This window comes from Vibrio sp. 1874 (assembly GCF_033344395.1).
Taxonomy (GTDB): domain Bacteria; phylum Pseudomonadota; class Gammaproteobacteria; order Enterobacterales; family Vibrionaceae; genus Vibrio; species Vibrio alginolyticus.
In genome coordinates this window covers 1-47,813 of sequence record NZ_JAWPOR010000024.1, presented here as the reverse complement: position 1 = coordinate 47,813, position 47,813 = coordinate 1, and the positions used below count along the sequence as shown (strand labels likewise).

The window sequence follows — 47,813 nt, the reverse complement described above, 5'->3', positions numbered from 1 at the left end:
GGCATCTTCTATACTGATCAATGTTTGTTTGTTGAGCATGGTATTTGTCCTTCAATACGTGTCTTAAATTTGCGAACTTTTTCATTTCGTCTGTATCTGATGCTGTGATGACATAGACCGCGTTAAACCTATTAATATTACAGACTTAGAATCTAATTGGCGTTATCATTATTTACGTTTACTTAACCTCATTCAGCCATAAAAGCATGATAAAAAAAGCTCTCCCCACCATTGTTGGCCTGTTTGCCTTTTCTCATGGTGCCTATGCCGATGTTTCTTTGACTTTGAAAGGCATTGATGGCGCTTTAGAAGAGAATGTCAGTGCGTATCTATCATCTATTCCAGAGAAGGATTACTCCACTTCTCTGCGTTTTCAAGCGAGATTAGATCAAAGTATCACTGAAGCGCTTAACGCGCTTGGGTATTATCATGCAAAAATTTCATACTCTATTCCTGAAGCGAATGATGAGTTAATTGTGCTCATCAAGCCGGGCTTGCCAGTGAAAGTGAAAGTCATGGATGTGGTCATCACTGGAGAGGCCAAGGACGATGAAGAGTTTGCAAAACTTATTGAGAGCTCTCCGCTCAAAGTTGGCCAAGTTTTGAATCAAGGCCAATACGACAGCCTTAAGTCAGGAATTCGTAACTTGGCGCTTCAGCGTGGTTACTTCAATGGTGAGTTTACGCTAAGTCGATTAGAGGTTATCCCTGATCTGAACGAAGCTAATGTCCGTTTGCACTACAGCAGTGGAATACGTTTCAATTTTGGCGACGTTTCTTTTATTGGCAACCACATCTGGGAAGACCGTGTCGCATCACTACAGCCTTTTAAGGAAGGGGACCCATACAACGTTTCGAAGCTGGGCGAGTTTAACCAGAAGCTATCAAATACGGAGTGGTTTTCCTCAGTTTTTGTTGAGCCTGAATTGGATAGGCTTGATGATGGCCGAGACTTGCCAATTAAAGTGTCTTTATCTCCTGCTTCGAAGAATCAGATCGAGACGGGTATTGGTTACTCAACGGATGTCGGCGTTCGAGGAACGTTGAAGTGGAAGAAACCTTGGGTGAGCTCCCGAGGACACAGTTTCAACACCGCTTTATCCCTATCTAAGCCAGAGCAAACCGTGACTGCTTCTTACAAAATTCCTTTAGAAGATGTCGCTAACGATTATTATCAAGTTCAATATGGGCTTAAAAACCTAGACAACCGTGACACACAGAGTATCGAGTCTAACCTTGCAGTGGAGCGGCATTGGTTAGCAGACGGTGGTTGGCATAATACCGTTTATGTTCGTCATTTGTACGAGAGCTTTACGCAAGGTTTACAAGATGATGAATTCAACTTCGTACTTCCAGGTGCGACATTTTCTCGGACTAGGGTTCGAGGGGGCAATATGCCAATGTGGGGAGACAAGCAAAGCATCACTATTGAGTATGGTGATACCGCTATGCTTTCTGAAACTAGAGTGCTCCGCTTAATTGGCTCGACTTCTTGGATTCGTGGTATTGGAGAGAATCATCGTGGTTTGTTCCGCTTAGAAGGTGGTGCGAATATTACCGATGAACTTGAAAAGCTATCACCGTCGCTGCGTTTCTTCGCAGGTGGTGACAATAATATTCGTGGTTACGGCTATGAATCTATTTCACCTGTGGATGAGAGTGGTGCTTTGACGGGTGGTAAATACATTGTTAGCAGTACATTAGAATACCAATATCGTGTTTATGGAAACTGGTGGGCTGCAACGTTTTACGATATTGGTGATGCGTTTAATGAAACACCAGATTGGAAATCAGGTGCTGGTGTTGGTATCCGCTGGGCGTCTCCGGTGGGCCCTGTTAGTTTTGATTTTGCATGGGGGTTGGATGCAAAACCAGAACGAGAGTTTCGTATCCACTTCTCATTGGGGCCTGAGCTATGATCAAAATGATGTTTAAGTGGACCAAATGGCTGTCGCTCAGTTTGATTGGTCTATTGCTGTTGCTCATCATTATTGTCGCGACAGTTTTATTTACCCACCCAGGCCTCAAATTTGCCTTGTGGGGAGCCGAAAAAGCACTACCACAATTGCAGATTGAAAAAGTGCAGGGTTCATTGTTTCCTCGCTTCGAACTGCATAACGTCAGTTTTGTCGATGAGTCTTTGAATATCGATGCCAAAGTCGAGCGTTTAGCTTTGGCAGTGAACTTCCGCTGTTTCTTTGACCCTAAGGTTTGTGTCGATGAGTTAAGACTGCAGGGGCTTGACTTTAAGATGCCAGAGCTACCGCCAGCAAGCGAGGAGCAAGAGGAAACACCACCACTGCGTTCTATCAGTACGCCAGTGCCAATTTTTGTTAATAAAGTCAGCTTTAATGACATCAACGTCAATGTGCTGGGCAATCAAATTGATTGGCAAACGTTCTCGACCGCTTTGTCGATGCAAGGCGATCGTTTGGTGATCGCACCTACCGCGTTGAAAGACATTAATGTTGCGCTCGCACCAAGTGAAGCGGCCCCAGAAGCGGTTGTTGAAGAGCCGAAAGAGGCCGATGCTACGCCGCAAGATATTGTGTTACCCGAAGTATGGATTCCACTGACGGTGGAAGCGCGTCGTCTTGATATTCACAATTTCAAACTGGCAGGTGAAACGCCAGTGATCGTCAATCATCTTGGTTTGGTTGCAAGAGCAGGCGGTGAGCGTGTTGATGTCAAAACATTAGAGCTCGACATGCCAGAAGTGGAAGGCAAGTTGAGCACACAAGTGACGCTTTCTTCTGATTACCCTATCAAAGCGCAATTGGACGCGTTAGTGAAGCAAGCAGATGCGAAGGGACAAAAACTGTCGCTTTCGGTCTCGGGTTCGGTTGGTGATTTGTCACTAAATGCTACGCTTTCTGAGCTTGTACAAGCGGAGATCAAAGGTGATATTCAACCGCTTAAAACGCAGTTACCGTTTGATGTCGTGATTAAAAATGTACAGGCGCAATGGCCGCTATTTGGACAAAGCGATTACCAGGTTTCTGTACCAAGCTTGGCGGCAAAAGGCTCACTTGATGGCTACGAAGTCGCATTAGAAACCAAAGCTTCGGGCAAAGATATTCCCGCCGTTGATGTCGCACTAAACGGCAAAGGTACGTTAGAGCAAATTGACCTCGAAAGCCTTGTAGTGAAAGCCTTAGGGGGCGAACTCTCTGGGAAAGTCATGGCCAATTGGGCCGCGCCAATCAACTGGCAAGCTGACTTAAACCTGAAGAACATTCAACCAGGATTGCAGTGGAAAGAAGCCGAAGGGGATATTAGCGGTAATCTTTCGACTTCGGGGTCGTTAACAGAACAAGGCGGTTGGCAAGTCAGTTTGCCTAAGTTAGACATTGACGGCATTTTGCGAGGTTATCCGCTGAATGTTGAAGGGCAACTTGAAGCGTCTGATAAGAACGGCAAAGGCGAAGACATCCAACTTACCACTCAGGGTTTAGCGCTTTCTCATGGTCCAAACCAACTCAGTGCAAAGGGTAAGATCGATAAGCAAATTCTGATGGATGTTGAGGTTAACTTCCCTGATTTTGCGAAAAGTGTTCCGGATCTTGCAGGTAAAATGCAAGGTAAAGTCGCACTACGTGGTAGCTTGAAAGAACCAGACATCAATCTTGATCTCGCTTTAAATCAGATAAACTGGCAGCAACAGGCGAACGTAGAAACGATCACCTTAAAGGGTGATGTGAAGCCTCTGCCAGCACCAAAAGCGAACATAAGCCTAATTGCGAACAACATTACCTATGACGACATAAAAGTTGATAGTGCTGACCTTGAAGTCTCTGGGGATGAAAAACTGCATCAACTTACGCTCGATGTAGTGTCTGACCTGGTGTCGACCAGTTTAGAAATTGAAGGGACATTCCAGCAGAAACCAGAAATGATTTGGGATGGAGCGCTGCGCCGCTTGACGCTGAGCTCGCAACAAGGCCCGTGGGCGTTGCAAAAATCGACCGCGGTGAAGGTCAATATCGACAAACAGATCGCGAACGTTCAAGCGCATTGTTGGTTGCAAGCGGAGTCGAGCGTATGTCTAACCGAAGACATTAGTGTCGGTAAGAGTGGCCAGGCGAAGTTAGCCATCAATGATTTTGATTTTGACCAAATCAAACAATTCCTGCCGCCAGAAACCAAGCTGCAAGGCTCGGTTAATGCACAGGCTTTTGCTAAATGGGCACCAGAGAAAAAGCCTGAAGTAACCTTAAGTGTCAATATGCCAAAAGGCCAAGTTGAACAAGCGCTTGAACAGCCAATTAAAGTCGGTTGGGAAAGCTTCAACTTTAAAGTAGCATTAGCGAAAGACAAGCTTGATGCCGAGTGGCTATTTGATGTGAAAGATAACGGTGACTTGTCTGGTAAGGTTTCTTTACTGAATGTCTCGTCTGAAAAGCCCACTATTGATGGTAAGGTTTCACTCTCTACGTTCCACTTGGACTTCTTGGCACCGTTGATTGGTGAGTACAGCTTGTTTAAAGCAAACATGAATACTGACCTAGCGATATCAGGTGACGTTATGCATCCGAAGGTGAACGGTCAGTTCTTGATTGACCAAATGAAGCTACAGGGTGAAGTCACACCGATAGATATAAACTCAGGACAGGTCGTCATCAACTTTAAAGGTCATCAAGCGGACTTGGATGCTGGAATTTTAACCCCGGATGGTGAGTTGAACGTTACCGGTGATGCCGACTGGCAGGACTTACAGAACTGGCGCACTAAAGCGCGTGTATTTGCTAAAGAGCTCAATGTTGATTTGCCCCCAATGGTAAAAATCAAAGTTGAGCCTGACATGACAATAGATGTGACTCCTCAGCTTGCGAAAATTGAGGGTGATATTAATTTGCCATGGGGCAGAATTGTCGTCGAAGAGCTTCCACCAAGTGCGGTAGGCGTATCGAGTGATACCGTTATTCTCGATAAAAACTTGCAGCCAGTGGACGATGTGGCTGCGATGCCGTTTGATGTGGAAACGAACATCAACATTAAAATTGGTGATGACTTCCAACTTGCCGCTTTTGGTTTAAAAGGTGGGTTGAAAGGGAACCTAAACGTGACACAAAAAGACAAAGGTCCTTTCATCGTTGGTGAAGTGAATGTTGTCGACGGTTCTTATCGTTCGTTTGGTCAGGACTTATTGATTAAAGAAGGTAAGATTCTGATGAATGGTCCACCAGATCAACCTTACTTGTCTATCAAAGCGATTCGTAATCCAGACAATACCCAAGATGATGTCATTGCGGGGGTACAAGTGTCAGGCCCAGCATCTGATCCGAGTATAGAAATTTTCTCAGAGCCCGCGATGAACCAAGCCAATGCACTTTCTTATCTACTTCGTGGTCAAGATATTGATGGTGAAGCCGGTGGTAATGCAATGACGACTACCTTAATTGGTTTAAGCTTGGCGAAGAGTGGTCGTGTGGTTGGTGAAATCGGTGAAGCCTTTGGCGTACAGGATTTACAGTTGGACACTGCTGGGTCGGGCGATGATTCGCAAGTGACGGTGAGTGGTTATATTCTGCCAGGTTTGCAGGTGAAATATGGTGTCGGCATCTTTAACTCCCTAGGTGAGTTCACTGTGCGTTACCGATTGATGCAAGACTTGTATTTAGAAGCGATATCTGGTGTAGATAGCGCCGTTGACCTACTCTATCAGTTTGAGTTCGATTAAAGTGCTTTAACCTAAGCATACACAGTCATGACTAAGGAGTGGTTATGCAGCATTTGATTTTTGTCTACGGCACGTTACGCAAGGGAGAGTACAACCATCAGTATTTGCGCTCGGCGCAGTTTCTTGGTTTACATGAAACGGATGCTCAATTTGCAATGTATGACTTAGGCCCTTATCCAGCGTTGTCTGATGGGCAACGCTCGATTCAAGGTGAAGTGTACCTGATTGACAGTGAAACCTTATCTGAGCTAGATAGGTTAGAAGATGTGCCAGTGGAATATCGCCGAGAGAGCATCGTTACGCCTTTTGGCCAAGCTTGGATCTACTTATATCAAGATACTGAGCAGCTAACCGAAGAAATCGCTTCCGGAGATTGGTGTCAAAAGGTGTGAGCTATACTGACATTATCAATAGCAACGAGCTAAACACTAAGGAGTCACGATGAAAGCATTCGTAATTGGAGTAATGGCGTTGCTTCTTGCTGCATGCGCACAAACAACACTACCGACTTCGAATAATGTGACCGATTGGCAAGTGTTTGGTAAGCAGTCAGCTTTAGATGGATTACGGGAGTTATCTGAGGAGCGAATTGCGAAGCTGGATGATGTTAACCATGCGACGCCAGAACTGATAATGGCTTATCAAGCGGGTTACCAGCAAGGCAAACAAGAGTATTGTGAGCAAAGTGCTTATATGCTCGGTGTTATCGGGCGGCCGTATTTTGGCATTTGTGATGATGTTGACCCCTTCTTTCAACATGACTACGACGCTGGACGAATGTCTTCAGCAGGCGCACCTATCTAGTTGACACAGGTAAGATGAAAGCAAAAGAGCTGCCCTAGAGCAGCTCTTTTTAATTTTGTATCAGCAGTGATGCTTATTTTTTCTGAGCTCGTTCGTAAGATTCTAGGATTTCAGCTTTGGCGGCAGCAACATCTGCCCAACCATCCACTTTCACCCATTTGCCTGCTTCAAGCTCTTTGTAACGCTCAAAGAATTGCGTGATCTGCGCTTTCAGTAGTTCTGGGATATCGTCCACATCTTGGATGTGCTCGTACTCTTTCGAGATTTTTGAGTGGGGAACCGCAAACACTTTTGCATCTTCACCCGATTCATCTGTCATCTTCAAAACGCCAACAGGACGGCAGCGAATGACTGAACCTGGCATGAGTGGGTATGGTGTTGGTACCAATACGTCGACTGGGTCGCCATCAAGAGACAGGGTATTGTTCACGTAGCCATAGTTGCATGGGTAGAACATTGGTGCAGACATGAAACGGTCGACAAATACAGCACCAGAGTCTTTATCTACTTCGTACTTGATTGGATCTGCATTTGCAGGAATTTCGATAACGACATAGATATCTTCAGGCAGCGACTTGCCTGCTGGTACATGGTTTAAGCTCATTAGAATATTCCTTTTCATTAACGATGAGTCACACAAAAGCGGCTTCATCTGATGATAAATTCGCGTTTCACTTTAGCGACAAAAACGCGACAGGTAAACACCTGCCGCGTTGGACAAAGGTCTGAAATTATTCTTCGTCGCGGTGCAGTTCAAGGAACTCTTCAACTTTGCGAACCATGTTCTTCGAACCCACAAAGAAAGGTACACGCTGGTGCAACTCAGTAGGCTTGATGTCCATAATGCGATTCACGCCGTCCGATGCAATGCCCCCAGCTTGCTCAATGAGGAATGCCATAGGGTTACATTCGTAAAGCAGGCGTAGCTTGCCTTGTGGGTGGCTTTGTGTGCTTGGGTAAAGGTAGATACCACCTTTCAGTAGGTTGCGGTGGAAATCAGCAACCAGCGAGCCAATGTAGCGAGAAGTGTATGGGCGACCGTCTTCTGGCACGTTTTCTTGGCAGTACTTGATGTACTTCTTCACCCCTTGAGGGAAACGAATGTAATTACCTTCGTTGATGGAGTAGATCTTACCATCATCAGGAATCATCATGTTTTCATGAGAAAGACAGAAGCTGCCGATAGATGGGTCGTAAGTAAAGCCGTTTACGCCGTTACCAGTTGTGTATACCAACATGGTGGAGGAGCCGTAAATCACGTAGCCCGCAGCCACTTGCTTGTGACCAGGTTGTAGGAAGTCTTCTTCAGTTGGTGGAGTACCGATTGGAGAAACACGACGGTAAATCGAGAAGATAGTACCAACAGAGACGTTCACATCGATGTTAGAAGAACCATCAAGTGGGTCCATCAGTACTACATATTTGGCGTTTTGGTTGAGTTCTTTATTGAACGCAACTGCTTCGTCTTCTTCTTCACTGGCAACGCCACACACTTGATCACGAGCTTCAAGCGCGGCTTTAAACTTATCGTTCGCGTAAACATCGAGCTTTTGCTGATCTTCACCTTGGACATTTTCCGTGCCTACAGCACCAGTGATATCACCGAGACCCGCTGCGTTGATTTCGCGGTTAACGATTTTTGCAGCTAAACGAATGGAGGCTAAAAGGGATGATAGATCACCGCTAGCGTGGGGGAAATCCGCTTGTTTTTCGACAATGAACTCGCCTAGGGTGCGCAGTCCTGACATGGTTAATCCTTACATTTTCATTTCATTGGGGGTAGTGCGCAAGTGAGCATCTCTTTATGGATGTTAAACGATTGCGCTGGATGTAAGTTTAAGTCGCAGATCTTTTTAATGGTAATGAAGTAACTGTTTGAGATCTCAATTTATTTGTAGACTTGTTTGAGGGATTCATCAGTAAGCAAGAGGTTGTACAGTCTGTGTTCAACCTTGTCATATTTGTGAAAGGGACTGCAAGAAGAAGGCTAAAGTCACTCGCTTTTCAGGCGGTAATCGCGATAATGAAAGCATTAAAAAACGCATTACAAGGTTTAGTTTATGCACATTCATATCTTGGGTATCTGTGGCACATTTATGGGCGGCGCAGCGATTCTAGCGCGCCAATTAGGACATAAAGTCACTGGTTCTGATGCCAACGTTTATCCGCCAATGAGCACACTGCTTGAGTCTCAAGGTATTGAAATTATTGAAGGCTTTGACCCGTCTCAACTCGACCCTCAACCAGATCTTGTGGTGATTGGTAATGCGATGAGCCGTGGCAACCCTTGTGTCGAGCATGTGCTCAACACTAACATGCGTTACACCTCTGGCCCGCAGTGGCTCAACGAGTTTTTGCTGCATGATCGTTGGGTATTGGCGGTATCGGGTACACATGGGAAAACGACCACGTCGAGCATGCTTGCTTGGATACTTGAAGATTGTGGTTATCAACCGGGTTTCTTAGTCGGTGGGGTACTCGGTAACTTCGGAGTGTCTGCTCGTTTGGGTGAAAGTATGTTTTTTGTCGTTGAAGCGGACGAATATGACAGTGCTTTTTTCGATAAGCGTTCTAAGTTTGTGCATTACCATCCTCGCACTTTAATCATGAATAACCTTGAGTTCGATCATGCTGATATCTTCGATGATCTAGAAGCGATCAAGCGCCAATTCCATCATTTAGTGCGAACTGTACCGGGCAATGGATTGATCTTAGCGCCGAGGAAAGATCAAGCGTTAGCGGATGTATTAGAGCGTGGCTGCTGGACTGAAAAACAGTTCTCTGGTGAGAATGGTGACTGGCAAGCGCACAAATTAGTGCTTGATGGCTCAAAATTTGACGTTGCGTTGCAAGGCGAGAAGGTTGGTACCGTCGAATGGAATTTGGTGGGTGACCACAATGTGGATAATGCGCTGATGGCAATCGCTGCTGCACGACATGTTGGAGTCACTCCGGATCTTGCTTGCCAGGCATTAGGGCGTTTCATCAATACCAAGCGCCGTTTAGAGCTGAAAGGTGAAGAACAAGGTGTGACGGTTTACGATGATTTTGCGCATCACCCAACGGCAATTGAACTTACTGTCGGTGGTTTGCGTAACAAGGTAGGTGAAAAACGCATCCTTGCTGTGTTAGAGCCGCGGTCTGCCACCATGAAGCGTGGTGTACACAAAAACACACTTGCAGAGTCACTACACAGTGCAGATGAAGTCTTCTTGTTCCAGCCAGATAATATCGAGTGGTCTGTGCAAGACATTGCCGACCAATGCAAACAGCCAGCGTTTGTCGATGCGGATATAGATAACTTTGTAGCCAAGATCGTCGAACGTGCGCGACCAGGTGACCAAATTCTAGTCATGAGCAACGGTGGCTTTGGTGGTATTCACGGAAAACTTCTTGAGCAGTTAAAACAAAAAGCCTGATTGATATGCAAAACAAAACACAACCCTCTCACAAAAAAGCCATCACGTTGGCATTAACGGGGGCTTCTGGTGCTCCCTACGGCCTTCGTCTTTTAGAATGCTTGGTTGCGGCGGATTATCATGTCTACGTTCTGATTTCTTCGGCGGCTCGTGTCGTGATGGCAACCGAACACAACCTTAAGCTGCCAAGTGGGCCAGAAGCCGCAAAGCAAGCGTTGGTAGAGCACCTGAACTGCAATCCAAATAACATCACCGTTTGCGGTAAAGACGATTGGTTCTCGCCGGTTGCGTCTGGTTCTGCTGCACCTAAGCAAATGGTGGTTTGCCCATGCTCAGCAGGAAGCGTTGCGGCCATAGCACACGGTATGTCGGACAACTTGATCGAACGGGCCGCTGATGTAGTAATGAAAGAGCGCGGGCAGCTGTTGCTCGTGGTTCGCGAAACACCATTTTCAACGCTACATCTGGAGAACATGCACAAACTGTCGCAAATGGGCGTCACCATCATGCCAGCAGCTCCGGGCTTCTACCATCAGCCAAAGAGCATTGAAGACTTAGTGGATTTTATGGTGGCAAGAATTCTTGACCACTTAGGTATTGAGCAAGGTTTGGTGCCTCGTTGGGGTTATGACCAGCGCTCGTGAGCTGATTGTGTAACCACTCAAATACCTTTACAATCCATCCAACTCATCGGGGAGCAAACCCATTTAGCATTGAGTCAATCAATGCATTGGGGCGCTGAGACCTAAGTGTTTAACTAGGGACCCGTATTACCTGAACCAGATAATGCTGGCGTAGGAATTGAGTCTGGATATTGGAAATCCTTAATAGCCGCCTCAAACCCTGTGCCGCTCAACTTATTTCTCTGAAATACTCATGGAGAGCGAGCAGTGAAAACCACTCTAAATCTGATTGCCTTAGCTGCAATCACCTCTACTTCAGCGTTTGCCGCTGAAAACACATTAACCATCTATACCTACGACTCTTTTGCCGCAGATTGGGGGCCGGGTCCTAAAATCGAGCAAGCTTTTGAAGCAAAATGTGGCTGTGACGTTAACTTCGTGGCATTAGACGATGGTGTGTCGATCCTGAATCGTCTTCGTCTTGAAGGCGGTAATAGCAAAGCCGACATCGTGTTAGGTTTGGATAACAATCTGATGGCAGAAGCGAAGAAAACCGGTCTGCTTGCCGAGCACAATGTGGATACGGCTAACACAGTGTTACCAAACGGTTGGAGTGACACGACGTTTGTACCGTACGATTACGGCTACTTCGCGTTTGTGTACAACAAAGAGAAACTGGCTAATCCGCCGAAAAGCATGAAAGAGCTGGTGGAAACGCGCGACGATCTGAAAGTGATTTACCAAGATCCGCGGACTTCAACGCCGGGCCAAGGCTTAATGCTATGGATGAAATCTATTTATGGCGACGATGTGACGCAAGCGTGGCAGAAGCTAGCGAGCAAAACCGTAACGGTCACGAAAGGTTGGTCTGAGGCGTATTCTATGTTCCTCAATGGTGAGTCCGATTTAGTGCTTTCTTACACCACTTCACCTGCGTACCACTTAATTGCGGAAAACGATTCGAAGTTTGCTACGGCGAATTTTGCTGAAGGCCACTACATGCAAGTTGAAGTAGCCGCCAAAGTGAAAGGGGCAAAAAATTCAGAACTTGCTGATCAATTTATGAGTTTCATTTTAAGTGATGAGTTCCAATCGGCGATGCCAACGGGTAACTGGATGTACCCAGTCACTGACGTTGAGTTACCTAAAGGTTTTGAAACTTTGAGTGTTCCAAGCAAGTCGTTGAGCTTTAGTGCTGATGAAGTGGCAAAAATGCGTAAGTCTTGGATTCGCGAATGGCAAAGCGCATTGACGTTTTAGCTGACGTTTCTATCCTCATCTGAATGAGATAGGTTTTACCTTTGAATTCTGTTCCAAAAATAGGTTTAGGGGTCGCGATGATCATCGCGACCTTTGTTATTTCTGCCCTAGGTGCTTTGATTGTTCAAGCCCCTTCACTTGATGTGTCTGTGGTATGGGGCGACCCGTACTATCAACATGTCACCAAGTTCAGTTTCTACCAAGCGTTTCTTTCCACATTGCTCAGTGTTGGCTTTGCCATTCCAGTAGCGCACGCACTTTCGCGTCGCCAATTTATTGGTAAATCATTACTGCTTAAGCTGTTTGCATCGACACTGGTTTTGCCGGTTTTGGTTGGTGTTTTTGGGCTGTTAGCGATTTATGGCAACAGTGGTTTGTTGGCGCAGTGGTTGCAAAGTTTCGACACTAAACTGCCATTCTCTATTTACGGTTTGAACGGCATTTTACTCGCCCATGTGTTCTTTAATTTACCTTACGCGGCACGATTGCTTCTGCAAGCCTTGGAGTCTATTCCTGCCGAGCAGCATAAGCTTTGCGCGCATCTTGGGATGAGCCATTGGGATAAGTTTCGTTGGGTAGAATGGCCGCGTTTAAGGCAGCAGCTTCCCCACGTTTGTGGGTTGGTGTTTATGTTGTGCTTTACCAGTTTTGCCACTGTAATGGCGTTGGGGGGCGGGCCAAAATCCACCACCATTGAATTGGCCATTTACCAAGCGATTAAGTTTGATTTTGATTTACAAGCTGGGGCGTTATTGGCGCTGTGGCAGATGCTGTTATGTGGACTGCTTGCTATTGGAGTGCAGAAGTTAACAAGGCCTGTTTCTATCAGTGCTGGAAGCACATCGGTACAGCAATATTTAACGAAGGATCATGGGTGGTCAAAAGCTTGGGATAGCTTTTGGATCATAGGTGCCTTTTTACTGGTAATACCGCCGTTATTGATGGTGTTACTGAGTGGCATCAACCAACAAGTTTGGACAGTATTAACCGATGAGCGTTTTTGGTCTGCGCTATTGAACTCCCTCAAAGTCGCCTGTGTCGCTAGCGCGCTTGCGGTCGCTGCAGGGGTGTCCATACTATTGACCAGTCGCCGTTGGCGGTTGCAGTACAAAAACACGCGAGCCGATCAGATTGAGTTAATCGGCACCGTTATTTTGGTGACTCCAGGTCTGGTGATTAGCACCGGTTTATTCTTACTACTGCGCGCATTTACCGATGTTTTTAGCTTGGCATTTTTTGTCGTGATTTTGGTGAACGGTTTGATGGCTTTGCCTTACGTGATCAAAACGCTAGCGCAGCCAATGCTGCACATTGAACAACAGTATCAGTATGTATGTGCCAGCTTAGGCATGCGTGGCTGGCAACGGTTTAAAGTGGTGGAGTGGCAGGCGCTACGCAAGCCGTTTGCACATGCGTTTGCGATCAGCTTTATGTTTGCAATAGGGGATTTAAGTGCCATAGCACTGTTTGGTGGACAAGAGTTTCGTACCTTACCTCTGTATTTGTTCCAGTTGCTTGGCAGTTATCAGATGGACGCAGCTGCGGTGGTATCGGTGACCCTATTGTTGTTGAGTGTGGGCTGTTTTGCCTTGATTGAGAAAGTATTGAAAACGAAGGAGAGAGCGTAATGTTAGTGTTGGATGATGTGCAGTACACCTACCAACGTGAACTGTTTCGTTTTGACTTAACGATTGAGCAAGGACAGATTGTGTCGCTGATGGGACCAAGTGGGGCAGGGAAGTCAACCTTGCTGGCGTTGGTGGCAGGATTCATCCATCCTGACCGTGGTGATATTTGTGTTGATGGTGAGTCCATTGTGCGTAAAGAGCCTTATCTGCGTCCGTTCTCTATGTTGTTCCAAGAGCACAATTTGTTTGCTCACTTATCGGTGCGTGACAACATCGGTTTGGGCTTACACCCAGGGCTAAAGCTTACGGTGGACCAAAATCGTCAGATTGAACAAGCCGCGCAGCAAGTTGGTGTTGCAGAGTACCTCGACCGTTTGCCAGAGCATCTTTCTGGTGGCCAGCGTCAACGTGTTGCCTTAGCGCGTTGTTTTGTTCAGCCTCATCCCATGTGGCTATTGGATGAGCCGTTCTCGGCGCTTGATCCGGTGTTGCGTGAAGAGATGCTGAGCTTGGTAAAAAAACTCGCAGCAGAGCGGGGAATAACTGTATTGATGGTCACGCACCATTTAAGCGATGCCAAAGCGATTGCCAGCCACTTTGTGTTTGTGGCAGATGGTAAAGTGGAAGCCGCGGGTGATATGTCTGCATTGAGTGAACAGCATGCTAGTGAGAAGCTTGCGGCATTTATCCGAGCAGCATGCTAGTGCCTGATAGTTGCTAGGTTATGCTTCTCCGCAACACAAACCATGCCGAGGGCCAAATTCAAATTGAGATCTTAAGCTCATGATATGGTCAATCATTGCTTGTACACGCCGTGGGCGGTTTGCTCCAGGACGATACACTAAATAAATAGGCATTGGTACCGTGTGCCATTGCGGTAACACTCTGACTAAGGTGCCACTTTCTAGCTCTTGCGTCATGTTCTGCACAGGTAAGTTCGCGATGCCTAGTCCTTTAAGTGCGCCTTTCAATATTGCTTCTACAGTTGTACTTGAGAAGTTACTGGTTATTGAAACATTGACGGTATTATCGTGTGAGATCAGCGTCCAAGGTCCTATTTCTGAAACATATTGATACCTCAAACAGTTATGTTTTGTCAGGTCTTCTGGCGTTTCAGGTACGCCGAACTCAGCTAAATACTCAGGGCTAGCAGCCAGGACTCGAGTGGTATAGCCTAATTTTTTCGCGATTAATCGATCATCAACTATCTGACCGACTCTAATTGCCATATCAAAGCCGTGTGAAAACAGATCAACAAAATCGTTCGATGCTTCTAACGCAATTTGTACTTTTGGCCATTGTTTTAAAAATGGCAAAAAGATGTGCTCCGCCATATACGCATCCAACGCTGGTGGCGCGGAAATACGCAGCCGGCCTTGGATCTGTTGTTCCATCTCCTGAACGTCATGGCCAATTGAGTGGAATTCCTCAACTAAGCTTGCAGCACGCTCTAAAACCATTTGGCCAGCTTCGGTGATCACTAACTTTCGGGTTGTGCGCTCTAGCAGTTTGGCTTCAAAGTGTTGTTCGAGTTTGGTTATGGCTTTGCTAACAGTAGATTTTGGTAGGTTTAACTCCAGTGCGCACTTGGTTAAGCTCAGTAGTCGACAGCTTGTGACAAAGATAGAAAGCGTTCTAAAGTCAATTGTTTCTAAATTGCGAACAATCACTTTCAATTATCCATATTGTTTCAATATTAATCTGATTATAGTCTGGCACCTCATCCTTAGCCATCAAGTTATTGTCATTTGAGGTAAACAACATGTCCAACTCTGTAGACTTATTTTCTCCTATCGAACTCGGTCAATTAGCATTAGATAACCGTGCCATTATGGCGCCTTTAACGCGAGCTCGTGCTGGTGCGGACCATATTCCTAATGACCTTATGGTTGAATACTACGCTCAACGTGCGAGTGCCGGACTTATCATTGCTGAATGCACCATGGTGATGGAAGGTACGTCTGCTTTCATGGCAGAGCCGGGCATTTACAGCGAAGAGCAAATCGCAGCTTGGAAAAAGGTAACGGATGCGGTTCATGAGAGAGGCGGTAAGATTGTACTGCAAATTTGGCATGCGGGACGAGCTTGTCATCCTGATCTGAATGAAGGAAAAACACCTGTAGCGGCGAGCGCATTGGCCATTCGTGATGAATTAGTCCATACCCCTTCGGGTAAGCAAGCATATACGGTACCACGAGCACTCGAAGTGGATGAGATAGCTTCCATTGTTGCGGCGTTTAAACAAGGTGCAGAAAACGCCAAGAAAGCCGGCTTTGATGGGGTCGAGATACATGGCGCCAATGGTTATCTTATTGATAACTTCCTTCGTGACGGTTCAAATTTACGTACCGATGAATACGGTGGCTCGGTTGAAAATCGTGCTCGATTTTTACTTGAGATAGTGAAAGAAGTCGTTGAAGTGTGGGGACCTGGAAGAGTCGGTCTGCGTACATCTCCGCTAAATGGATTTAATGACATGAAAGACAGTGATCCAGTTGGCTTGGTGCGTTACTTAGCAGAGCAACTTAATTCTTTCGATCTTGCTTATTGGCACGTGATGCGTGCGGATCTGAAAGGCGTACAAAAAGCAGATGTTCTCAAGCCAGCACGCGAAAACTATAAAGGTCACTTAATGGCGAACGTGGGCTACAGTGCACAAGAAGCGGCAACAGCAATTGCAGAAAACAAAGTTGATGTGGTCGCATTTGGCGTTCCCTTTATCGCAAACCCAGATTTAGTTGAGCGATTTAAGAAAAATGCACCTCTTAATGAGGCGAAACCAGAACACTTTTATTTGGGTGGAGCAGAAGGTTATACCGATTACCCAATGATGGCATAACCCTTACTTGTTTAATATAAAAAGGACGCTAATGTTAGCGTCCTTTTTCGTTTCTGTATTTACTTAGCCTTGCGGTTTTACGACCATCACATTGATTGGAGAATATTCCACAACCTTACTCGCGACAGAGCCAAGCATTACTTTATTGATTTTAGAGCGCTTGTGACTTGGCATAATGATGAGATCAGCGCCTAAACGTTCTGCATAATCAAGAATGGTCGCGTAGGCCTTGCCTTCAGCAACATGCACTTGGTAAACCACATCTTCAGCAATATGCTCATTAGCGAAAGTTTTTAGTTGCTGCTTCACGTCTTGCTTCATTTTGGCCGCAGCATCTTTCGGAAAGTATGTGGCAACCATCGACATGTGAATACCAGGTAGTACCGTCAGAAGATGGATTTGAGCATTTGCTTGCTTTGCCTGCCAAACCGCTAGTTCAACCGCTCGGTCTGAAAAGCCTTGGTCATTTAGATCAACCGGAACAAGAATTTGTTTGTACATTCAATGTCTCTCATTAAGGCCCCTTTATCCTCGGGGCCAAATCGGTTATGCGCTCAATTGTTCCTTACGAGCACGACGTTTTTGGTTCATGGCAAGCACCAGCAAAATCATTAAGCATGGTACAAACACCCACTCTTTCATCGGACGGTCTGCATCCTGGATAACCCACTTGATTTCCCAATCAAAGTCGATACCTGCGGACTCTGCTGGACTACCAAATTCAACCATATCGACAATCATTTTTTTGTCACTTTCGGTCAGCATCAGACCCATAGATGAAATACGTGCGTCTGCTGTTGTCGCACTGTCTTCGAATGGAAGACGAACCGTTTTCTCAATGTAGTCGCCCTCAAGGTTTTCACCGGCAACACGTAACTCCAATGATTCTCCTACATTTAGTGTTTCCGTGATTTGAGCTACCTCAACGCCAGGAGAAAGAACTTTCGCTGGGTACAGCATGTCCCACCAAAAACCTGGACGGAAAAACGAAAACGTCAGTACTAATAATAGGACTGTTTCCCACCACTTGTTACGCGTGAACCACCACCCTTGAGTTGCCGCAGAGAATATCAGCATTGCAATGATCGATGAGATGACCGTGAGTGCCAAATGCCACCAAGAGTCGATCCCCATTAACAATAACTGGGTATTGAACACAAACATGAACGGCAAAATAGCGGTTCGAATATCGTAAGTAAAACCTTGGATACCGGTACGAATTGGATCTGATTTCGCAATTGCGGCTGCTGCAAAAGCTGCAAGACCTACAGGTGGGGTATCGTCGGCCAAAATACCAAAGTAGAAAACGAACAAGTGCACCGCTATCAACGGAATAATCAAGCCATGCGCCGCGCCGAGCGTAACAATAACCGGCGCCATTAGCGTAGAGACCACGATGTAGTTCGCCGTTGTTGGCAGACCCATCCCCAGAACCAAGCTAATGATGGCGGTAAACAGCAGCATAAGAATGATACTGCCACCAGAGATAAACTCGACGAAGTCGGTCATCACTAGGCCGATACCCGTTAGTGTAACAACACCAACAACGGTGCCCGCTGCCGCGGTTGCAACGCCGATACCAATCATATTACGCGCACCAGAAACTAAGCTCTCGGCAAGATCGACAAAGCCATCTTTGGTTTGCTGAAGCATGTCACCTTGCTTTGACAGCAGTGCAATCAACGGACGTTGAGTAAGCAAAATGAAAATCATGAACACCGTTGCCCAGAATGCCGAAAGGCCAGGTGAGAAACGTTCGACAGTCAAACACCAAACTAATACGACGATAGGGAGTAGGTAGTGCAAGCCTGACTTAACGGTTGGGCCAGGATCAGGTACTTCTGTTAATTCTGCATCAATCTCAATTGCGCCATCTTGCACGTGATTTGCTGAGACTTTCACCAACCCAACGTACGCGATTAATAGTGCGACGGTAACAATTGGTGTCGCGGCATCACCAAAGACGTCCTTTGTCCAACCCACTCCGTAGTAAACCAATGCGCTGATCACACACAATCCTAAGATTGTGCCAGTAAAGGACAGCAGACTTTGTACTAGTGTTGGGTTGTGGCGACGAGGAAGGCCTGTCATGCCTGCTTTACACGCTTCAAGGTGAACAATGTAAATTAAAGCAATATAAGAGATTAGCGCTGGAAGTAGGGCAGCTTTAATCACCTCAACGTAGGAGATACCGACGTATTCCACCATCAAAAATGCTGCTGCACCCATGATTGGCGGTGTTAACTGACCATTGGTTGAAGCCGCTACCTCTACCGCACCCGCTTTTGTGCCGGGAAAGCCAACACGCTTCATCAGTGGAATGGTAAAGGTGCCAGTTGTTACTACGTTTGCGATTGAAGAACCAGAAACCAGACCAGATAAACCTGATGCAACAACGGCCGCTTTAGCTGGACCACCTTTCATATGGCCAAGCAACGAGAAGGCAACTTTAATGAAGTAAGCACCGGCACCAGCGCGTTCCAGCATTGCTCCAAACAATACAAACAAGAAGACAAAAGAGGTAGAAACACCTAGCGCAACCCCAAAAACGCCTTCTGTTGTTAGCCACAAGTGAGACATGGCCTTGTTCAAGCTTGCCCCTTTGTGCGCGATAACGTCAGGCATGTAAGGGCCTGCAAAGGTGTAAGTAAGGAAAACAGCAGCCACGACCATTAATGGTGGACCAAGTGCTCGGCGTGTTGCTTCTAAAAGGAGGAGCATACCGATAACAGCAACAACGATATCAACCGTTGTCGGTGCGCCTGAGCGTCCTGCTAGCTCGGTATAAAAAAGGTATATATAGGCTGCTGAAAAGCTGCCAGCCAACGCGAGTATCCAATCAACAAGAGGGATATGATCGCGAGGAGAATTCTTCATCGCTGGATAAGCAGTGAAAGCCAAAAAGATCGCGAAAGTAAGGTGGATAGATCGCGCTTCCGTGTCGTTCAGTACGCCAAAATTGAAAATAAATGGTAACGGGGATGCGTACCATAATTGAAATAGTGACCAACACAGAGGAACAAACCAAAGGATTCGTCCTTGCATTCCCGAAGGGCTACGTGCACCTGTGTCTGCCTGAGCCACCATTTCTTGCACATCTTGTGACGGAGCTTGATTCGTCGCCATGTACTTTTTCCTTATTATTGATGGTCCTGTCTGATTTTTATCGAGAACCACACTTCGCCTCTATCAGTGTAGTGAATGGAGCGAAGTTTGCTTTCGAGTATTTTGCTGCCTGAACTCAAAGTGTTGATTGTTGGATACTCTGTTAGGCGGCGTTTAAGTTTTCTTGGGTATGAGCTCGCAGTTTTCAGAAGAAAACTGGCGAATGAAGCATACAGTTAGAACGTGCTACAACCTGTATGCTCAAACAGGCAGAAAATATTCTTTCCTGCCTGTATGTAGAGTCTGAGGAAATTACTTAATTAGACCCATTTCTTTGTAGTATTTTTCTGCACCTGGGTGAAGAGGAATAGAAAGACCAGCTTTCACCATGTCTTCTTTCTTCAAGTTTGCGAATGCAGGGTGTAGACGTTTGAAGGTATCAAAGTTTTCAAACACAGCTTTTGCCACGTTGTAAGCGACATCGTCTGAAACATCAGAGGTCGTTACCATTGTTGCTGCAACACCAAAGCTGTTTACGTCTTTGTCTGTACCGCGGTACATACCAGCCGGTACTGAGCTAAAGGCGTAGTATGGGTTGTCGGCAACAATTTTATCGATTTTAGGGCCTGTTGCTGAAACTAGCTTCGCATCACATGATGTGGTTGCTTCTTTGATTGAACCGTTCGGGTGGCCGACCATGTAAATGAAGGCGTCAATTTTGTTATCACAAAGTGCCTGAGAGCGTTCAGAGCCTTTTAGCTCAGACGCCAATTTGAAGCTGTCGTTTGTCCAACCCATCGCTTCCATGACAACGCCCATCGTTGCACGGTCACCAGAGCCTGGGTTACCGATGTTTACTCGCTTACCTTTCAGGTCTTCAACGTTTTCAATACCTGAATCTGCACGCGCAATGATGTTGAAAGGTTCTGTATGAAGAGAGAACATTGCGCGTAGCTTCTTGTACGGGCCTTGTTCTTCAAACTTGCTCGTACCGTTGTAGCCGTGGTACTGCCAATCCGATTGCACGATACCAAAATCTAATTCGCCTGCACGGATAGTGTTAACGTTGTAAATTGAGCCACCAGTTGATTCTACTGAACAACGGATGTTGTGGTCTTTACGACCTTTATTTACCAACTTACAGATAGCACCACCAGTTGGGTAGTAAACACCAGTCACAGAGCCAGTACCGATGGTAATAAACTCTTGAGCGTTAACTGCGCCTGCGCCCATTACGGCTGCAGCGATAGCGCCTACTTTGAGAAGTTTGTTAAATGCCATGAATTTCCCTTCCTTATATTCATTATTTACCCGGAAATAACCATAAATCACTTCTGGAGTTTCCTATTTGGAAACGGCACCTTTTTCAATCCAATCGTTTGAAAAAGCGAGCGAATCATAACAAAAAATTGGCAGAAAATTATCCAATTGTTAAATGTTATAGTTGATAAGTCTGAATTTTGTATCAGGGGATAGGATTCAATTTGTGATTTAATTCTTTTTAAAACAATTGCTTAATTAACGTTTAGTGACTGAAATGAAAAAGATCAATTGCGTGATGTTAATCACAAAATGGATGGTTAAAGAATGAGCGGAGTAAGCAAAAAATTTACATAAATTATGGGCTACAAAATGAGACTTCTTTTATAACCCACAATGAGTTAGCTGATTGAAGATTTATAGAACTTAACCAGTATATTCGAACAGCTCGCACACTGATTTGAAGAGTTGCTCAGTCGTAATTGCCATGGTTGGCGTAATGAAAATGGTATCGTCACCTGCGACAACACCAAGAATACCTTCGGATTTACCGAGTGAATCAAGCAAGCGAGCAATCAACTGTGCTGCACCTGGGCCAGTGTGAATTACTACTAACGCTGCGTTACGATCGATGTCTAGTACTAGTTCACGCAGAGAACTGCTGACTGTTGGGACACCTAGCTCAGCAGGAAGACAGTAAACCATTTCCATTTTTGCATTGCGCGTACGGACGGCGCCAAATTTAGTCAGCATACGTGAGACTTTAGATTGGTTGATACTCTCAAACCCTTGCTGTTTGAGTGCGTCAACAATCTCGCCCTGTGAGCCAAAGCTTTCTTCTTTTAACAGGGCTTTAAAGGCGCGAACTAAGTTGTCTTGTTTTTCTGAATTGCGCATAGTCATTACAAATCTCTTATTACGGGTCAGCAATTTTGCATATTCTCGCATATATATTCAGGCGGTGCCAAAGAGTCCCAGGATTATGTTAGATGCGTCACTGTAAACTATATACCACATAGAATTCTTTAGCGCGCTGAAGTAGGGCTGTATCTGTTTTCTTGAATTCCTTGTCATTTCAACAGAATAAAAGAATAATCCAAGCCCCATTTGTAGCACGGTAACAGCGAGTTGCGCGAGGTCGCAAAGCTAGCGTTAATTGATTGTAATCAAGTTGTGATTCCGATAGCTTTATTTAAGTTGGTTACAAACTACCCTACGAATACGTTTATAAGAGAAATACTCTCAAGGAGAACTACATGAAAGTAGCCGTTATTGGTGCCGCTGGTGGCATCGGTCAAGCCCTGGCCCTTCTACTTAAGAACCGTCTTCCTGCTGGTTCTGATCTAGCCCTATATGATATTGCTCCAGTAACTCCTGGTGTGGCCGCTGATCTTAGCCACATCCCTACGCCAGTTTCTATCAAAGGTTACGCTGGTGAAGATCCTACTCCAGCACTAGAAGGCGCGGATGTTGTGCTAATTTCTGCTGGTGTTGCGCGTAAGCCAGGTATGGATCGTGCGGATCTATTTAATGTAAACGCTGGTATCGTTAAATCGCTAGCGGAGAAGATTGCGGTTGTTTGTCCGAAAGCTTGTGTTGGTATCATCACAAACCCTGTAAATACAACAGTGCCAATTGCTGCTGAAGTTCTTAAAAAAGCGGGTGTTTATGATAAGCGTCGTCTATTTGGTGTAACAACGTTGGATGTTATCCGTTCAGAAACGTTTGTTGCTGAGCTAAAAGACAAAGATCCAGGTGACGTTCGCGTGCCAGTAATTGGTGGTCACTCTGGCGTAACGATCTTACCTCTACTGTCTCAAGTAGAAGGTGTTGAGTTTACAGCTGAAGAAGTAGAAGCATTAACGAAACGTATTCAAAATGCAGGTACTGAAGTTGTAGAAGCGAAAGCGGGTGGTGGTAGTGCAACACTATCAATGGGCCAAGCTGCATGTCGCTTTGGTCTGTCTCTGGTTCGTGCTCTTCAAGGTGAAGAAGGCGTAGTTGAGTGCGCTTACGTTGAAGGCGACGGCGAACACGCGACTTACTTCGCGCAACCTGTGAAACTGGGTAAAGAAGGCGTTGAAGAAGTACTAAGCTACGGCAAACTCAGCGATTACGAAAAGTCTGCATTAGACGGTATGCTAGAAACACTAAATGGCGACATCAACATTGGTGTTGAATTCGCAAAGTAACCTAGAAAGCCTATATAAGAAGAAAGCCGATCATTTTGATCGGCTTTTTTGATCCTTGATTTCTCAACTTCGTAAAAATGGTCGAACAAAACCACGTAGTGAAGGAGAAGATGATGGAAGCGAGTCGAATCCGTAAAGGCATGGTTGTTGAGTGCCAACAAGGCGTCGGTACGATATTAGTGGTCGACCATGAAGCAGAGACGGTATTGTTGTCCAAACAAGGGACTGAACAGCAACTCGCCGTTAGCTTTGATGAAATAGAAGATGATCCACAACTGCATGGCGGTAGTGACAGATATTACTAGCGCCCCGGGCGTCGTCATTAGGTATCAAACGTAAAAAAGGAAGAGCGTGCTCTTCCTTTTCGCTATAAGCCTTGCGTTACGGGTAGCTATTGATTACTTCGTGCGTTGTACTGCGACATGAGCCAGAGTAACAAGCGCTTGTTTGTATTCAGACTCTGGCAACACTGATAGTTCTGCGATTGCTTTGTCTGCTTCTTCTAGAGCTTTTTGCGTTGTGTATTCCAGAGAGCCTGCTTCTTTCATGACCGCAAGAATTTCTTCTAAGCGCTCCATTCCATTCGCTTTCTCAATCGCTTCACGAATCATGATGGCGTTTTCTGGTGTGGTATTACGCATAGCATGGAGTAGAGGTAAAGTTGGCTTGCCTTCGGCCAAGTCATCACCCACATTTTTACCCATGTCTTCGCCATCAGAAGTGTAATCCATGACGTCATCAATGAGCTGAAACGCAGTGCCTAGATACTTACCGTAATTTTGCATTGCGATTTCAACATGCTCAGGAGCATCATTTAAGATTGCACCGATTTGAGTTGCGGATTCAAATAAGCGCGCAGTCTTAGAGTAGATGACTTGCATGTAGCTTTCTTCTGTCGTGTCAGGGTCGTTACAGTTCATCAACTGCTGTACTTCACCTTCGGCGATCACGTTTACGGCATTGCTCATTAGTTTAAGGATCTTCATGGATCCTAGTTCTGTCATCATCTGAAATGAGCGTGTATAGATAAAGTCCCCAACTAATACGCTAGCCGCATTGCCAAATGCTGCATTCGCAGTGGCTTTACCACGGCGCATGTCTGATTCATCTACCACGTCATCATGCAGCAAAGTCGCTGTATGGATGAACTCAATAAACGCAGCTGCCATTGTATGACCATTGCCTTGGTAACCAAGTGCACGGGCTGACAGTATCGCTAAAAGCGGTCTTAGACGTTTGCCTCCACCACTCACGATATAAAAACCGAGCTGGTTGATTAAAGAGACATCAGAATTAAGTTGGGCTTGAATTGTTTCATTCACTTTTGCCATGTCATCGGCAGTAAGCGCTTGGATAGTTTTAAAATCCATCGTATATCCGGCTGAAGTTAGACCCTGCAAGGCTTATTCGATTTATATAATTGTCGAATAATACACTAAAAAACGTTGATTAATACATTACTAAAGGGCATGATTGCCGCACTTTTCTTTGGCGATTAGCTTTTCGCCAATTTTTTCAAAATATGGCTTGTCATAGGAGCATCTATTCTGTAGAATCTGCGCCCTATTGATGATTAGTTTAGCGCACACCCTCAAGAAAGGCTGTGCGGAAAAAGCGGAGTAAAATATGTACGCTGTTTTCCAATCTGGTGGTAAACAACACCGTGTAAGCGAAGGTCAAACTCTTCGTTTAGAGAAATTAGACGTTGAAACTGGTGCAACTGTAGAATTTGATAAAGTTCTTCTTGTTGCTAACGGCGAAGACATCAAAGTTGGTGCTCCTCTTGTAGAGGGCGGCAAAATTGTTGCTGAAGTTGTACAACACGGTCGTGGCGATAAAGTTAAAATCGTTAAGTTCCGTCGTCGTAAGCACTCTCGTAAGCAACAGGGTCACCGTCAGTGGTTCACTGAAGTGAAGATCACTGGTATCAACGCTTAATCTATTAGGAGAGTTTAACAATGGCACACAAAAAAGCTGGTGGTTCTACTCGTAACGGCCGCGATTCAGAAAGCAAACGTCTAGGTGTTAAGCGTTTCGGTGGTGAATCTGTACTTGCAGGTAACATCATCGTTCGTCAACGTGGTACTAAGTTCCACGCTGGTAACAACGTAGGTATCGGTAAAGACCACACTCTATTCGCTCTTACTGAAGGTAAAGTGAAGTTCGAAGTGAAAGGTCCTAAGAACCGTAAGTTTGTAAGCATCGAAGCTGAGTAATTAGGTTTTTAACCAAATTACTTAATAGCTTTAAGCTGAATTCAAAAGCCCTGCCGAATCGGCGGGGTTTTTTATTTGTGGCAGTCGACATATCGAAGTTTCTCGCTAAGATCCTAAGCGATTTGAATCTGGGAGCTTAGATCTGTCATCTGCTAAAATTGTCGGATGACATAGTAAGATTTAATCCACGCACGAAGTAGTCGGAGTAAAAGATGAAGTTCGTAGATGAAGCGGTAGTAAAAGTTCAGGCTGGTGATGGCGGTAGTGGCGTTGTCAGTTTCTGGCGTGAAAAATTCATCACTAAAGGTGGCCCTGATGGCGGTGATGGCGGTGACGGTGGTGATGTTTATATCCAAGCCGATGAAAACCTAAATACCCTGATTGATTACCGTTTCCAGCGCTTCTACGAAGCTGAGCGTGGTGAAAACGGTCGCGGTGGTAACTGTACAGGTAAGCGTGGTAAAGACATCGTTCTTCGTGTACCTGTGGGTACGCGCGCTGTGGATATCCACACAAATGAAATCGTGGCGGAAGTTGCTGAACACGGTAAGAAAGTGATGATCGCAAAAGGCGGTTGGCACGGTCTAGGTAACACGCGTTTCAAATCTTCAGTAAACCGCGCGCCTCGTCAGAGAACATTGGGTACAAAAGGTGAAGTACGCGAAATTCGCCTTGAGCTATTGCTTCTTGCTGATGTGGGTATGCTTGGTCTACCTAATGCCGGTAAATCAACCTTTATCCGCGCAGTATCAGCAGCAAAACCGAAAGTCGCTGATTACCCATTCACGACTTTGATCCCAAGCTTGGGTGTCGTAAGTGTCGTACCAGAGAAAAGTTTTGTTGTTGCAGACATCCCTGGTTTGATCGAGGGTGCAGCAGATGGCGCTGGCCTTGGTATTCGATTCTTGAAGCACTTAGAGCGTTGTCGAGTGTTGCTGCACATGATCGATATTATGCCTATTGATCAGTCCGATCCGGTGCAAAATGCATTGACGATCATTGATGAACTAGAACAATACAGCGAGAAACTGGCAAGTAAGCCGCGCTGGTTAGTGTTCAACAAAGTTGATCTAATGCCTGAAGAAGAAGCGAATGAGAAGATCCAAGAAATCTTAGACGCACTAGGTTGGGAAGACGAGTACTTTAAGATCTCGGCGATCAATCGTAACGGTACTAAAGAGCTTTGTTACAAACTGGCTGACTTTATGGATAACCTACCTCGCGAAGAGGAAGAAGTGGCTGAAGAAGATAAAGTTAACTTCATGTGGGATGATTACCATAAAGATGCGATGGCGGGTAAAGACGTTATCACTGAAGATGACGACGACGATTGGGATGACTGGGACGATGAAGAAGATGACGGTCACGTTGTCTACGTTCGTGACTAATCAGAACGGTCAAACAATGCCTGTTTGCCTATAATTCATTAAGCCGCAATTATTTATTGCGGCTTTTTTTGTATCTAAATCATATTTAGGTGATGTGATTTACGGCACAATAACCGATACGTCGTGTTTTTTGAGGGTTAGTTTGGCCCTCGCGCGTATGAATGAGTAACACCCTAAAAGGAATTAGACTTATTTATGACTCTAGAAACCATACCGCCTAGAGAGTTGGCGGTATCTACTCAACGATCGATTTCTCGTCTTGTCGCCCAAGCCGGACAAATGCTACTTGCTCATGGTGCTGAAAGTACTCTTGTGAGCGATATTATGCGTCGTATTGGCCTTGCTTGTGGGGTGAATGAAGTTGCGGTAGCACTATCAGCTAATGCATTGGTTGTGACGACGGTAATGGATGGGCATTGCATCACCACCACCCGAAGCTGCGCTGATCGTGGCATCAATATGCGCGTTATTACGCAAATTCAACGAATCTGTATCATGATGGAACGTGGTTTGCTCGATGCAACCATGGCGCAGAAAAAGCTGAACGCTATCAGTCCAGAGCGTTATAACCGCTGGTTGGTGGTGTTTATGATTGGCTTGTCTTGTGCGGCATTCAGTCATCTAGCTGGTGGTGATTGGGGAGTCTTCATCATGACCTTTTTAGCTTCAGCTGGTGGCATGATCGTTCGCCAAGAAATTGGTCATCGTCATTTCAACCCTCTATTGAACTTTGCTGCGACCGCTTTTGTGACTACCTTAATTTCAGCACAGGCGGAAATTTACCAAGTCGGTAATCTACCTACCGTAGCAATGGCATCGTCAGTATTAATGCTTGTACCTGGTTTCCCACTCATTAACTCTGTCGCAGATATGTTGAAAGGCCACATTAATATGGGGATTGCTCGATTTGTGATGGCTAGTTTACTAACGTTGGCGACATGTTTGGGGATCGTTGCTGCGATGAGTGTAACTGGAATTTGGGGGTGGGCTATCTAATGAGTTTATTTGATTTGATGTTTGGCCTGTTGAATGACATGTTTTTTGCGGCGATTCCCGCCGTAGGATTTGCATTGGTTTTTAACGTGCCACAAAGAGCTTTAGTGTATTGCGCTGTTGGTGGTGCGATTGGTCATGGTAGCCGCTACTTGATGATGCAGTTTGGCATTCCTATTGAGTGGGCAACCTTTTTTGCCGCGACGTTAGTTGGGATGATTGGTGTGTACTGGTCTCACCGTTTTCTCGCGCATCCAAAAGTGTTTACTGTGGCTGCTTTGATCCCGATGGTGCCGGGTGTGTTTGCGTACAAAGCAATGATCGCTATGGTAGAAATCAATCATGTTGGCTACTCACCCGAGCTTGTCGCAACCTGTATGGAAAACTTTCTTAAGGCCATGTTTATTATTGCAGGTTTAGCAGTTGGTCTTGCGGTTCCGGGGCTGTTATTCTATCGCCGCAGACCAATTGTATAAGGACCTAACATGATCATTAGTATGATTGCCGCGATGGCCGACAATCGCATCATTGGCAAAGACAATCAAATGCCTTGGCATCTTCCCGCCGATTTCGCTTGGTTTAAGCGTTGTACCATGGGAAAACCGGTTGTGATGGGACGCAAAACCTATGAGTCTATTGGTCGCCCTTTACCTGGTCGCTTGAATATTGTTATTAGCCGTGATGAGACACTAAAGATCGAAGGTGTCACTACCGTAACATCGATTGAGCAGGCTCTGGAAGTCGCAGGTGATGTGGAAGAAGTGATGATCATTGGTGGTGGTGCGATTTACACCACTTGTCTGCCTATGGCCAATAAACTGTATGTAACACACATTGAAGCGGCCATTGATGGTGATACTCAGTTCCCAGATTGGGGAGACGAGTTTAAGGAAACTTACTCAGAAATGTATCAAGCCGATGAGAAGAACGCCTACAACATGCGCTTTACTGTGTTAGAAAAGTAATTCGAGATTAACACCGCGTAGTTAATACGGTAATGCCGTTCGTATAACAGCGAGCGGCCATCCCAACCTACCGTCATCCTGAAAAGCGACGAAAGAGCGAGATTCAGGAGCCTCTATACGAGTACTTTGTTGTCAAAGGTATTTCTATCTATTCGCAGCGCGAGGATATTAGATTTCTAGTCTCGTTAAGGCTCGTTGGAATGACCCTACAGGAGGTGTTAAGTGACAGGTATTCCTCCTACTATGGATTATCGACTGTTATTCAGTGTTTAACTTAACGCATCCTGAGTAAAAATTTTCTTATCTTCCCAACGGATCATGGTTAGGCTTCCGCCCCAAACACAGCCAGTATCTAGCCCGATGACTTCGCTGTTCATATAACCTTGCAGTGCAGCCCAGTGCCCAAAGAGCACCGCTTTGTTTAAGTGGATACGTTTAGGCACATCAAACCATGGAATAAGTTCGTTACCGGAAACTTGTTGCGGTGGCAATTTACAATCCATATCCAAACGACCATCAGGGAAACAAAAGCGCATCCGCGTAAAAGCATTGATAATATAACAGTATCGGTCCAAACCCTGTAGAGAGTCATCCCAGGAATCCGGTTGATTGCTGTACATGTTTTTTAATAGCCAAGGCAGCTCTTCACTTTGGATGATGCGCTCAACTTCACGGGCACACTTTCTCGCTGTTTTTAGACTCCACTGCGGTGATATGCCAGCGTGACACATCACGAACTCGTCATGCTCGGCCATTAGAGGTTGCTGAGCTAGCCATGTCAGTAGTTCCTCTTTGTCAGGGGCCGTGAAAATAGGTGCGGTTTTATCTTTGTCTTTGACCTTTTTTATCCCGTGAGCCACTGCGAGAAGGTGAAGGTCGTGATTACCAAGCACCACGATTGCGTTTGCGCCAAGTGACTTCACAAAGCGTAACGTTTCTAGTGATTTAGGCCCTCTGGCGACCAAATCACCAGCAAGCCAAAGTTGGTCTTTTTTCGCAGAGAAAGATACTTTTTCTAGTAGTCGCTGCAATTCATCAAAACAGCCTTGGATGTCACCAACAATATAGGTAGCCACTGAATCTCCAATTTACTAATTTAAAACATTTGGAACAGCCAAGCGAAATGGTTCGATTTCGGTGATGAACTCTTGCCCTTTCTCATCCAGCATTTTGTAGTGTCCTTGCATAACGCCGACAGGGGTTTCTAACGCGGTTCCGCTACTATACGTGTATTCATCATTGCTTGGAATAAAGGGCTGCTGGCCTACAACTCCGTCTCCTTCAACCGTCATTTGCTTGCCGTTCGAGTCTGTGATTAGCCAGCGGCGGCTCACTAACTGTACGGTTTGCTGGCTAAGGTTTTTGATGGTGATGATATAAGCGAAAACGTAGCGTTGTAGCTCTGGGTTGGACTGTTCTTCGATGTATTTGGTGTGAACTTGAATTTTGATGCAAGGTTGAATGACGTCCATGTGCACTCCTCAGAAACGTAATATCCCAATAATAATAAGCCAAACCTACAAGGGTTTGGCTCATTGTTTGAGTTCTTAGTGCTGCGGGTTATCCGCAAGCCAGTTCGCCATTGCGACGAATTGTTCTAGCGTCAGGTTCTCTGGACGCATGCTTGGATTAACACCTAGCTCTTCTAGTACTTCTGTGCTTAACAACGATTTGTAGCAGTTACGAACGGTTTTACGACGTTGGTTAAAGCCTTCACGACAAACGCGATCGAGCAAACGCAGATCTTTCGCCGGGCATGGCAGCTCTTCGTAAGGCACTAAACGAACAACGGCAGAATCCACTTTCGGTGGTGGAACGAATGCCGTTGGCGGTACTTCCAGTACCGGTACCACTTTACAGTAGTACTGAGCCATTACCGTTAAACGGCCGTAAGCTTTGCTGCCAGGGCCGGCGGCTAAGCGGTTTACCACTTCTTTTTGCAGCATAAAGTGCATGTCTTGAATGTCTTTATGGAACTCAAAAAGGTGGAACATCAATGGTGTAGAGATGTTGTATGGCAAGTTACCAAAAATGCGCAGTTTGTTGTTTGGCTTCACTAATTGAGTGAAGTCAAAACGCATAGCGTCACCCTCATGGATGGTCAACTTATCCGCCAGTTCAGGGTGAGTACGTAGGCGTTCCGCCAGATCGCGGTCTAATTCGATAACTGTGAACTTATCCACTTCACGACCTACCGGCTCAGTGATTGCACCAAGACCAGGACCGATTTCAACCAGGTTTTGACCTGGTTTTGGGTTAATCGCTGATACGATTCCATCAATAATGTATGGATCGTTCAGGAAGTTTTGACCAAAACGTTTACGCGCTTTGTGTCCTAAATGGACATCATTTCTCATTGTTTCTTCTCTACCAAATCTATCGCATGCGTGAGCGCTGTTCGGAAACTCCCTGTATCCGCTTGACCTGTCCCTGCCAGATCTAATGCAGTACCGTGGTCCACCGATGTTCTAATAAAAGGTAGACCAAGAGTAATGTTTACTGAACGACCAAAGCCTTTGTATTTTAATACTGGCAATACTTGATCATGGTACATGCCTAAAACAGCATCAGCATCATTTAAATATTTTTCATTGAAAATGGTATCAGCGGGCAGAGGGCCGATCAGGTTGATACCTTTTTCTTGTCGAATTTTTTCCAGTGTCGGAGTGATGGTCTCGATCTCTTCACGACCTAAGCAGCCATCTTCGCCAGCATGAGGGTTAAGCCCGCAAACGTAGATGTTTGGTTGTGCGATAGCAAACTTTTCTACAAGGTCTTTATGAAGAATATCGATGATTTTTTCTAATCGCTCTTCGGTGACAGCTTTGGACACATAAGCTAAAGGAATATGTGTTGTAACCAGCGCCACGCGTAGTCCTTCCGTTGCTAGCATCATTACGACTAGCGGCGTTTGTGACTTCTCGGCGAAAAATTCAGTATGACCACTGAATGCAACACCTGCGCGATTAATCACCCCCTTATGAACAGGGCCGGTGACAATAGCATCAAATTCATCATTCATACAGCCTAAAGCCGCTCTTTCTAGCGTTTTTAGTACATAGTGGCCATTCGCTTCATTGAGCTCGCCTAAGACCGCAGGTTCCGATATTTGGATATGGTCAACGATAAGCGTGCCCGCTTTTTGTGCTTTAGGTGCTTCTTCTGGACTATAATCAGACAGTTGGACTTCGATGCCAAGCTGCTTGGCTCGCTCCGTCAGCATATTCTTATCGGCACAGACGACAATTTGGTGCGCCCAATCTTCTTTCGATAGGGCAAGCACTAAGTCTGGGCCGATACCCGCAGGTTCCCCTGCGGTTACGACAATTCTACGAATTGTATTAGTTGTCATTGTTGTCATCCACGATTTCAACAAACGCACTTGCGCGTAGCTCTTGCATCCATGCGCCCGCTTCTTCATTAAATTTACGGTTAAATAGAATACGGTAAGCTTTGTTCTTCATCGCTGAGTCAGTGCGGTCAACTTGGCGACGATCCAACACTTCAACGATATGCCAGCCGTGAACGGTTTTGAACGGTTCGCTGATTGAGCCAACTGGCAGAGTTTCTACTTGGTGCTTAAATTCTGGCACGTAAAGATCTGGTGTTTGATAACCTAGCTCACCGTCTTGTGCTGCCGAGCCAGGATCTTGACTGTATTGTGTTGCCAATTGAGCGAACGTTGCTTCACCGGCTTTGATGCGGCGTACAAATTCATTCAGTTGCTTCTTCGCCCCTTCGTCGCTCAGAATCACGGTTGGTTTAATCAAAATATGACGCGCATTTACTTCCGTTACCGCAACCGTTTCTAGGCCTTTTACATCCTCTATTTTTAGGATGTGGAAACCAACGCCACTACGGAATGGACCAATAATGCTGCCTTTGTTTTGCATCTTGATCTGATCAGCAAAGATGGTTGGCATCTCTTCTTTACGCATCCAGCCCCAATCACCACCTTGTAAAGCTTTAGGACCTTTAGAGTAGGTGTAGGCCATCTCCGTAAAATCTGCACCTTCGTTTAGCTTTTTCGCGAGCGCTTTAGCTTCTGCTTCTACAGCAGATTTTTCTTTATCGTCAGAGAAGCGCAGTTGAATGTGTCCAATTTTGTATTGAACAGTCGCATTGGTTTCTTGTGATAGTTGCTCAGCAAGGCTATCTACCTCTGCTGGAAGGATATTAATACGGCGACGAACCAGTGCATTGCGGGCTTCTGATGCGGCGATTTCCTTACGAATTTGTTCGCGGAATTCTGGGTAACTTAAACCTTCACTTTCTACAGAAGCGGCGAGTTGTTCTACTGTTTGCTCATTATTACGTGCGATCTCTGCAATCGCTTGGTTTAAACGGTTGTCGTCAATACGCACACCAATACGGTCTGCTTCTTGGCCTTGCAACGTATCAATGATAAGTTTTTCAACGACTTGTTCTTTTAACACGCTGGTAGAAGGTAAGCTCTTTCCACTTTGACGTGCGTTGGCTTGCAGCGTTTTCATCGCTGTTTCGATGTCGCTTTGTAGAACTACACCGTCATTCACGATGACCGCAACCTTATCGATCTCTACTGGTGCTGCAACCGCTCCGCAAGAGAGTAGGGTCGTGAATAAGATTGATTTCCAAATTTTCATTTAAAATTCCGTCAGTATTTTTGAATAGGCGTCTTATTCATTTAAGACGCCTATTTCGATTAATTGTTCAGATAGAATGGGCGGCCGTACTTAATTGCGTTGTCAGAACCATCCAGTTCTTTGACAGCAGTGTCTTCACGCTGGTTGGTCGCAAAGCCTTGAATACCGAAGTTAACGCTGAAGTTATTTTCGTATTCAGGTGATGCCCCATTGCTGCCGATAGCTTGGTCTTCCCAACCAAGCAATTGGTTTGAGTAAGTGACGCCAATGTACCAACAGTCAGATTGGTAACGCAGGCTCGCTAACCATTCTAGGTCCGCATTTTCATTGAGGTCGTAGTAGTATTGACCACTCGCAGACCAGTTCGGGTTGAACTCGTAGGCCGCTACAATACCTGCTTGAGAAATACCTTTACGAGTAATTGTGTCTAGGTTTTCGAGAATGATCGTATCTTCGATGTATTCACGCGTAACGTAGCGATAGTTACCCTGAATAAAGCCGCCGTTGAATTGGTATTCCAAGGTACTGTTTGCCAACTGCATGGAGCTCAAATCAATATCGTATTGAATTCCACCGTGATAGAACAAGTAATCGTTGTAGTTGAAATCGGCTTCAATCGCCCATGATGAGTAATTGGTGGTCTCATCCGGAAGATTTGGGCTGTTGCTCAGTTTGGTCTTTTTATCGAAGTAGTAAATCTGACCAAATGAAACGTTAAGACGCTCTTTATAGTCATCATCAAAGAAGCGAGTACTCGCACCGTAGCTTAACTGGTTCGCCGAGGCGATTTTATCAATGCCACTGTACTTACGACTGCGGAATAGCCCGTAGTAGTCGGTTTGTAGCAAGGTGGTATCGTAGTTGTAGATGTTGGTTTGATCTTCTTCAGGTACGTACAAGTACTGCAGCTGAGGCTCCAGTGTTTGGGTGTAGCCCTTGATCCAGCTTGTATCTCGTTCTAAGTAAAGTTGCGCATGCGTACGGAACTCAGGAATAACACGAGAAACTTCATCATCCAACTGGTTTTGCAAGTTTACATCTGTCAAACCCGTTAAGTCTTGAGAGTAATACGTAGAGAGCACGCGCGCTTCTGTTGTCCACGTTGCCCATGAGTTTGAGAGCGGTAATGTAAGCCCTGGTTCAATGTGAACACGGGTCGCATTTGGTCGCGCAGCATCGCTCGTATCGAAGCGGCTGACTTGGCTCTTCACGTCAAAGTTAAGGTAATCTCCCCACAACGGCGTGTAGTAGTTCAAGTCTAACTGAGGAAGCAGGCGATAAGGGCGGTTCTCTTCTTTCAATAAGATTTGGAAGTCACGAACGGTTAACGAGGCATCCCAGAAGTCAGAACGATATTGTACTTGTCCTTCTTGAACCAGTTGACCATCTTCACGGTTACCAATGTTGGAGTCGAGATCGAGGAAGTAATCAATATCACTCACTTTTGAGTAATCGACTTTGACTATCCACTGTTTATTGATGATACCGTCGTGTTTAACTTGGTAGCCCCAACGAGACTCGTCCTGATATTTGCGATCACTATTGAGGTATTCGCCTTTGATTTCCCCATTTCCCCAACCATCTGTTAGGTAGCGGAAATCAGTATCGAGTTTTGTACCACGTTGCTGCATATAGAGCGTGGTGAGTGTCATGTCATATTGAGGCGCGATGTTCCAATAGAATGGCACCTCGACTTCCATACCATCACTAGAACCATACGATAAAGAAGGGAAGAGGAAACCCGTTTTACGCGTATCTCCAATTGGCATGGTTAGATACGGCACATAGAAAACAGGCACATCTAACACTTCAAATCGAGGGTGGTGCAGCGTCGCTGTCTCTTCATCTTGGTCAACATCGATGCCTGACGCAACCAATCGCCATGAATTATCGCCTTGAGGGCACGATGTGATAGAGCCGTCTTCGAGTTCATAAACCGACTGACCTGTGCGAGCGATATAGGCTGCAGTGCCTCGGCCTTGTTGGCAAAGGAACTGATAATCGGTGTTCTCAAGCGAAAACGTATCTTGATTAATGTCGTTAGTAACACGATCAGATCGAGCTTTGACTTGGCCGTCATTGAAAGTCACGTTGCCTTCGGCAACCACGACGTTGTCTTGTTGGTGCAGCGTTACGCTATCTGCGGTAATTTTCTTCTGGCCTTGGGTGACTTGTACATTACCTGAGTACTGAGCTTTGTCACCATTGATGGCTTGCAGGGTGTCAGCTTCTACCACTACTGGGGTATTAAGAGCGTCCTCCTCGCCACTTGTATCGACCAAACATTGATCTGTGGCGGGCATTTCCTGCACACTATCATGGATATTCGCTTCAGCTTGAGTGGTGGGTACAAACAAGGCGGTGCTGATAGAGGCCGCTAAAAATGTGCGGGAGAAATGTTGCATTGAATTGAACTTTCCTGTGTCACTACTACTCGATGGCTATAGGGCTTGTTGTACCCTAGCGTAATAGCCAAATGAATCAACTATAGTCGCATTTATCCCAGCGTATTGATTCACTGTGGCATAATGACGACAAAATAGCTGCAAAGATAAGCAGGCGAAATGGCCTAGCCGAAATAAAACTAATTCCATTATCATAAAGGAAATCGTTGCATCCGGCACTATAAGACCGCCGTCGTCGATAAAAATTCATTGATAGAGAACACATAATGCATATTTTTGGCAAAATTCTGGGTGCCTTTTTTGGCTTGTTACTTGGCGGGCCGCTAGGTTTACTCTTTGGCTTATTTATTGGCCATCAATTCGATAAAGCACGTCGCTTGAGTCAAGCCGGGTTCTCTACTGGCGGCTTTGGAAAAGGGCCAAGTCAAGCTCAGCGCCAAGAAGAGTTTTTTAAAGCGGCGTTTGCGGTAATGGGACATGTGGCAAAAGCGAAAGGCCAAGTCACCAAAGAGGAAATCCAACTGGCTTCAGCCATGATGGACCGCATGAATTTGCATGGCGAACAGCGTCGCGCAGCGCAAGACGCGTTTCGTGAAGGTAAAGACAGCGACTTTCCGTTAGAAGATGTTCTTGTTCGTGTGAAAATTTCGACAGCTGGTCGCTTTGACTTGTTGCAATTTTTCTTAGAGCTGCAAATCTCGGCGGCCTTTGCAGATGGCTCGATCCACCCGAGTGAACGAAATGTACTACACAAGATTGCACGTGGTTTGGGTTTCTCTTCTGAGCAATTAGAGCGTCGTTTGCAAATGCAAGAAGCCGCATTTCGTTTCCAAAGCCAGGGCGGTTTTCATGGTCAGCATCAAGGCCAATCTTCAGGTGGTAGCTGGCAACAAGCTTCACAAGCGGATCAGTTGGCCGACGCGTACAAAATTCTGGATGTGTCTTCAGATGCAGACAGTAAAACCGTTAAGCGTGCTTATCGTAAACTGATGAACGAGCATCACCCGGACAAATTGATGGCTAAAGGTTTACCACCAGAGATGATGAACGTCGCGAAAGAGAAATCTCAAGAGATTCAAAACGCTTACGATCTTATTAAGAAGGTTAAAGGCTTTAAGTAGTCGGACGTTTTCTATCAAACATTTGGATGTAAAAAAGGGCACTCAGTGCCCTTTTTTTTCATGTCTTAGTCTTTGAGTTGCCGGTGTCTTTAGCTTTTGGCCTATTATGTCCCTAATGCTAATTGACCTCACATCCCCCAGTTTAGTTGGCTTGATTCAAGTCCCAATCGTATTCGTATTTCACTTTGCCAGAGAAGTTTTTGTATTGCGGTGCGTACTTTGCGATGTGTTTGAAGATTTGTTTTTCTCCACCAAAGTCCGTTGCAAACCAATCATAAATAGAAGACAGCTGTGCCGTGTTACCTTGGATAGATACGCCTTTGCTGCTGTTGATAAATGTTTTGGCGGCACTATCCAGTAGAGCTTGCGTGTTGCCAGCAGTGAATGCTTGAGATTGCAGATTAGGGCATCCTAGGCTGGCACAGTTAACCGCGTAATGCGTTCTTGGGTCATTCCAAATTGGACGCAAAATTCGATGTTCAATATCGTTTAAAGTTAGATCCTTCCCATTGACCACGACCACATCGTCTCCCCAAGGACCAAAGCTAAATAAACCACCTAGCTTGGTGATTGATTCGACTGGATAGTTATCCAAAATAAGATCTACCGTGATGGCGTTGTAAAGGTTTACCCAATAGGCATATTGCTCTGCTTGGTTGTATTGTAGAGGGTCTAGTTTTGCCAAACGCTGGATGTATTGTTTCAGCTTAGTTTTATCGACAGAGGAGACTTGGCTATAACGAAACAAGGTATTCTCGCCTTGTTCAACTAAATAAGTATCGAGCAGTTGTTGCCATTCTTGATGAGAAATTTGGGTTTGGTTGGCTTGATTCGATTGTTTCCAATATGGCCATAAGTCGGATTTAGGCGCGGACAATGTCGAGAAAGAAACCAGAGCACACAACAGCAATAACAGACGCTTCATAGAGATACCTTTGAATGAGATATTGTTGATAGTGTAGACCAGTTTAGTGCTTGTTTTCTTTCAGTAATCAGTGGCCTTTATTCGCTGTCATTCCGAGGAGCATAAGCGATATCAGGAATCTAATATCCACAAACTCTTGAGTAAAGACAGTATGAATCTGTACAGTGCGCTCTGGTAGTCGATCCTGAATCACGCTCCTTCGTCGCTGTTCAGGATGACGAATTTCAACAGAGGCGTTCGGCATTCCGTAAGCAAAGCGATATGAGATCAGTCACCCAAAACAAATCAAGGGCCGACAATTGCCAGCCCTTGATTTGTGTATTTACTAACGCGTCTTAACGCAAGAAGCTTGGAATATTCGCTTCGTACTCAGCAATCTTATCTTCGTGTTGAAGGGTTAGGCCAATGTTGTCCAAACCGTTTAGCAAGCAATGACGACGGAACGAATCGATTTCAAAACCATATTCTTTGCCGTTGGCACGAACGACATTCGCTTCTAGGTCGACCTCGACTTCTGCACCTTCATTTGCCTCAACAAACTGGAAGATTTCATCCACTTCTTGTTCAGTCAAACGAACTGGCACCATTTGGTTGTTGATCGAGTTGCCGTAAAAAATATCGGCAAAGCTTGGTGCGATCATCGCTTTGATGCCGTAATCCGCTAGTGCCCACGGTGCGTGCTCACGAGATGAGCCACAGCCGAAGTTTTCACGAGCCAGCAAGATAGACGCGCCTTGGTAGCGAGGTGCGTTCATCACGAACTCTGGATTTGGCTGTTCGCCAGCATCGTCTAGGAAGCGCCAGTCATGGAATAGGTGCTTACCAAACCCTAGGCGGGAGACCTTTTGTAGGAACTGCTTTGGAATGATGGCATCAGTATCAACGTTCGCTGCATCTAGAGGAACAACTAAGCCTGTGTGTTGTTTAAAGCCTGACATTGGTTTGCTCCTTAGTCTAGTTCACGAATATCTACAAAGTGACCAGCAATTGCTGCTGCCGCTGCCATCGCAGGGCTCACTAGGTGGGTACGGCCATCACGACCTTGGCGGCCTTCAAAGTTACGGTTTGAAGTAGACGCACAACGTTCATGTGGGCCCAAACGGTCATTGTTCATTGCTAGACACATCGAGCAACCTGGTAGGCGCCACTCAAAGCCCGCTTCTTTAAAGATAACGTCCAAGCCTTCCGCTTCTGCTTGCGCTTTTACTTGCTCAGAGCCAGGAACGATCAGCGCTTGAACGTGAGGCGCGACTTTGCGACCTTTCGCTACTTCAGCGGCTGCGCGCATGTCTTCGATACGTGAGTTAGTACAAGAACCAACGAAGACTTTATCGACGTTGTAATCAGACAATGACTTGCCTGCCTCTAGGCCCATGTAAGCCAATGCTTTTTCTGCCGATGCCTTTTCTACTGGGTCGGCAAAGCTTTCTGGTGCTGGGATAGGTTGATCTACCGCGATCACTTGGCCTGGGTTAGTACCCCAAGTGACTTGTGGTTTAATGTCTGCTGCGTTTAGCGTCACGACTGCATCAAACTGAGCATCATCGTCCGTTTTTAATGTCTTCCAGTATTCTACTGCTGCATCAAAGTCGGCACCTTGAGGTGAGAATTTACGGCCTTTGATGTATTCGAACGTGGTTTCATCTGGCGCAATCAAACCGGCTTTCGCACCTAGCTCTATCGCCATGTTACATACGGTCATGCGGCCTTCCATTGAAAGGTCAGTGATCGCTTCACCACAGAATTCAACCACGTAGCCTGTACCGCCAGCTGCTGTAGTTTCACCGATGATTGCTAGCACGATATCTTTCGCCGTGATACCCGGAGCCACTTTGCCTTTTACTTCGATCTTCATCGTTTTGGCGCGCGCTTGTTTTAGCGTTTGAGTTGCTAATACGTGCTCAACTTCTGATGTACCAATACCAAAAGCGAGAGAGCCGAATGCACCGTGTGTAGCCGTGTGCGAGTCACCACAAACAATGGTCATGCCCGGTAGGGTAATACCAAGCTCTGGGCCCATAACATGCACAATACCTTGGTATTTATGGTTGATGTCGTAAAGCGTAACGCCAAACTCTTCACAGTTTTTCGATAGCGTTTCCATCTGGATACGAGCCATCTCACCCGATGCGTTGATGTCTTTGGTGGTTGTCGAAACGTTGTGGTCCATGGTGGCAAAAGTTTTGCTGACCTGACGCACTTTACGACCTTTTTCACGCAAGCCGTCAAATGCTTGCGGAGACGTCACTTCGTGTACCAAGTGACGGTCGATGTACAAGATTGGGTTTTCCCCTTCTGCTGCGACGGCAACGTGTGCGTCGTAGACTTTTTCGTATAATGTTTTGCCCATTGTTTGCTTCCTTTCCTCATCGCCGTTGCCGCAATAACTGCGTTAGCGACACCCGTTTATCCAGTTATTTAGCTTATTTAGCGAACTAAACGCCTTAATATAAATGGGCTTGCTGCCTTGCTATTGCACCAATGACTTAGAGGAAAGCCATTGGTTGACCGAGGATTTAGTATTTATTATGAATCTGTTTTGTATTAAGAGTTTAAGACGTACTCAGCGATCTTATCGCCCATCTCAGACGTCGAAAGTGCTGGGTTGTCACCAGCAAGGTCACCCGTTAGTTCCCCCGCTGATAGCGCTTTTGATACTGCTGCTTCAATGTCTTGTGCCGCCGTTTCCTCACCTAGGCTATAACGTAGCATCAGTGCCGCAGACAGGATTTGTGCCACAGGGTTAGCGATGTTCTTACCTGCGATATCTGGTGCACTGCCACCTGCTGGCTCGTACAGACCGAATTTGCTTTCGTTTAGACTTGCTGATGGCAACATACCCATAGAGCCTGTGATCATCGCACATTCATCAGAAATGATGTCGCCGAAGATGTTTGAACATAGCATTACGTCGAACTGAGCAGGGTCTTTGATAAGCTGCATAGTCGCGTTATCAATGTACATGTGTGACAACTCGACATCTGGGTAGTCTTTTGCGATTTCTTCGACTACTTCACGCCATAAGATAGAGCTTTGTAGAACGTTCGCTTTGTCGATAGAGCACACTTTCTTGCGACGTAGACGAGCAGACTCAAAAGCGATTTTTGCAATACGTTCGATCTCAAAGCGGTGGTACACCTCAGTATCAAATGCTTTTTCTGTTGCGCCTTCACCTTCACGACCTTTCGGTTGGCCGAAGTAGATACCACCCGTCAGTTCACGGACTACCACGATGTCAAAGCCGCGACCCGAGATGTCTGCACGTAGCGGTGAGAAAGCTTCAAGACCTGAGTGAATTTGCGCTGGACGTAAGTTACAGAACAGTTGGAAGTGTTTACGTAGCGGCAGTAGGGCACCGCGTTCAGGTTGGTCGTTTGGTGGTAAGTGCTCCCACTTAGGGCCGCCAACCGAGCCGAATAGGACTGCATCAGACTCTTCACATGCTTTTATTGTGCTCTCTGGAAGTGGGCAACCGTGATTGTCGATCGCGATACCACCGACATCATGCTCGTCACGCTCAAACGCAATACCATGTTTCTTTTCGATTGCATCCAATACTTTATGTGCCTGCGCCATTACTTCCGGGCCAATGCCGTCACCGGGTAGGACGGCAATTTTGTACGATTTGTCTGTCATGTTAATCCTTTAAGTTTTCTAATTTTGAGCTTAATTATTTCAACGAGCGTGTTCTTTCCTGAGCCGTGTAGCCCGGTTGTTATTACACAGTCGCAATCTTTTTCTGCTTCATTTCTTCGATTTTATCTGCACGATGAATGCTGTTAATAACGTGCAATAATGCTTGGCCGGAAGCCTCAACGATGTCGGTGGAAACACCCGTACCGTGGTATTTGCGACCTTTGTAGTTGGCAATGATGTCTGCTTGACCCAAACCATCTTCACCTTCACCTTTCGCGGTTAGGTCGAATTTATCCAGAACGATGTCGTAGCCTGTCACGCGGTAGATACATTGGTATAGCGCATCAACTGGGCCATTACCGACCGCTGCTTCACACATTTCTTCATCACCGCATTGCATTTTGATGCTGGTGGTAGCCATTACGCTGCCAGACTGCACGCTTAGGTAGCTCAATTTGTAGAAGTCATCTTCTTCACGCAAGTTCGAGAAGTGCATTAGGGCTTCTAGGTCGTAATCGAACACTTGGCCTTTGCGATCAGCAAGTTTCAAGAAATCCGCATACAGCGCGTCTAGGTTGTACTCGTCTTCGTTGTAACCCATGGTATCCATATGGCTCTTCACGGCAGCGCGACCGCTGCGGCTGGTTAGGTTCAGAGCTTGGTTTTTTAGGCCAATAGACTCAGGGGTCATGATTTCGTAGGTATTCTTATTCTTCAACATGCCATCTTGGTGGATGCCTGAAGAGTGGCTAAACGCATTTGCACCCACAATTGCTTTGTTGCTTTGAATAGGCATATTGCATAGCTGGCTAACCAACTTACTGGTGCGGTGAATTTCATCATGCTTAATGCCAGTGTGAACGCCCAAAAACTCTTGACGAGTCTTGATGATCATTGCGATCTCTTCAAGTGAACAGTTACCCGCTCGCTCTCCAATGCCATTGATCGTGCCTTCTATCTGACGTGCGCCAGCTTGAACGGCGGCAATAGAGTTGGCAACTGACATCCCCAAATCGTCGTGACAGTGAACGGAGATGATCGCTTTATCAATGTTCGGAACGCGGTTAAATAGAGTTTCAATAATCCCACCAAACTCACTTGGTACGGTGTAGCCAACGGTATCTGGAATGTTGATTGTACTCGCACCTGCATTGATGGCGGCTTCTACCATGCGACATAGGTTGTCGATTGGAGTACGACCAGCATCTTCACAAGAAAACTCGACATCATCAGTGTAGTTACGTGCATGTTTAACGGCGTTGACTGCCATTTCTAGTACATCGTCGTAGCTGCGGCGTAGTTTGTCTTCTACGTGAATGGTGGAAGTGGCTAAAAACGTGTGGATACGGAATTGGTCGGCCACTTTTAAGGCTTCAGCGGCAGCATCAATGTCTTTCGCAACGGCACGCGAAAGGGCACAAACTCGACTGTTTTTTATGTTTTTTGCGATGGTTTGTACAGACTCGAAATCACCTGGTGAAGAGATTGGGAAGCCAGCTTCGATAACATCAACGCCGAGTCTTTCCAGCGCATAGGCAATCTGCAGTTTTTCTTTAACCGTCAAGCTTGCTGACAACGCTTGCTCGCCATCACGCAATGTGGTGTCGAATATAATGACCTGATCGTTCATGTTTGCTTCCTTCCTGATTTCTGCACTTTCGCGCAAGTGAATCGTTTACTTCCAGTATTTAGATATAAAAAAAACCGCATTCTCATGCGGGTTCTTAGAAATTGGTGTGGTTATTTTTCTTCCACAGCCTACCCGCGCGAACTGGTCACGATCAGGAGGAGGCTAAGCAGGATAGAAAAATGAGCTGACATAGTTGTTAAGCTTTCCACATAATTAAGTTAACAAATTAGTACCGCACTCCATGAAGCGCGTCAACCCTAAAGTCGATTTTTTATTCATATCGGATGAGTCTTTTCGTTTGCTTGAGAAAAATGATGCACTAAGTGAAACGGCATGATGCGATAGAAACGTGCTAGAAGAAGTAAGTTCTCATCAAGTTTGCGACGTTTCATTACCAAAACAAGCATCGGGATTGCGACTTGTCACACAAAGGTCCGAATTGTTTGGCAAAAGTTTTGAATGACCATTTATAGTAGTGCAGTTGCACTAGGTAAAAGAAATATAAGGGTTAGGGAAAGAATGAGGTTAACAAAACAATTTGGACGTTCAGCCATAGTATTTACTCTGGTCAGCTTGTCGGGTTGTCAGCTGTTTCAATCGCAGACCTATGTGGAAGTGGCTTCCCCCGTTGTTATGAATAATCACTCACAGAGCGTCATGGTCATCAATGATCAAATGGATCGATTTTTGAGTAATGAAGGACGCGAATCGTTCTTGAATCAGATGCTTGTTGCCCTTGAGTCTGACAGCCGAAATAAGTTTAAAGGTAAAGATCCGGAAACGTATTCTTGGTGGAAGATCCGTGTCCAGCCTAGTGAGAAACAGCAAGCGGAAGTTTTCCGACCAACCACTGAAGGTGTCGATACCTCAAACCCAGTAGAGTTTATGGATGTCTCTTACCGCTCTAAGACCACATTAAACCTACGCTCCAAACCGAGTCTTGAAGGGGCAAAGCTTGGCGTATTATCGAAAGGGGAAGTCTTTAATGTGCTAGCAAAAGTGGTTGATCAACCTTGGTTTCTCGTTGAACAGAAAGGAGTGATAAAAGGTTATGTCCATAAGGATTATGCGCGCAGCAATGTGATAAATCGTGACATTTTATCTACTCAGCCTAACCCTCTACTAGAGCCTAACTCGAGTAAAACGGAGCAAACGAGTATAGAGCATGAACTGTCGGGAAACTATACTTGCCGCTCACTGAGCTATGAGCTTACAAAAGATGGCGACATGACGACGGGCTCTTTGCGCGCCTGCCGCAAGAAGAGAAAAGTCTGGTATATAGACACCCCTCAACCGCAACCATCAAACCCTTCTTAATGTTCTATTTTTATGGTTATGCCCAATAGATAAATCGTTGGGCACACCTTAATTTGGCCTTTGTCATTAATTGTCCAAACTCCCGTCATGCTGTTGTCACCTAAACCTCCTACTTTTCACACAAAGGCGTTGTCAAAGTAAGGAAAGGTCACATGCGAACCATAGAGACAATTACACAGCCAATTGCAACCATTGCTAAGTTTGATTTAGCGCTCTCTAGTGTTTGTCTTAAGCACCGTTTTAATCAACAAGTCGCCAATATCAGTAAAGGAGTTTCCCACAGTGGTGACGGGCATCTTTACTTGGTGTTGGGGTTATTAGCTTGGTATTTAGATAAGGAGCAAGGAGTCTGGTTTTTACTGGCGGGTTTACTTGCTTTTGCTATCGAGCTACCAATTTATTGGACGCTGAAAAATAGTTTTAAGCGTCGTCGCCCTGAAGAGCTTAGTGCACTCCTTCCTGCTTTTATTACCCCCTCTGATCGCTACAGTCTTCCTTCAGGACACACTGCCGCTGCGTTTGTCATGGCGACGCTGATTGACCATTTCTATCCGAGCCTAGGCGTTGCTGCATTCTTTTGGGCAAGTTTAATCGGAACCGCGCGAATCTTATTGGGTGTGCACTTTTTTACCGATGTCATCATTGGTGCACTGCTTGGCAGTCTTTGTGGTGGATTAGCGATTGCGATGTTAGGAGGCTAATTGATGAAAATCTTGTACGGTGTTCAAGGGACAGGAAACGGACATATTGCACGCGCAAGGGCGATGAGTCATGCGTTTAAAGAGCACGATGTTGAGGTCGACTTTTTGTTTTCTGGGCGAGCGCCGGAAAAATACTTTTCAATGGAAGCATTTGGCGATTACCAGACTCGCCGAGGCTTCACCTTTATTACCGAAAAAGGCTCTGTAAACTACGCGAAAACAGCATTGAATAACAATTTGGTGCAGTTTTTCAAAGAAGTTAAGCAACTCGATCTGTCGTCCTACGATCTTATCATTAATGATTTCGAACCTGTGACTGCGTGGGCAGCGAGACAACAAAATAAGCCTTCTATTGGTATCAGCCACCAAAATGCTTTCCGTTATCCGGTGCCACTAAAGGGAGCAAGTTGGTTAGATAAATCCGTCATTGAATACTTTGCGCCTTCTCAACATCACCTTGGTTTGCATTGGCATCATTTTGATCAACCTTTGTTACCACCGATAGTGCATACCGTCGATAGCCAAGCAGAAAACGACGACTTCGTGTTGGTGTATTTACCGTTCGAATCGATTGAAGATATCTCAGACTTATTGTTCCACTTTAATCAACAAGCGTTTATCTGTTATCACCCGGATGTGATCGAATGTGAGCAGGTAGAAAACATAGAACTGCGCCCTTTATGCCACAGCAACTTCCAGCATCATTTGCATCGCTGTAGTGGTGTCATTGCTAATGGTGGGTTTGAGCTTCCTTCAGAAGCCTTGTCTTTGGGGAAAAAATTGTTACTAAAGCCACTCGCGGGTCAATTCGAGCAGCAGAGCAATGTTGCGACCTTAGAAGATTTAGGGCTTGCGATGTCGATGGAGAGCTTAGACATTTCCGCAGTACGCCAGTGGCTAAAGGAGCAACAAGCCGAAAGTGTGAAATACCCAGATGTTGCTCAGGCTATTGTTCATTGGGTATTGCAAGGTGCATGGGATTCAAAAGCAGAGTTATCCAGACAGCTGTGGGAGCAGGTTGATTTTCCAAGTTACGTGTCGAACATTTAAGTACGTTGTTCTAAGTACATTGTTCCTTCCATTTTTGACACGATTTTGTTGCAGCCTTTCTGTTTAGAAGGCTGCATTTTTATTCTTCCTCTCTCATTTCTATTCAGTGTGTATTTGCTGATAATTTGACTGATAAGTGCAAAATTCAATCAGAGATATAGCTGTCATCTGTTGTTCTTATTCCAACTAATAACTGAGCTAAATGCATGCTTGTGTTGACCGCCTGTCCTATCAATTTGCTAAATACGTCCTCAAAGAATGCATTTTTACGTGTTTTATAGTTTTTTATGTTTTTATCAAGTCTTTGTTATTTAATAAATAAATACCTAATTGGCTAAAATTTACTGATTAAATATCAATCTAGTTGCGAAACCGCAATCGATTAGTTGATAGTACAGTTCGAGCCGGAAGTATCCGGACGATAAATATAATAAAAAGTTAGGTTATCTATTCGTAAAATGATTCGAATCCAGCCGCCGTCTTTTGTGCGAGATGGGATTCTATTCGTTATGAATTTAATGAACAAAGTTGACGATTACAAAAGAGGCGCACTCAATGTTAGAGAAGAAAGACGCGATGAGCGCAATTGCTAGCTACCGTATGGAAAGCACTTTGCGTGGTGTAGATTTAAACCTACTGACTGTATTTGATGCTGTAATGCAAGAGCAAAATATTACTCGTGCAGCACATAACCTAGGCATGTCTCAACCGGCGGTAAGTAACGCCGTGGCACGCTTAAAAGTGATGTTTAACGACGAGCTATTCATGCGCCAAGGCCGTGGTATTCAGCCTACGCAACGAGCACGTCAACTGTTTGGTCCTATTCGCCAAGCACTGCAGCTGATTCGCAATGAACTTCCTAGCTCCGTATTCCAGCCAGAATCTTCGACTCGCTTATTCAAGCTTGCGATTTGCAGCCCTTGTGACATGCGTTTTGCTCCGAAGATCATGGCAAAAGTGAATCAACAAGCACCAAACGTTCAGCTTCACCTAGATGCAGAATTTGACCGTTTGTTGTCTGAGCGTATGCGCTACCAAGAAATTGATTTCGTGATCGACTACGCTCGTTTTGATGAGCAAGGTTTCTCAAGTACTGAAATCTTCAAAGATGAATTAGTGGTTATCGCATCAAAAACACACCCACGCATTCAAGGTGGTGTGACGGCTGAGCAACTGCTTAACGAAAAGCATGCGAAGTTATCGAAAGTGCATGGCCAACGTAGTTTCTCAGAGCAAGCGTACCGTGAACTGGATTGCCAAGCGGCGTATGAAGGTTCTAGTTTAAGCAACCTACTATACGTGGTGGGTCAATCTGAGCTTGTGACTATTGCACCACGTTGGATGGCGGAAAATGCGGTAAACAGCGATCAACTGCAAATTCTTGATTTCCCATTTGCGAACAAAGAAATCAGCGGATTCTTAAGCTGGCATGAATCAAGTGAAAAAGATAAAGGCCACATTTGGCTACGCGATCAACTGATGATCACTTGTGGTGAAGTCGTTGCCGCAAAATAAGATGACGTTTGGTCTTCTCGATTAGACCATATTGGTAATCATCAATTTTTACAATTCATTGGTCCCCGAGCGATTTTTGTCTCTCGGGGCTTTTTTTTTCGTAATAAACAATCTAAACAGTAAGTTAAATAGAGTAATCATTCAGCAATTTGAGGTACGTTCGCGACGTATAAGTGATAGTTGTCTCTTATTAGTGATAAGTTTGATACTGGTCAGTTGCGTTTTAGCAAGCCGTGAGTACACTTGTTCGCTCAATTAGCTTACGCCTGTAAGCCAAAAGGTAAGTAAAAGAATGGCCAAGTTAGATTTTCATATCGTTAAACGTATTCGTGAACAAATTGCGAACGGTGGTACACGCGTTGCACTCAAGCATAAAGTGGGTGAGGAGTGGCAAGGTATTACGTGGACGCAATTTGGTCAGCAAGTTGATGCTTTATCACTTGCACTTTTGGCTCAGGGATTAGGAGTCCAAGATAAGATCGGCATTTTCTCGAACAACATGCCGCAATGGACGAT

At 45.5% G+C, this 47,813-nt stretch carries 43 protein-coding genes and 1 riboswitch; of the genes, 24 read left to right on the top strand and 19 right to left on the bottom strand.

What is annotated here, in order from left to right; all coding sequences use genetic code 11:
• Positions 1-206: 206 nt before the first annotated feature.
• Genes R8N46_RS22835 through R8N46_RS22820 form a run of 4 tightly spaced genes read left to right on the top strand, consistent with a single transcriptional unit; the run spans position 207 to position 6,484 of the window.
• The gene (locus R8N46_RS22835; RefSeq protein WP_065274120.1) at positions 207-1,919 is read left to right on the top strand and encodes an autotransporter assembly complex protein TamA; all 1,713 of its coding nucleotides are present in this window, start codon (positions 207-209) and stop codon (positions 1,917-1,919) included.
• Positions 1,916-5,680: a translocation/assembly module TamB domain-containing protein gene (locus R8N46_RS22830; protein ID WP_318098435.1), complete on the top strand. Its 3,765-nt coding sequence runs from the start codon at positions 1,916-1,918 to the stop codon at positions 5,678-5,680. Before R8N46_RS22835 ends, R8N46_RS22830 begins: the two co-directional genes overlap by 4 nt.
• A gap of 44 nt (positions 5,681-5,724) precedes the next feature.
• Positions 5,725-6,072 (top strand): gamma-glutamylcyclotransferase, encoded by a 348-nt coding sequence (locus R8N46_RS22825; protein WP_005379626.1) that lies wholly within the window; start codon positions 5,725-5,727, stop codon positions 6,070-6,072.
• A gap of 49 nt (positions 6,073-6,121) precedes the next feature.
• Positions 6,122-6,484, top strand: coding sequence for a DUF2799 domain-containing protein (locus R8N46_RS22820; RefSeq protein WP_017633454.1), 363 nt, complete (start codon positions 6,122-6,124; stop codon positions 6,482-6,484).
• Positions 6,485-6,557: 73 nt separating this feature from the next.
• Here the strand turns inward: R8N46_RS22820 and ppa are convergent, their stop codons facing one another.
• Together ppa and fbp are read right to left on the bottom strand one after the other, a co-directional pair.
• A complete protein-coding gene (gene ppa, locus R8N46_RS22815; protein WP_005379635.1) occupies positions 6,558-7,088 on the bottom strand; it encodes an inorganic diphosphatase in 531 nt (176 codons plus the stop codon).
• Positions 7,089-7,215: 127 nt separating this feature from the next.
• Positions 7,216-8,232: a class 1 fructose-bisphosphatase gene (gene fbp, locus R8N46_RS22810; protein ID WP_005383114.1), complete on the bottom strand. Its 1,017-nt coding sequence runs from the start codon at positions 8,230-8,232 to the stop codon at positions 7,216-7,218.
• 312 nt (positions 8,233-8,544) lie between these two features.
• Between fbp and mpl the strand changes: the two genes are divergently transcribed.
• The 5 genes from mpl to thiQ all read left to right on the top strand — a co-directional run bounded on the left by mpl (position 8,545) and on the right by thiQ (position 14,118).
• Positions 8,545-9,903, top strand: a complete 1,359-nt coding sequence (gene mpl, locus R8N46_RS22805) for a UDP-N-acetylmuramate:L-alanyl-gamma-D-glutamyl-meso-diaminopimelate ligase (RefSeq protein ID WP_017820280.1) — start codon at positions 8,545-8,547, stop codon at positions 9,901-9,903.
• A 5-nt stretch (positions 9,904-9,908) separates the two neighbouring features.
• The gene (locus R8N46_RS22800) at positions 9,909-10,547 is read left to right on the top strand and encodes a flavin prenyltransferase UbiX (protein ID WP_017820279.1); all 639 of its coding nucleotides are present in this window, start codon (positions 9,909-9,911) and stop codon (positions 10,545-10,547) included.
• 37 nt (positions 10,548-10,584) lie between these two features.
• Positions 10,585-10,721, top strand: a riboswitch (TPP riboswitch).
• Between the two features lie 72 nt (positions 10,722-10,793).
• Positions 10,794-11,786 carry a thiamine ABC transporter substrate binding subunit gene (gene thiB / locus R8N46_RS22795; protein ID WP_213869771.1) on the top strand — a complete coding sequence of 331 codons (993 nt, stop codon included), beginning with the start codon at positions 10,794-10,796 and terminating at the stop codon, positions 11,784-11,786.
• 41 nt (positions 11,787-11,827) lie between these two features.
• Positions 11,828-13,414 (top strand): thiamine/thiamine pyrophosphate ABC transporter permease ThiP, encoded by a 1,587-nt coding sequence (gene thiP, locus R8N46_RS22790; RefSeq protein ID WP_017820277.1) that lies wholly within the window; start codon positions 11,828-11,830, stop codon positions 13,412-13,414.
• Positions 13,414-14,118, top strand: coding sequence for a thiamine ABC transporter ATP-binding protein (thiQ, locus tag R8N46_RS22785; RefSeq protein WP_005379648.1), 705 nt, complete (start codon positions 13,414-13,416; stop codon positions 14,116-14,118). The genes thiP and thiQ overlap by 1 nt, the downstream gene beginning before the upstream one ends.
• 18 nt (positions 14,119-14,136) lie before the next feature.
• Here the strand turns inward: thiQ and R8N46_RS22780 are convergent, their stop codons facing one another.
• A complete protein-coding gene (locus R8N46_RS22780) occupies positions 14,137-15,084 on the bottom strand; it encodes a LysR family transcriptional regulator (RefSeq protein ID WP_005379650.1) in 948 nt (315 codons plus the stop codon).
• A gap of 92 nt (positions 15,085-15,176) precedes the next feature.
• On the opposite strand from R8N46_RS22780, the gene R8N46_RS22775 reads away from it, so the two are divergent.
• Positions 15,177-16,253: an alkene reductase gene (locus R8N46_RS22775; RefSeq protein WP_005379652.1), complete on the top strand. Its 1,077-nt coding sequence runs from the start codon at positions 15,177-15,179 to the stop codon at positions 16,251-16,253.
• Between the two features lie 63 nt (positions 16,254-16,316).
• On the opposite strand, the gene R8N46_RS22770 is transcribed toward R8N46_RS22775, so the two are convergent.
• The 4 genes from R8N46_RS22770 to argR form a co-directional block, all read right to left on the bottom strand.
• Positions 16,317-16,754 (bottom strand): universal stress protein, encoded by a 438-nt coding sequence (locus tag R8N46_RS22770; RefSeq protein ID WP_005379654.1) that lies wholly within the window; start codon positions 16,752-16,754, stop codon positions 16,317-16,319.
• A 45-nt stretch (positions 16,755-16,799) separates the two neighbouring features.
• Positions 16,800-19,379, bottom strand: a complete 2,580-nt coding sequence (locus R8N46_RS22765) for a TRAP transporter permease (protein ID WP_171345715.1) — start codon at positions 19,377-19,379, stop codon at positions 16,800-16,802.
• A gap of 291 nt (positions 19,380-19,670) precedes the next feature.
• Positions 19,671-20,639: a TAXI family TRAP transporter solute-binding subunit gene (locus R8N46_RS22760; protein ID WP_005379657.1), complete on the bottom strand. Its 969-nt coding sequence runs from the start codon at positions 20,637-20,639 to the stop codon at positions 19,671-19,673.
• Between the two features lie 405 nt (positions 20,640-21,044).
• Complete coding sequence (argR, locus tag R8N46_RS22755) at positions 21,045-21,515, bottom strand: transcriptional regulator ArgR (protein WP_005379659.1); 471 nt, start codon at positions 21,513-21,515, stop codon at positions 21,045-21,047.
• A gap of 359 nt (positions 21,516-21,874) precedes the next feature.
• Here argR and mdh point away from each other — a divergent pair, with 359 nt between their 5' ends.
• Positions 21,875-22,810: a malate dehydrogenase gene (gene mdh / locus R8N46_RS22750; protein ID WP_005379660.1), complete on the top strand. Its 936-nt coding sequence runs from the start codon at positions 21,875-21,877 to the stop codon at positions 22,808-22,810.
• A 113-nt stretch (positions 22,811-22,923) separates the two neighbouring features.
• Entirely contained in the window at positions 22,924-23,115 is a 192-nt protein-coding gene (locus R8N46_RS22745; protein WP_005379661.1) for a hypothetical protein, read from the top strand.
• A 93-nt stretch (positions 23,116-23,208) separates the two neighbouring features.
• Here R8N46_RS22745 and ispB read toward each other — a convergent pair whose 3' ends face one another.
• A complete protein-coding gene (gene ispB / locus R8N46_RS22740; protein ID WP_064353590.1) occupies positions 23,209-24,180 on the bottom strand; it encodes an octaprenyl diphosphate synthase in 972 nt (323 codons plus the stop codon).
• Positions 24,181-24,436: 256 nt separating this feature from the next.
• Between ispB and rplU the strand changes: the two genes are divergently transcribed.
• The 6 genes from rplU to folA all read left to right on the top strand — a co-directional run bounded on the left by rplU (position 24,437) and on the right by folA (position 28,372).
• Entirely contained in the window at positions 24,437-24,748 is a 312-nt protein-coding gene (rplU, locus tag R8N46_RS22735) for a 50S ribosomal protein L21 (RefSeq protein WP_005383096.1), read from the top strand.
• Between the two features lie 20 nt (positions 24,749-24,768).
• The gene (gene rpmA, locus R8N46_RS22730; RefSeq protein ID WP_005383095.1) at positions 24,769-25,026 is read left to right on the top strand and encodes a 50S ribosomal protein L27; all 258 of its coding nucleotides are present in this window, start codon (positions 24,769-24,771) and stop codon (positions 25,024-25,026) included.
• 212 nt (positions 25,027-25,238) lie between these two features.
• Positions 25,239-26,414 (top strand): Obg family GTPase CgtA, encoded by a 1,176-nt coding sequence (gene cgtA / locus R8N46_RS22725; RefSeq protein ID WP_005383091.1) that lies wholly within the window; start codon positions 25,239-25,241, stop codon positions 26,412-26,414.
• Between the two features lie 195 nt (positions 26,415-26,609).
• The gene (locus tag R8N46_RS22720; protein WP_132936735.1) at positions 26,610-27,410 is read left to right on the top strand and encodes a threonine/serine exporter family protein; all 801 of its coding nucleotides are present in this window, start codon (positions 26,610-26,612) and stop codon (positions 27,408-27,410) included.
• Positions 27,410-27,883: a threonine/serine exporter family protein gene (locus tag R8N46_RS22715; protein ID WP_005379665.1), complete on the top strand. Its 474-nt coding sequence runs from the start codon at positions 27,410-27,412 to the stop codon at positions 27,881-27,883. The genes R8N46_RS22720 and R8N46_RS22715 overlap by 1 nt, the downstream gene beginning before the upstream one ends.
• A gap of 9 nt (positions 27,884-27,892) precedes the next feature.
• Complete coding sequence (gene folA / locus R8N46_RS22710) at positions 27,893-28,372, top strand: type 3 dihydrofolate reductase (protein ID WP_005379666.1); 480 nt, start codon at positions 27,893-27,895, stop codon at positions 28,370-28,372.
• A 269-nt stretch (positions 28,373-28,641) separates the two neighbouring features.
• Here folA and R8N46_RS22705 read toward each other — a convergent pair whose 3' ends face one another.
• The 6 genes from R8N46_RS22705 to lptD form a co-directional block, all read right to left on the bottom strand.
• A complete protein-coding gene (locus R8N46_RS22705; protein WP_213895400.1) occupies positions 28,642-29,448 on the bottom strand; it encodes a symmetrical bis(5'-nucleosyl)-tetraphosphatase in 807 nt (268 codons plus the stop codon).
• Between the two features lie 15 nt (positions 29,449-29,463).
• Entirely contained in the window at positions 29,464-29,844 is a 381-nt protein-coding gene (gene apaG / locus R8N46_RS22700) for a Co2+/Mg2+ efflux protein ApaG (protein ID WP_005379668.1), read from the bottom strand.
• 75 nt (positions 29,845-29,919) lie between these two features.
• Positions 29,920-30,729, bottom strand: a complete 810-nt coding sequence (gene rsmA, locus R8N46_RS22695) for a 16S rRNA (adenine(1518)-N(6)/adenine(1519)-N(6))-dimethyltransferase RsmA (RefSeq protein WP_005379669.1) — start codon at positions 30,727-30,729, stop codon at positions 29,920-29,922.
• A complete protein-coding gene (gene pdxA, locus R8N46_RS22690) occupies positions 30,726-31,724 on the bottom strand; it encodes a 4-hydroxythreonine-4-phosphate dehydrogenase PdxA (RefSeq protein ID WP_213972395.1) in 999 nt (332 codons plus the stop codon). Before pdxA ends, rsmA begins: the two co-directional genes overlap by 4 nt.
• Positions 31,714-32,997 (bottom strand): peptidylprolyl isomerase SurA, encoded by a 1,284-nt coding sequence (gene surA, locus R8N46_RS22685; RefSeq protein ID WP_053306855.1) that lies wholly within the window; start codon positions 32,995-32,997, stop codon positions 31,714-31,716. Before surA ends, pdxA begins: the two co-directional genes overlap by 11 nt.
• 59 nt (positions 32,998-33,056) lie before the next feature.
• Complete coding sequence (lptD, locus tag R8N46_RS22680) at positions 33,057-35,402, bottom strand: LPS assembly protein LptD (protein WP_213972396.1); 2,346 nt, start codon at positions 35,400-35,402, stop codon at positions 33,057-33,059.
• 266 nt (positions 35,403-35,668) lie between these two features.
• Here lptD and djlA point away from each other — a divergent pair, with 266 nt between their 5' ends.
• Positions 35,669-36,523 carry a co-chaperone DjlA gene (gene djlA / locus R8N46_RS22675; protein WP_005383076.1) on the top strand — a complete coding sequence of 285 codons (855 nt, stop codon included), beginning with the start codon at positions 35,669-35,671 and terminating at the stop codon, positions 36,521-36,523.
• 142 nt (positions 36,524-36,665) lie between these two features.
• On the opposite strand, the gene R8N46_RS22670 is transcribed toward djlA, so the two are convergent.
• The 5 genes from R8N46_RS22670 to leuA form a co-directional block, all read right to left on the bottom strand.
• Positions 36,666-37,448, bottom strand: a complete 783-nt coding sequence (locus tag R8N46_RS22670; protein ID WP_017820269.1) for a DUF547 domain-containing protein — start codon at positions 37,446-37,448, stop codon at positions 36,666-36,668.
• A gap of 335 nt (positions 37,449-37,783) precedes the next feature.
• Positions 37,784-38,386: a 3-isopropylmalate dehydratase small subunit gene (gene leuD / locus R8N46_RS22665; protein ID WP_005383071.1), complete on the bottom strand. Its 603-nt coding sequence runs from the start codon at positions 38,384-38,386 to the stop codon at positions 37,784-37,786.
• 11 nt (positions 38,387-38,397) lie between these two features.
• Positions 38,398-39,798: a 3-isopropylmalate dehydratase large subunit gene (gene leuC / locus R8N46_RS22660; RefSeq protein ID WP_005379681.1), complete on the bottom strand. Its 1,401-nt coding sequence runs from the start codon at positions 39,796-39,798 to the stop codon at positions 38,398-38,400.
• A 194-nt stretch (positions 39,799-39,992) separates the two neighbouring features.
• Positions 39,993-41,084, bottom strand: a complete 1,092-nt coding sequence (leuB, locus tag R8N46_RS22655) for a 3-isopropylmalate dehydrogenase (protein ID WP_064353595.1) — start codon at positions 41,082-41,084, stop codon at positions 39,993-39,995.
• 82 nt (positions 41,085-41,166) lie between these two features.
• Positions 41,167-42,714, bottom strand: a complete 1,548-nt coding sequence (gene leuA / locus R8N46_RS22650; protein WP_005379685.1) for a 2-isopropylmalate synthase — start codon at positions 42,712-42,714, stop codon at positions 41,167-41,169.
• 519 nt (positions 42,715-43,233) lie between these two features.
• Between leuA and R8N46_RS22645 the strand changes: the two genes are divergently transcribed.
• From R8N46_RS22645 to R8N46_RS22625, 5 genes are all read left to right on the top strand, one after another.
• A complete protein-coding gene (locus tag R8N46_RS22645) occupies positions 43,234-44,031 on the top strand; it encodes an SH3 domain-containing protein (RefSeq protein ID WP_213972397.1) in 798 nt (265 codons plus the stop codon).
• Between the two features lie 152 nt (positions 44,032-44,183).
• Positions 44,184-44,732, top strand: a complete 549-nt coding sequence (locus R8N46_RS22640) for a phosphatase PAP2 family protein (RefSeq protein WP_005379690.1) — start codon at positions 44,184-44,186, stop codon at positions 44,730-44,732.
• A 3-nt stretch (positions 44,733-44,735) separates the two neighbouring features.
• The gene (locus R8N46_RS22635) at positions 44,736-45,782 is read left to right on the top strand and encodes an MJ1255/VC2487 family glycosyltransferase (RefSeq protein WP_005379691.1); all 1,047 of its coding nucleotides are present in this window, start codon (positions 44,736-44,738) and stop codon (positions 45,780-45,782) included.
• 555 nt (positions 45,783-46,337) lie between these two features.
• Positions 46,338-47,297: a LysR family transcriptional regulator CalR gene (gene calR, locus R8N46_RS22630; RefSeq protein ID WP_005379693.1), complete on the top strand. Its 960-nt coding sequence runs from the start codon at positions 46,338-46,340 to the stop codon at positions 47,295-47,297.
• A 292-nt stretch (positions 47,298-47,589) separates the two neighbouring features.
• Positions 47,590-47,813 (top strand): AMP-binding protein (locus R8N46_RS22625; protein WP_318189668.1); only part of this gene is annotated, 224 nt, incomplete at its 3' end.

Coding starts and splice junctions, on each gene's coding strand:
- R8N46_RS22715 (WP_005379665.1), top strand. CDS start 27,410: ATGAGTTTATTTGATTTGATGTTTGGCCTGTTGAATGACATGTTTTTT.
- leuC (WP_005379681.1), bottom strand. CDS start 39,798: ATGGGCAAAACATTATACGAAAAAGTCTACGACGCACACGTTGCCGTC.
- R8N46_RS22765 (WP_171345715.1), bottom strand. CDS start 19,379: ATGGCGACGAATCAAGCTCCGTCACAAGATGTGCAAGAAATGGTGGCT.
- mpl (WP_017820280.1), top strand. CDS start 8,545: ATGCACATTCATATCTTGGGTATCTGTGGCACATTTATGGGCGGCGCA.
- djlA (WP_005383076.1), top strand. CDS start 35,669: ATGCATATTTTTGGCAAAATTCTGGGTGCCTTTTTTGGCTTGTTACTT.
- R8N46_RS22640 (WP_005379690.1), top strand. CDS start 44,184: ATGCGAACCATAGAGACAATTACACAGCCAATTGCAACCATTGCTAAG.
- lptD (WP_213972396.1), bottom strand. CDS start 35,402: ATGCAACATTTCTCCCGCACATTTTTAGCGGCCTCTATCAGCACCGCC.
- R8N46_RS22820 (WP_017633454.1), top strand. CDS start 6,122: ATGAAAGCATTCGTAATTGGAGTAATGGCGTTGCTTCTTGCTGCATGC.
- leuD (WP_005383071.1), bottom strand. CDS start 38,386: ATGTCAGGCTTTAAACAACACACAGGCTTAGTTGTTCCTCTAGATGCA.
- thiQ (WP_005379648.1), top strand. CDS start 13,414: ATGTTAGTGTTGGATGATGTGCAGTACACCTACCAACGTGAACTGTTT.
- ppa (WP_005379635.1), bottom strand. CDS start 7,088: ATGAGCTTAAACCATGTACCAGCAGGCAAGTCGCTGCCTGAAGATATC.
- R8N46_RS22645 (WP_213972397.1), top strand. CDS start 43,234: ATGAGGTTAACAAAACAATTTGGACGTTCAGCCATAGTATTTACTCTG.
- R8N46_RS22635 (WP_005379691.1), top strand. CDS start 44,736: ATGAAAATCTTGTACGGTGTTCAAGGGACAGGAAACGGACATATTGCA.
- R8N46_RS22745 (WP_005379661.1), top strand. CDS start 22,924: ATGGAAGCGAGTCGAATCCGTAAAGGCATGGTTGTTGAGTGCCAACAA.
- rplU (WP_005383096.1), top strand. CDS start 24,437: ATGTACGCTGTTTTCCAATCTGGTGGTAAACAACACCGTGTAAGCGAA.
- pdxA (WP_213972395.1), bottom strand. CDS start 31,724: ATGACAACTAATACAATTCGTAGAATTGTCGTAACCGCAGGGGAACCT.
- rsmA (WP_005379669.1), bottom strand. CDS start 30,729: ATGAGAAATGATGTCCATTTAGGACACAAAGCGCGTAAACGTTTTGGT.
- R8N46_RS22835 (WP_065274120.1), top strand. CDS start 207: ATGATAAAAAAAGCTCTCCCCACCATTGTTGGCCTGTTTGCCTTTTCT.
- rpmA (WP_005383095.1), top strand. CDS start 24,769: ATGGCACACAAAAAAGCTGGTGGTTCTACTCGTAACGGCCGCGATTCA.
- fbp (WP_005383114.1), bottom strand. CDS start 8,232: ATGTCAGGACTGCGCACCCTAGGCGAGTTCATTGTCGAAAAACAAGCG.
- folA (WP_005379666.1), top strand. CDS start 27,893: ATGATCATTAGTATGATTGCCGCGATGGCCGACAATCGCATCATTGGC.
- ispB (WP_064353590.1), bottom strand. CDS start 24,180: ATGGATTTTAAAACTATCCAAGCGCTTACTGCCGATGACATGGCAAAA.
- R8N46_RS22775 (WP_005379652.1), top strand. CDS start 15,177: ATGTCCAACTCTGTAGACTTATTTTCTCCTATCGAACTCGGTCAATTA.
- cgtA (WP_005383091.1), top strand. CDS start 25,239: ATGAAGTTCGTAGATGAAGCGGTAGTAAAAGTTCAGGCTGGTGATGGC.
- leuA (WP_005379685.1), bottom strand. CDS start 42,714: ATGAACGATCAGGTCATTATATTCGACACCACATTGCGTGATGGCGAG.
- R8N46_RS22825 (WP_005379626.1), top strand. CDS start 5,725: ATGCAGCATTTGATTTTTGTCTACGGCACGTTACGCAAGGGAGAGTAC.
- R8N46_RS22830 (WP_318098435.1), top strand. CDS start 1,916: ATGATCAAAATGATGTTTAAGTGGACCAAATGGCTGTCGCTCAGTTTG.
- argR (WP_005379659.1), bottom strand. CDS start 21,515: ATGCGCAATTCAGAAAAACAAGACAACTTAGTTCGCGCCTTTAAAGCC.
- R8N46_RS22800 (WP_017820279.1), top strand. CDS start 9,909: ATGCAAAACAAAACACAACCCTCTCACAAAAAAGCCATCACGTTGGCA.
- surA (WP_053306855.1), bottom strand. CDS start 32,997: ATGAAAATTTGGAAATCAATCTTATTCACGACCCTACTCTCTTGCGGA.
- R8N46_RS22770 (WP_005379654.1), bottom strand. CDS start 16,754: ATGTACAAACAAATTCTTGTTCCGGTTGATCTAAATGACCAAGGCTTT.
- leuB (WP_064353595.1), bottom strand. CDS start 41,084: ATGACAGACAAATCGTACAAAATTGCCGTCCTACCCGGTGACGGCATT.
- R8N46_RS22670 (WP_017820269.1), bottom strand. CDS start 37,448: ATGAAGCGTCTGTTATTGCTGTTGTGTGCTCTGGTTTCTTTCTCGACA.
- apaG (WP_005379668.1), bottom strand. CDS start 29,844: ATGGACGTCATTCAACCTTGCATCAAAATTCAAGTTCACACCAAATAC.
- R8N46_RS22760 (WP_005379657.1), bottom strand. CDS start 20,639: ATGGCATTTAACAAACTTCTCAAAGTAGGCGCTATCGCTGCAGCCGTA.
- mdh (WP_005379660.1), top strand. CDS start 21,875: ATGAAAGTAGCCGTTATTGGTGCCGCTGGTGGCATCGGTCAAGCCCTG.
- calR (WP_005379693.1), top strand. CDS start 46,338: ATGTTAGAGAAGAAAGACGCGATGAGCGCAATTGCTAGCTACCGTATG.
- R8N46_RS22720 (WP_132936735.1), top strand. CDS start 26,610: ATGACTCTAGAAACCATACCGCCTAGAGAGTTGGCGGTATCTACTCAA.